This is a genomic window from Novosphingobium sp. CF614, from assembly GCF_900113255.1.
Lineage (GTDB): Bacteria > Pseudomonadota > Alphaproteobacteria > Sphingomonadales > Sphingomonadaceae > Novosphingobium.
Genome location: NZ_FOOR01000023.1, coordinates 1 through 43354 on the forward strand (window position 1 = coordinate 1; position 43354 = coordinate 43354).

Sequence of the window (43354 nt, forward strand, 5' to 3'; positions counted from 1 at the left end):
CCGCTTGACCCACTGCCCGCACTGCGGGACATACCACCCACCCGGGTCACTTCTCGATGGAAATCCCGGGTCAACTCTCAGCGGAAATCAACACCGAGGAGGTCTCGGGACCGAACTTTTGGCGTGCCAAGCTTTACCGGGCGCTGGCAGCAAACGGCGCATTCTGTGACGGCGGCTTCGAGTTGTCGAGGATCCACTATCGCCCCAACTAGTACAGTCGCAGGGATTTCACGCTGGATCAGAGCGTGACGTCGAGCATCATGCGAACAGTCGGCATAAGCTGACGGCGGAGACGCAGGCGTTCCGGCCCAACGATCGCACAGTAGATTAGCACGGAACGACAGGCTGAGGCAGCGCCGTCAGCGCGCGCGGCGCAGCGGAGCCTCCAGCCGCCGGCGGATCGTTCGCCGAGAGCGCTCCAGATTGACAAGGATTTGTCGCACGCGCGTTTGGGAAAGGCCAAACTCCGTTGCCAACGTCTTGACTGACGCTCCCGACATGTATGCCGTTTCGATCTGGAGGTTGCGCGCAGCCTTCGACAAGATTTCCATCTTTCCTCCGTAAACCCGTTGGCAGGCGTTGGATGAAGTTCGACTAAGATACCGCCTAGCCAGTGAGCTGATTTGCGGCCGAAGAAGGTAAGCCGAAGACTGCGGGATATACACGGCCGGCACGCGCAAGCGCAGCCATCAAGGTCAGGTGCGCTCGCCAGCCACGATATTCGGGGTCGTCGTCAATACCGAGCGACCGGTCCCCGACCGGCGCAAACTGCATCAGTTGGTGGCTGATTCCCTGGCGGCCAAAAATCCAGCACCCGATGCGGTGCCGCGAGAGCATAACGCACAGCCGTCCAGCGTCGAGATGGAACGCGGTCGCGTCTGCTCGTCCCGACAGCGGGTGATGGACGAACATGAAGGGTCGCTCGATCCCTTGAAAGCGATTGGCTGTCTCGACGAATACACCTGCGAGGTCAGGACCGAGGCGTTCGCGGACGGCATTGACCTGGCTGACATGCGCACAAACCACACCAATCTTGTCGGGCGTGATCCATTCTGATGCACCGTCGTCGTGCATCCACGCGCTGCGTCCAAGCAGCCGGGTGATTGAGGTCACTAACTCCTGCGCCAGTTCGCCGTCGGCTTCGCCGGTGATTTGCGCCGGGAGCTCGACCATGACGATCGACGATCCCGCGGCCACCGCATCGAGCGCCGCGTCGAACGGCATGATGCCCGCCACCTGGAAATGCAGCGATCGATTTTGGCTCAACGCCCGGAACGGCATGTCGGGATAGAAGGCGGGCTGTACAAGGCTGACAGTGTCGGCGTTCAGTCGCCGCGACACCGGTAGGTCGAGCTGGAGGACCGAAGGGTGGCGCTCGACCAGCGCCGCCGGGCACGACACCTGTGGGCCCGCCGGGTCGCAGCGCCAACGCTCGATTTCGCAATTGACGAACGGATCAATCTGACCTGGATCGCCGATCAGCACATGGCGCGGCGCAAGGTTCGAGATAAGTTGGAAACGATAGTCGGGAAGCTGAAACGCCTCGTCGACGATCTGCACGTCGAAACACGGTTCCTCGGTTTGAATCCATGACCATTTCGCGGCGTTGCCAATGGTGATCGACGGCTGCTGCGGCAGGCTCGCAACGTCATGCACCACCACCAGGTTCGGAAGTTGAGCGACATCGGCCGGAAGATTAATCGCCTTCTTGGCAAACAGATGGATCGGCATGCCGTGCGCGTTCGAAGCAAGGCGGCGCGTCAAATCGAATGCCTGTTCGTTAGTCTGCGTGACGACCATGCAGCGCTGATCGAGCATCGTGGCACTTTGCAAGGCGACCCGCTGGGCGACGCCGGTCTTACCCGCACCGGGCGGCGAACGCAGCACCAGCGCGGGCTCGCCCCGCCACTGGCTGGCAAGCACTGTCTCCAGCGCAGCGTCGGCGATCGCTTGCGCGTTAAACGGCGCGGTCACGTCAGGCTCTCCACTGCTGCAAGTAGGTTGGGGGGCATGGGTTTCGCGACCGAAACCGCTGCCGGCAGCGTTTCGCCGTGCGTCCAGGGCTCGTAGGTGAGCCGCTTCTTCATCTGGCCTAGCTCGTTGCCGATCCCGCGCCAGTCCGGCGCTGGCGGGCCAAAATCGAGCGTAAGCCCGCTCGTCATCTTTTTGATCGTATTCTTACCCGTGCCGACAGTAGCCTCGATCCAAGTGAAAGGCCCGCGCCGCTCGACTGTATCAATTCGCAGCGAGAATTTAGGATCGTCCAGCGTCCATAGGACATCGCCCGAACGAAGATGGAGGCTGTCCTGGTAGCTGGTTAGCTCGAGATGATATTCGAACAGTCGCGGGCGGACCTTCTCTTCGGCGATGACAGCAATCTGCGCGCGCAGCACGCTGCCATTGACCACGCCCTTTTCACGGGCCGCTCGATCGTGCCGGAGCATTCCGGCATCGAAATTGGTAACAGCATGTTCACGGGCCACTATCTTCATCGCGGCGGCCTTGGGCTTGTCGTGATAGGGGAGGAAATGCCCATCGTCGCGGCCGCCCATAAAGCGCTCGAATTCGTCCGATTCCTGCTGCGCGAGCGCATCCAGCGACGGGTTTGCCTGCCACCGCGTCGCAGTCAGCAATGCGATAGCGCGCTGCGTATTCGCGTAGATCGGGCGGATGACGCCTTCAAGCAGCTGTTGGATGCGTGTCTGATGAAAGGCGATGACCGAGGCCGGCTGGCCAGAATTGCGCGCCGCGTGAAAATCCTCGATCGCAGGCTGCAACGCATTGCGGTCGAACCGTGGATCGGTTTTGACCCCCATCGGTTGCGCCTCGGCTGCGGCGACCGCCGCGAAGATATCGCGCCCCGCTGGCGGTTCGATCCAGGTCAGTACTGAGCCAAGATGCTCGTCCTCGGACTCCTGTTGTCCCGTAGCATAATGGGCGCGCAGCGCGGCCGTGGCGCTGATCAACGCTTGCTGGCCTGCAACTGGCGACCGTTCGCCAGCGTAGGTCCATAGCGTACCGAGACGTTGGATGTCTTGCTCGTCGGTGAAGCGAAGTCGATCTGCAAGCGTGTCGAGATGCCCAAGCGCCCCGGTCGAGGCGACCCAAATCTGCGGGAATGTCGCCGCCGCACGGCATTCGGCGTAATAGGCCTCGAACTGCGGCAAGAGCCAGCGCAACAGATCATATTGATCATCGCGGCGACGCGGGTCAGCGACGACATTGATCTGCGGCGGCTCGCCGAAGCGGCCGAGTGCAGCAGCATGGACCGACGTGTCTTCGCCAGCCATCGCAAGAAGCGTCAGAATCCGCGCATGAGGCTGTATCACCACCTGACGCTGCGAAACCACCGGGACCGCTCGGCCATTTTGCAGCGCACGGACCCGCGCAACGACATTGACGAGGTCACCCATTTGCAATCCGATCCAACAATGCTGAGGCAGCGCGCAGATCACTGGCAAGGCTGGCCTCGGCAGGGTTGTCCGGCGGTCGGCCGCTGCCATCGAGAAGATCGATGACGCGTGCGATCGAACCCGCCGCCGCAAGCTGTTCGGAGGCTTGGTCGCCCAGGATGATCGGCAGCCCGGCGCTGAGCGCCTGCGCGCGACAATGCTCCCAGAGGGCGCAATGCTCCTTGCAATTCGACCGGTAATTGTTGGGCAGCTGGTCGATGACGGCGCGATCTGCAAAGCTCGTATTCGCTGGAACGAGCCGCTCGACATGGTCGAGATCCGCCGGTGCTGCCGACAACGCGCGGGTCAGCGATGCCAGCTCAGACTCGGCGCGATTAGCGGGGAAAAGCCGGGGAATGAACGATCCCGGCGCACGGAGGACCATATCGACGCGGTCACCCGCAAAAGCCTGGTCGCCGCCGCGACTGACAATATGCTGCCCTAGCGCGAGCGTCCCAACGGCAGCCTCGCGCAGCGCGGCGCGAATATCCGATTTGTCGGTCTTTCCACCGCGATCGGCATAGGACTTGATGACTCCGACCCGGTAGAAAGGATCGCGGTCGCTCGCGACCAGATAGTCGAGTTCGATCGGATGCGTGACGCCAACCAGCATCAGCGGTAACCGCGGGTTGAGGATCAGATTGGGTGCGAGCGGATCGCCTCGCAGTTTTAGATCGACGAGACGCTGGGTTTCGAGCACGCGCTGATGCTGAGCGAAGCTACTGCCGCCGGGCGCGTGGTTCGCGACCGACGAGACTTTGACTTCAAGCTGTGTGAGCATTTGCTTCTCGCGGTAGGCCGTAAGCAACGACGATCCGCCATTGTCGAGCAACCGGCGTTCATAGGCTTGGCTCAAGGTCATCGCGAAAGGCGACATGATGTCGGGCTGCATGCCGAAAACGTGCTTGATGATCTCGGTAGGCGTGAGCCCTGCGATCACGATGGCGCGCAGCCGCACGCAGCCAGTGTTACGCGCCACGCTCTCGATGCCACGCGCGCCGACCTCCACGGGTGCGATGCCGCCGCGAAGACGGGCAAGGCGCGCGTTTGCGGGCGTCACCGAATAGCCCTCTCGGCGATCTCATTGTCGATCACCACCGGCCGACCCCACAGCTTGAACGCCGTGCTGCTGTTCCCAAGCTTTGCCACGGCTTCCCGGCGCTCGGTGAGATCGGCCTCATCCAGCACCGCAAGCTCGCCTTGCGCCGCCTCGATCACTCGCTTTGGATCGATCGGCTGACCCGTGTCATTGGCCCCGGGGATCGAGCGCGCGAACGGGAACAGAAGGCGCTCGATATTCTTAGCCTCAGCCGCGCCGATCTCACGCAGCTGCGCAAGGCGGTTAGCGAGGCTGATCGCGACACGCAGATTGTCGGTTCGCATGCTGCGCGACCCGATGATCCGGCGCTCCAGGCTCCAGGTCGAGCTGGTAAGCAGTCTCGGGATGGCCGTCAGCTGCGCCGCACTGATGGCGGGTACGATCCAAGCTGGACGCGCCGCAAGATTGCGCCGCGCGGCGTTCTCTTCATCGCGCTTCAAGCTGGCAAAGCGCGACGGAGACGGGCGGTCGCCGGTCAGTGCCGCAGTCAGATCTGCGATCAGTGCGGGAGCGGCAGGGACGCCGAGATCGTCGAGCGCATCGAGGGCAAGTTCGCGCAACGGCTTGTTCGGCTTGCGCGCACGCGGTGTCGCAATGTCGCGTGCTTCGAGTTCGCTGAAGCGCAGCGCATCTGAAAGGCGCTGATACTCGGCGTTCAGCTCGGCAATCTTTGCCTGCGCCCGGTCCCTGCGGGCTTGGTCTCCCAAGGACAATGCCTTGGTGAGCTCGGAATAAGCTTCCTGCTGCCGCTTGGCGTTGCGCGCGAGTTGGTCAGTAAGAGGCAGGGCACGAGACATGCTTCCTATATAGTCTTCCACGCTTTTCCATGCAATACCATGCTTGTCCTAGCCTACGCGCAACTAAGATAATGATTCTAGAGAAGTTTCGTCTTGGTCGTTGAAAATGCGTGCGGGGCTCGCGCCTACCTGGCGAAGCAGAGCACCGACTCGGTCGCGCCCGATGGGCGCTCATAGGACAGTCGGCCACGATGGATGTCGGACATCGAGCGCAGGTGAAAATCCTTGCGCTGCTTGAGGCTCAGACCATGTGCCTGGCCAATCTCCGAGATGATCTTCGGCAGATCGTTATGCAGCTCCTTGTAATAGGAGTCTTGCACGACAAGAATTGCCCGGCCACCCGGCTTAAGCGCACTGGCTAGGCGCTCGATTGAGCGGGTCATCTTGTCATAGTAATCGAGATGAGTCCGGTAATAGTATCCACCGGATGCTTTGGAGGGGTGGGCCTTCAGCTGCTTGAGGAAGGCAGCGCAGGTTTTGCCCCAGGTCGCATCGACATCGATCGTGTTATCGGGAACTTGGGTTGTGCCGATCATTTGTTTGCCGAGCGCTCGCGCACCCGTGCTCAAGAGTGGTCCGAGCACCGCCAGTTCGATGCGGGTTGCTGCAGTGTAGTCGATCCGTGTGCAATAGGGTGGCGACGTGAGCGCCAGGTCGATGCTCTCGTTCTCCAAAGCCATCGTGGCGGTATCGGAGAGCAGGATTTTTGAATCGCCAATGCGCGGTGCGTTGGTAAGGAGCCGATCCGCCTCTCGCTTTAGCGCGAGCGCTGCGGACATGCCGCGGACATTGTCGCCGAAAGAGCGGGCGACGACGATTTGCGCCGCGACCACACGCGCTTCGTCCTTTTTCGGCGCGCGCAACCATGTCGGATTGGACGATTGGAACCGCGCTACGAGCTTGCGACATGCCGCAAAAAGCGCGACGTAGAGCGTCGCTGCGGTGCCAGAAATCTTGTCGAGATGAACACCTTCGGGGGACTTGGTCATGCTCCCAACCAGACTGCGGCGGATATTTTGTTCGATCCCCCGAATGAATGCAGCGGTCTCCGGCTCGAACCAGCCAAGCAAGGCATCGTCGGGCGATAACGTAGGTGGCGCTGAATGCGCGTGTGATAGGATCGTAGCGGCGAGCGGCCGTAGATGGTCCGCTTCGCTGGGCGGAAGCAGGCGAGCGCGCGCCACAATGATCATGACCGGGTTGAGATCGATCCCGACCGCGTTCAAGCCCAGAGCATTTGCGGCATAAGTGGTTGTCCCGCTGCCATTCCATGGATCGAGGATAACGGCGCCACGTGGCAGCTTCGCGCTTTGCAGCAATTCGCGCGCGAACAACTCCGGAAAGCCGGCATAATATGGGAAAAAACCTTCCCAGCCGGTCTGGAGCCGCTTGTTTCGTTTTGGCGAGTTTATGCGTAGCCGGGCTGCCATTTGCCTGATGTTACTCCAACGGTCGGCGGAATTGCGAGCGCATAGTCAGGCAAAACCACGCTTGCGACGAACGGTAATGCCCAGACGGGTGAGTTCGGCCGGCAGCAGGGCTGACTGGACTAGCGCGATCGGTGGCGTGCTCGACAGCGTCGAGAAGCCGCGATCATAGATCGCGACACAGCCGCCTGTGGTCAGTCGGGAATCGAAGAGGATGCCATCAATATCCGGCATCTTCGTGTGGACCGCTTCAGAAAAGGCCTGGCCTTGCAAATGATCGCGGGCGCGACTGGCGTCGGTGTCAATGCCGAGTTCGTATGCGCCCGCACCCGTTAGGTCGAGCAACACCAGCTCGCGGCTCGAACTTATCCCCGAGACACAGAATTGTTCCAGATGCGGACGATACAGGAAGCGACGAGCCCGGCCTTCGAACCGATCGCGGACAACCGCCTCGGCGAACGCAGTTGGAAAGCTATCTGCGGCATAGAGAACGCGAAATGATCGCGACGGGCTCGAGAAGCGGCTCGAGCCGAAGCCAGCACCGGTTGGCGTCGCGCGATGCTGGCTCGGCATAATCCGGGGCCAATCCGCGATCCTGGCATGGATTACCCGTTTACTGAGCTTGGACGCGACAATTTTCACGCGAAGTCGAACGCGCCTTCCGCCGCGCCCGTGACCGCCGGGATCTCGCCATCACGCAAAGCTTCGATTGGCGGCTTGCCGCCAGTCATCCGGTTAGGTGCGACCAGCCACTCCCACAGCTCTTCAGCAGATGGGAAGAACGTCGCAACTACGTCCAAGCCCGGCACGGGCCGGCGTCGATCAAACTGCCGGAGCGGGTAGACAAAGTTCCGCAGCCCCTTACGCAGAGCGACGACCCTGTGCGCCTTGCGCCAATTATCAAGCGTGCCGCGGGAGATGCTGAGACGCTCGACCAGATCGCCGGCGCCCAGAAGCTCGCTATTAGCCCAGTCGACAGAATCGTCCGCAACGGTGATAGCATCGAGAAGTTTGTTCCCTTCGGCGGCCGATACTACCGGGCCTACGCCACTGCCCTGAAGGACTTTCTCCGGTTGAGAGATCGGGCGTGCTGGAACTTGGCGCTTTCGCGTGCGAACGGACTTGGCAGCGGCGGGTATCGGCACTTTCAACGCAGTGGCGAGGTCGAGTAGCCCTGCCATATCCATGCGCTCGACTTTGCTTTCGATAGCCTTAGCCAAAGCGAGCCTGGCTGGGTGCGCTTGCTTCATGGTACTCATAACGTATCCTCCATTAGGCAATATAGGCAAGTTAGGCAAATTATGCAATGCCTAGATGAGTCACCGGTGGATGCCGTGAGGTCTCAAGAAGTCTGAAGTCAGGAGCGTAACACCGCACACATGGTAGGCTCGTCATGGCGGAGGCGGTCGCCATCCCGGGATTGGCGATCCGCTTCTCTCAGCAGGTCACGCAGAAAGTCCCGCATCCATGCCGGGAGTGTGCGGATGCCGTCGCGGAGATCCTCTACGATGGCGGTGCCATGGCCGGGATCGCCGAAGATCGCGCGCAGCCGCGCGCGGATGCGTCCGCCATCCTGCGGGAGCGTGTCCTGGAGCCAATGCAGCGCCTGGACGACGCGCATTGCCGGCCGGCCAGCCCAATAGAGCTTACTGGGCGCGGTCTTCCTGAAATCGATCACCAGCTTGCCAAGCTCAAAGGGTTTGAGGCGGGCGTCGGTATGCACGACGATATGCGCCGGCACGGCATTGGTGAGGCCGAGATCATTGGCGGCGGTGATGCCGTCGAGGAGCATGCGGGTCTGGTCCCGCCGCGACAGCGCGTCAATGACGGCGCGGGGATCGGGACTGGTCAGCTTGCCGGTCAGGCTGTTGACCCGGGGCTTGTCGTAGAGCCCGCGTGCGATGCGGCGGATCTGCTTGCCGCGAGTCAGCCGGTGAAGCGCTTGATCGACAGCCTCGCGTGGCCCCAGATCGAGGAAATCGACGGGCGTCCAGGCGGCGAAGGGAGCCGGTTGCTCCATCCGACCAAGGATGCGCGCTTTAAGATCCAACATGCCGCGGCCACAGCGCGGCACTTCGTAGCAGCGGGATATTCGGTCGATCTGGGGCTTGGTCAAATCAACTCGCGCAACATGCGCTGGCTTGGCCTGACCTGGGAAACCGTATTCGACCCCTGCTCCGCCGCCAAAGTGGGACGTCTTTGAGCGCGCCGCTTACGACCGCGAGACCCAAATGCTCGCCGAAATCGACAGGAACAGCATATGAATGTCATCATCAAAGTCGGGCGCGGAGTTGCAACGTGGCGCGCAAACATTGCCGCCAAATTCAATGCCATGCCCAAAGGGTGGCAACCTGAAGCGATTCCCCTGGCGCAATTCCTGGGCTATGCCGCGAGACGCCCCGGCGAAGCCCTTTCCGCGGGTGGAACCGGGCCGCATCGCTTCGTGATTGTGGGGAGCGAGGCGGGCAAGATCCTTTCCCTCGCCGTCGGCCGGAGCTAGGTCTGGGCTCGTGACCGCGTCGTTCGCGATCTGGTCGTGACGAGTTCATTTCCATCCAAGGGGCCTTCATGCCGTCGGAATCCATGCCGCATTTTGAATACCAGTATCTGAGCTTGCTGCGCGAAGTGTGGGAACATGGTGACGAGCGGCATGATCGTACCGGCGTCGGCACGCGCTCTTTGTTCGGGCCGGTCATGCGATTCAGCCTTGCGGACGATGCCGTGCCGCTGCTCACCACCAAGCGCGTCGCCTGGAAGACGGCGGCGCGCGAAATGCTGTGGTTCCTGACCGGGGACACCAATATCCGCGAGCTTGTTCGCCAGAAGGTGCATATCTGGACCGACTGGCCGCTCGACCGCTACCGGCGGGAGACCGGCGAGAAGATCGACCGCGACGCGTTCGAGGCCCGCGTTCTCGATGACGATGCCTTCGCCGAACGCTGGGGCGACCTGGGGCCGGTCTATGGCAAGCAATGGGTGGGCTGGGACACTTATGAGCCGGCGGGAGAGGGCCTGTTCCGGCGCGGGACGCCGATCAACCAGATCGCGCGGCTGGTGGACGACATTCGCCGCAATCCCACGTCGCGCCGGCTGCTGTTCACCGGCTGGAACGTCGCCGAGCTTGACGGCATGGCGCTTCCCCCATGCCACATGACCTATCAGTATCACGTGGCGGGCGGACGGCTGTCCGGCATCCTGTGGCAGCGATCCTGCGATCTCGGCCTGGGATTCGCGTTCAACGCGTTCTCGGCCGCCATGCTGCTGCGCATGCTGGCCCAGCAATGCGACCTCGAACCGGGCGAACTGGTGTGGAGTGCAGGCGATGCGCACGTCTACCTCAATCACGAGCACCTCGTGCACGAGCAGCTGGCCCGCGCGCCGCGCGGGCAGCCGGTGCTGAGGATCACGCGCAAGCCGGCCTCGATCTTCGACTATCGGATCGAGGATTTCGAGGTGACCGGCTATGATCCCCATCCGCACATAGCCGCGCCGGTGGCGGTTTGATCGCGGCGGGCGCGGGCCTGATTTCGAAGGCTTGACTTGGCGCCGGGTTCCCGGCAGCCCGGCCGCGATCGTCGAAGCAAGAGGCCAGTGGTGTCGTTCGAAGTCTGCACAGTACAGCATGACCATGTCGGCGAGATTCGCTTCACCGCGCCGCCGCACAATTTCGCGTCCTCCGCGATGATGATGGCGATCGCCGATGCCGTCGCGGCGATGGATGCCGACCGGCAGGTCCGCTGCATCCTGCTCACCGCCGAAGGCAAGACTTTCTGCGGCGGCGCCAACCTGGCGGGGGACGATGCCGTGCAGGGCGCCGAAGGCATGAGCGAAATCGCCCTGTTCTACGAGAATGCCGCCAGGATCATGAGCCGCACCAAGCCGATGATCGCTTCGGTCCAGGGTGCCGCGATCGGCGCCGGTCTCGGCCTTGCCCTTGCTGCCGACTTTCGCATCGCCTCGCCGGCGGCCCGGTTCGCCGCGAACTTCGTGAAGCTGGGCTTCCATCCAGGCTTCGCGATCAGTTGCACGCTGCCGCGCGTCATCGGGGCGCAGAGGGCAGCCTGGATGATGCTGTCCGGCAACCGCGTCAACGCCGAGCAGGCGCTCGACTGGGGGCTCGCGGACCGGGTCGTTCCGGCCGGGGATCTGGAGCGCGAGGCTTTGGCGATGGCGAACGAAATCGCCTGCAACGCCCCGCTCGCCGTCGTCGCGGTGCGGGCGACGCTGGTCGGGGAGCTCGCGCGGGAGGTCGTGGAGACCATGCGGCACGAACATGCGCAGCAGGCTATGCTCAAGAACACGGCGGACTATGCCGAAGGGGTCGCGGCGGTGTTCGAACGGCGCGCCGCCAACTTCACCGGCAGCTAAGACGCCGTTTCGCTCTGGTTGCATCGCCGTACTTCGTGGGCTGGGCAAGCGTGCCGAATTTCCTCTTCTTTTGCCCGCGCCTTCCTGCCTCCGCGTGAGCCTGCAAACGCGGTAGCCGACCGGCTCGCGAGTCCGGCGCTTGTTACGAGCCGACTTCGGTCTACCATCGGCGGCGACGGGGACTCGCCCGCCTCCGACATGCGGCGTTGTGGTACGATTGACATTGCGGGAATGTGAAATAATATGACGTGGTAGTGGAATTTTGATGCCACGGGGTCTCTGGGCCGACCGTGGCAGGAGAGCAGTGAAAATGGCCGAAAGCCCGGTTCGATCAGGCAAGCGGCGCGGCAATCTGCCGCCGCTCGAACTCTATGTTCCCGAGCCGCGCTACCGTCCTGGCGATACCGTGGACTATTCGCACCTGGCGATTCCGGAGGCCGGCGCTCTGGGCCGGCCGGACGAGGCATGCGAGGCGAGCGAGACCTGGCGGCTGACCACCGACATGATCCGCGTGCTGGATGATGATGGCCGCGCCGTCGGCCCCTGGAACCCGAACCTCGATCCGGAAACCCTGCGCCGCATCCTGCGCGCCATGGCGCTGACCCGCGCCTTCGACGATCGCATGTATCGCGGGCAGCGGCAGGGAAAGACCAGCTTCTACATGAAGTCCACCGGCGAGGAGGCGATTTCGGTCGCCTGCGCCTTCGCGCTGGCCGATGACGACATGGTGTTTCCCAGTTACCGCCAGCAGGGCGTCCTTATTTCGCGCGGCTATCCCTTGGTGGAGATGGTCAACCAGATCTATTCCAATCGTGCCGATCGGCTGAAGGGCCGCCAGCTGCCGATCATGTATTCGGCCAGGGACTATGGCTTCTTCACCATTTCCGGTAATCTCGCCACGCAGTTCCCGCAGGCGGTCGGCTGGGCCATGGCGAGCGCGATCAAGGGCGATACGCGCATCGCCACCAGCTTCATCGGCGAAGGATCCAGCGCGGAAGGCGATTTCCACGCGGCGCTGACTTTCGCCGCTGTCTACAATGCCCCGGTGGTGCTCAACGTGGTCAACAACCAGTGGGCGATTTCGAGTTTCTCCGGTTTCGCCGGCGCGGAGCGCACGACTTTCGCGGCGCGTGCGGTGGGCTATGGCATCGCCGGCCTCCGGGTGGACGGCAACGATGCCCTGGCGGTCTTCGCGGCGATGGCCTGGGCTGCCGACCGCGCCCGCGCCAACAGGGGCCCCACCCTGATCGAGTACTTCACGTACCGCGTGGAAGGGCATTCCACCTCGGATGATCCGAGCGCGTATCGATCGGCACGCGAGGCGGAAGATTGGCCGCTGGGCGATCCGATCTCGCGGCTCAAGGCGCATCTCGTCGCGCTGGGCGAGTGGTCCGACGGACAGCACGAAGCGATGGACCTTGAACTGGCCGAAACGGTCAAGGCCGCGGCCCGGGAAGCCGAGAAGAACGGCGTGCTTGGCCACGGCCTGCACCATCCGTTCCACACCATGTTCGAGGATGTTTTCGAGGAACTGCCCTGGCATCTTCAGGAGCAGGCCGCGCAGGCGATCCGCGAACGGCAGATCAAGTGGCCGGAGTGGAAGGAGTGAGGGCGATGCTGGAAGAGGAACCCGTCAGCCTGCACGACGCGCCGACCCGCGCACTGGGCATGATCGAGGCGATCAACGACGCGCTCGACATCATGATGGCGCGCGATCCCGATATCGTGATCCTGGGCGAGGATGTCGGCTACTTCGGCGGCGTCTTTCGGGCGACTGCCGGGCTGCAGAAGAAATACGGCAAGAACCGCGTATTCGATTCGCCGATCAACGAGTGCGGCATCGTCGGCGCGGCGGTGGGCATGGCCGCCTACGGCCTCAGGCCGGTGCCCGAGATCCAGTTCGCCGACTATATCTATCCCGGGCTGGACCAGTTGGTGTCGGAGGCGGCGCGCATGCGCTATCGCTCTGCGGGCCAGTTCACCGCCCCGATCACCATCCGTTCGCCGTTCGGCGGCGGCATCTTCGGCGGCCAGACCCACAGCCAGAGCCCGGAGGCGCTGTTCACGCATGTCGCCGGCCTCAAGACGGTGATCCCTTCGACCCCGCACGATGCCAAGGGCCTGCTGATCTCCGCGATCGAGGACAACGATCCGGTTATTTTCTTCGAGCCCAAGCGCATCTACAACGGCCCGTTCGACGGCTATTACGACCGTCCGTCGAAGACATGGAAGGGCCATCCCGGCGGGCAGGTGCCGGACGGCTACTACTCGATCCCGCTGGGCAAGGCGCGGATCGTGCGTGAGGGCGCGGCGCTGACCGTGCTCGCCTACGGCACGATGATCCATGTCGCCGAGGCGGTCTTGGCCGAAAAAGGCGTCGACGCCGAGATCATCGACTTGCGCACGCTGGTCCCGCTTGACATCGACGCTGTGGAAAAGTCGGTGGAGAAGACGGGGAAATGCCTGGTGATACATGAAGCGACGCGCACTTCGGGTTTCGGCGCCGAACTCGTGAGCCTGGTCCAGGAGCGTTGCTTCTATCACCTCGAGGCGCCGATCGAGCGGGTGACCGGCTTCGACACGCCTTATCCGCACAGCCTTGAATGGGCCTATTTCCCTGGTCCCGTCCGCATCGGCGAGGCGGTTGACCGGCTGATGAAGGATTGATCCGATGGGACGCTATACGTTCCGGCTTCCCGATATCGGCGAAGGTATAGCCGAGGCCGAGATCGTCGCCTGGCACGTCAAGGTCGGCGACAGGGTCGAGGAAGACGACCGCCTGGCCGATATGATGACCGACAAGGCGACGGTCGAGATGGAAAGCCCGGTGTCGGGCATGGTGATCGAAGTCGCGGGTGAGACTGGCGACATCATCGCCATCGGCTCCCCGCTGGTGGTGATCGAGGTCGAAGGCGAGGGGAACGTAGGCCCGGACGGAATGGAAACCGTTGAAAGACCCGCTCCCCTTCAGGGGAGAGGGTTGGAAGAGGTGCCTGCGGAACCAGAGGCGGCGCCTGCCGAAATGCCTCTCGCCCCTGAAGAAGAGCCTGTTCTCACCACGCCGGTTCAGGCTGAGCTTGTCGAAGCCCGGGCACCTGCTCCGCAGCGACATGCGCGACCTCACGCCAAGGTGCTGGCCAGCCCGGCCGTGCGCAAGCGTGCCGCCGATCTCGGGATCGATCTTGACGAAGTGCGGCCCGCCGAGGGCGGACGCATCCGCCATTCGGATCTCGACGCCTTCCTGTCCTATAATGCCGGCGGCGGGTTCCAGCCCGCCGGGCGCAAGGGGCAGGACGAACTGGTCCGCGTCATCGGCCTGCGCCGGCGCATCGCCGAGAACATGGCGGCGTCCAAGCGCAACATCCCGCATTTCACCTATGTCGAGGAATACGACGTCACCGCGCTGGAGGAAACCCGCGCGCAGCTCAACGCGGGGCGCGGGGATCGGCCCAGGCTGACCATGCTGCCGTTCCTGATCGCCGCGATCTGCAAACTGATCCCCCAGTACCCGATGCTCAATGCCCACTACGACGACGAAGCGGGCGTGGTGACGCGTTACGGTTCTGTGCACCTGGGCATGGCGGCGCAGACGCCGGCGGGGCTGATGGTGCCGGTGATCCGCGACGCGCAGGACCGCAACTTGTGGCAGCTCGCGGCGGAAATCACCCGGCTCGCTGATACCGCGCGCGACGGCACTGCCAAGTCGGCCGAACTCTCCGGCTCGACCATTACCGTGACCTCGCTCGGCCCGATGGGCGGGGTGGCATCGACGCCGGTAATCAACCGGCCCGAAGTGGCCATCATCGGTCCCAACCGCATTGTCGAGCGCCCGATGTTTGTGCATGATGCCAGCGGCGCCGAGCGCGTCGAAAAGCGCAAGCTGATGAATATTTCGATGAGCTGCGATCATCGTGTGGTAGACGGATGGGACGCGGCGAGCTTCGCGCAGGACCTCAGGAAGCTGATCGAGGCTCCGGCGCTGATCCTCGCGGGGTAGGAGAGGGCGATGGGCAGGGATCCGCGTGTCGACGACTATATCGCCAGGGCCGCGGATTTCGCCCGCCCGATCCTCGAGCATTTGCGCGAACTGGCCCATCGCACGCTTCCCGATGCGGAAGAGGCGATCAAGTGGGGCATGCCGCATTTCCTGGTGAAGGGAAAGAATGTGGCCGGCATGGCCGCGTTCAAGGCACACTGCACATTCGCCATCCACGGCGACGGACGGCAGGGCGAGGCGATGGGCCAGTTCGGCCGCATTGCCGCCGTTTCCGACCTGCCGGACGATGGTGAACTGTCCGCCAGGCTGCTGGCGGCGCGCGGCAGGGTGCTGGCCAGGGGCACCGCGCTCAAGGCCGGGGCGGTCCGCGAGCCCAAGCCGCCGATCCCCATGCCTGACGATTTTGCGGTCGCGCTCGCCGATGCCCCGGCGGCGCAGGCGGCGTTCGACCGGTTCTCGCCCTCGCATCGGCGCGAGTACCTGGAATGGATTACCGAAGCCAGGACGCCGGCCACGCGCGGGAAACGCATGGCCCAGGCAATCGAATGGATCGGGGAGGGCAAGAAGCGGAACTGGAAGTACGAGAAGTGCTGAGGCGTAACCAGGTCGCCACTCTCATCACGCGGGGCTGAGCGAGTTTTGTCCGGCTCCGGCCCTCATCCCTCGACCTGCTCGGCCAGTTCCAGCCAACGTTCCTCGGCCGCCTCCTTTTCGCTTCGGGCCTTTTCGATCGCGGCGGTCAGCGCGGCGAACGTGTCCGGGGCGCGGGTATAGAGGGAAGGGTCGGCCAGGGCCTGCTCGTCGCGTGCGATCGCGGCTTCGAGCTCCTCGATCCGCTTGGGCAGCAGCTCGTAGTCGCGTTGGTCCTTGTAGGAGAGCTTGGCCTTCCTCGGGGAAGGGGGAGGGGGCGCGGCTGCCTCGGCCTTGGCCTTCGCGGGCTTGGCCTGGGCACTGCGCTGCCTGCGCTTGGCTTCCCAGTCGGCATAGCCGCCGGCGATCACGTCGATGTGGCCCGAACCGTCGAGCCCGAGCGTGATGTTGACGGTGCGGTCCAGGAAGTCGCGGTCGTGGCTGACGATCAGCACGGTGCCATCGTAATCGGCGATCACTTCTTGCAGCAGGTCAAGCGTCTCGAGGTCGAGGTCATTGGTCGGCTCGTCCAGTACCAGCAGGTTGGACAGCCGGGCGAACTCGCGGGCGAGCAGCAGCCGTGAACGTTCGCCGCCCGAAAGGGTGCCGACCCGGGCGTCGACGAGGCCGGGATCGAACAGGAAGTCCTTGAGGTAGCCCTGCACATGCTTCCTCACCCCGCGCACGTCGACCCAGTCGCCGCCCTCGGCAAGCACGTCGCGGATGCGCTTGTCGGGGCTCATCAGGCTGCGCTGCTGGTCGATCACCGTGCCGTTCAGCGTGGCCGCCAGCGTGACGGTGCCTTCGTCGGGCGCCATCTCGCCGGTCAGGATCTTGAGCAGCGTGGTTTTGCCCGAGCCGTTGGCGCCGACTACGCCGATACGGTCGCCGCGCTGGATGCGTAGCGAGAAATCCTTGATGACGGTCCGCTGGGCGCCTCCCGTCCCGGGAAAGCGCTTGGTGACGTGTTCGGCGACGATCACCGACTTGGTCTTGCTGTCGTCGGCCACGACCGCGAGCTTGGCCGCGCCTTGCGGGGATAGCATGGCGGCGCGCTGGGCCCGCATTTCCCAGAGCTTTTCCAACCGCCCCTGATTGCGCTTGCGCCGCGCGGTGACGCCGCGTTCGAGCCAGTGCGCCTCGATCTTGAGCTTGGCGTCCAGCTTGTCGGCCGCGCGCGCTTCCTCCGCGTAGACCTGCTCTTCCCACGCCTCGTAGCCGCCGAAGCCGACTTCCTTGCGGCGCAGCGATCCGCGATCGAGCCATAGCGTCGCGCGGGTCAGGCGAGTGAGGAAGGTGCGGTCATGGCTGATGACCACGAAGGCGCCGGCGTAGCGCTGCAACCAGCTTTCCAGCCAGTCGATCGCGGCAAGATCGAGATGGTTGGTCGGCTCGTCGAGCAGCAGCAGGTCGGGCTCGGAAGCGAGCGCGCGGCACAGTGCCGCGCGGCGCCGCTCGCCGCCCGAAGCGCTGGCCGCGCCGCGCGAAAGGTCGACGCCGAGCTGGTCGGCGATCGCCTCAACTTCGTGACGGGGCGGGGCATCCTCGCCGTGGATGGCGAAGTCCAGCAGGGTGTCGTAGCCGGTGAAGAACGGATCCTGCTCCAGCATCACCACGCGCGTGCCCGGCTGGATCGAGCGCTTGCCGCGATCCGCCTCCACCTGGCCGGCTATCAGCCTGAGCAGCGTGGTCTTGCCAGCGCCGTTGCGCCCGATCAGCGCCAGCCGGTCACGCGGGCCGATGTGGATGTCGAGGTCCCGGAAGAGCCAGCCGGAACCCTGGATCAGGCCGAGGCCTTCCCAGCTGAGGATCGGTGCGATTGCCATGGCCCGCGCCCTACAGGTGGTGACGGGGGAATGGCAAGCAACAGTGGGAAATCGGCAACAGGTGAACCTGTCTGCCACCTTCCAGCCACATTCAGGACTTGTTCAATGCCCAAAGGTTAGGCACCGAAGTTGTGATGAACAAGCTTCTTGCCCCCTTGGCCGTACTTTCAGCCTTCGCGCTCGGCGTGAATGCGCTACCTCTCCATGCCGAAGGCGGCGGCGAACAGGACGAGGCACGCAAGGAACGCCGCGCGGGCAATATCCTGTCGATCCGCCAGATCGAGCAGATCGTCTTGCCGCGCATGGCGGGCAAACAGTATCTTGGGCCCGATTACGATCCTGCGGCAATGGCTTATCGTCTGAAATTCATCCAGGACGGCAAGGTCTACTTCGTGGATGTCGATGCCCGGACCGGCCGCGTCATCGGCCAGTCACGTTGAGGGTCACGTTGAGGGCCGCGTCGATCCCGCGCCAAGGGGCCATCGCTTGACGCTGCCCGGCTTTGGGCCCATTTCACCCCGGTTCATGTAGGGAGACCGGAATTGCGCATCCTGATCGTCGAGGATGAACCCACCCTGGGAAACCAGCTCAAGACCACGCTGGAGCAGAACGGCTACGCCGTGGACTTGTCCGCCGATGGCGAAGACGGCCACTTCCTGGGTTCGACCGAGGACTACGACGCGGTGATCCTCGACCTCGGCTTGCCCGAGATCGACGGCCTTACGGTGCTGGGCATGTGGCGCAAGGAAAACCGCAACTTCCCCGTCCTGGTGCTGACCGCGCGCGACAGCTGGTCCGACAAGGTGGCGGGCCTGGACGCCGGTGCCGACGACTACCTCGCCAAGCCGTTCCAGACCGAGGAACTGATCGCCCGCCTGCGCGCGCTGATCCGCCGCGCTTCGGGCAACACCTCCAGCGAGCTGACCGCCGGCGACGTGCGGCTGGATACCCGCTCCGGCCGCGTCACGCTGGCTGGTGAGCCGGTCAAGCTTACCGCGCAGGAATACAAGCTGCTGTCTTACCTGATGCACCACAAGGGCAAGGTGGTCAGCCGCACCGAGCTGATCGAGCATATTTACGATCAGGATTTCGACCGCGATTCCAATACGATCGAGGTCTTCGTCACGCGCATCCGCAAGAAGCTGGGTGCCGATGTCATCACGACGATCCGTGGCCTTGGCTACAGCCTCGACGATCCCGCCGATCAGCCGCGCGGCTGAGCCGCCGGCTTCCGTGGCCGGCGGGATCGCCGCGCTGGCGGACCCACCGGCGGTGAGACCGGCGCGGACCCACCATACCGGTTCGCTGGCCCGGCGCATGATGCTGATCGCGGCGGGCTGGATCTTCATCCTGCTGCTGGTCGGCGGGCTGGCGCTGGACCGCACGCTGACCGGCCTCGTCACCCGCAATTTCGACGAGCAGCTCGGCTACATGCTCACCGGCATGATCGGTTCGGCCGAAATCGGCCCGGACGGCGAGGTATTCTTCATCCGGCCGCTGGGCGATCAGCGCTTCCTGGAACCCAATTCCGGCCTCTACTGGCAGATCCGCGCCAAAGGGCACGAAGACTTTCCTTCGCGCTCGCTATGGGATCGCAGCCTCGACGTGCCGGAAGACCATTTCGACGCGCAGCCCCACGTCTATGACAGCGACCAGTTCCAGGGCGAGCCGCTGCGGGTGATGGAGCGCTCGATCATCCTGCCCGGCAGCAACACCCGGTGGATGTTCACGGTCGCCGCGAGCCGCAAGGACCTCAACGTCCAGATCAAGATCATCCGTTCGATCCTGGTCTACAGCTTCGTCGCGCTTGGCTTCGGGCTGCTGCTCATGGCCGGGTTGCAGACCTGGTACGGCCTGTTCCCGCTACGCCACGTGCGGCGCGCGATCCAGAAACTGCGGACCACTGGCGGCGCCCGCGTTACCCAGCCGCTGCCCAAGGAAGTCGAGCCGCTGGTGGAGGAGCTCAACGCGCTGCTCAGCCATACCGAGCGGCAGGCCGAGGAGGCGCGCACCCATGCGGGAAACCTCGCCCATGCGCTCAAGACGCCGTTGACGGTGGTGATGAACGCGGCGACCGCCAAGGCGCCTGACCTGGCGGATACCGTCATCCGCGAGGCGGCGGTGATGCGCCGCCAGGTCGACCATCATCTCGCCCGCGCCCGCGCGGTCGGGCGCCGTGCGGCCGGCATGTCGCGCGCGGAAGTCTGGCCGAGCCTGGAGGCGGTGCTGCGCGCGGTGGAGCGGCTCTACGAGAACACGCGCTTCGACCTCGACGGCAATCGCCAGGTATGCGTCGCGCTGGAGAAGCAGGATCTCGAGGAAATGCTGGGCAACCTGATCGAGAACGCCGCCAAGTACGGCGGCGGCAGCGTCTTCGTCACGGTCGACGCCGAAGGCCATGGCGGCAAGAATGCGCGCCTCTGCGAGATCTGGATCGAGGACGACGGTATGGGCATTCCCGAAGCCGAGCGCGTGCGCATCTTCGATCGCGGCGCGCGGCTCGATACTGGCAAGCCGGGGACCGGACTGGGCCTTGCCATCGTGCGCGACGTGGCCGAAATCTACGGCGGCACCGTCGAACTGGACGAGAGCGAGGACCTGGGCGGACTGCTGGTGAAACTCAAGCTGCCGCGCGCGGTGGGTTGAGCCGGCCCGGGAAGATGTCGTGGAAGATGTGGTGGACAAGCGTGGCGGGACCGTTGCCTCGCCACGGCTTGATCCTCATGGGCGGCGCCTGTGAATTGGAAGGCGCGGATCAGAAGCGCAAGAAATTGAAGGAGCACTCATGACGAAGGCCATCACTCTCTCGCTCACCCAGGACGAGATCGAAATGCTGGTCGATGCCCTGGAGGTAGACCTTGAAGGCTATGTCGAATCCGCCAAGGAAGCGCGCGGCAACGGCAACCGCGAGGATGTGAAGACCTTCACCGAAGCCGCCACCCGCATCCAGGCGCTTATGGCCAGGCTGCAGGATTTGATCGAGGAATAGGCGGTTCGGATCACTTCGCGACGGAGTGGAAAGGGCATATTCCGAAGATGCGGGGCGGCACCTCGGCGGCAAGGGATCTATCCGGAACAGGGCGGCATTCTTCTCTCCGGACGGCGTAAACCGGATATCATCTCATACCGGGTGTCGTGGTCCCCGGCGATGCCGTCATCCCAGCTTCGCCTGCTCATGGTGCCGGATCACTTCGTCGATGATGAAGCGGATGAACTTCTCGCCGAAGTCGGGATCGAGCTGGGCATCCTCGGCCAGCTTGCGCAGGCGCGCGATCTGGCGTTCCTCGCGGGCCGGATCGGATGCGGGCAGGTTCGTTTGGGCCTTGTGGGCTCCCACCGCCTGGGTGATCCGGAACCGTTCGGCCAGCATGTGAATTAGCGCGGCGTCGATATTGTCGATGCTGGCGCGGTAGCCGGCCAGAACCGGATCGTTGGCGGGAATATCCTGAGTCATGATGCGGCTCCGCTAGCACGGGTTCCCGGGCTCTGCCAGTCGGAGCGTTCGCCCGGCCGGTGGCGTTTGCACTTGCCTTCGCCACGCTCTGCGCGCAATGCGCGGGGCAATGAGTGCAGACGTCATCACCCTGCGCCCGCGCAGGCAGCAGCCTTCCCTCGCTCCCATGCTGGCGCTGACCGCTGCCGGCATGAACAGCGTCAACGCCGTCATCCTCGACCGGATGCAAAGCGAGATTCCGCTGATTCCGGCGCTTGCGGGGCACCTGATTTCGGGCGGCGGCAAGCGCATGCGTCCGATGCTGACGGTCGCGGCGGCGGAGCTTTGCGGCTACCAGGGGACGCGCCATCACAAGCTTGCGGCCGCTGTCGAGTTCATCCATACCGCAACGCTGCTGCACGACGACGTCGTTGACGGCTCCGACTTGCGGCGCGGCAAGGCAACCGCGAATATCGTCTATGGCAACCCGGCGACGGTGCTGGTGGGCGATTTCCTGTTCACCCGCTCGTTCGAGCTGATGGTGGAGGACGGCAGCCTCAGGGTCCTCAAGATCCTCTCGCGCGCGGCTAGCGTCATCGCCGAGGGCGAGGTGGACCAGTTGAGTGCGCAGCGCAGGATCGAGACCAGCGAGGAACATTACCTCCAGATCATCGGCTCGAAGACTGCGGCGCTGTTCGCCGCCGCCACGCGCATCGCCGCCGTCGTCGCCGAGAAGAACGAGGCGGAGGAACTCGCGCTCGATGCTTACGGGCGATACCTGGGAATCGCGTTCCAGCTGGTCGATGATGCGATCGACTACGATTCGGAAGCGGCCGAATCGGGCAAGGACAAGGGTGACGATTTCCGCGAGGGCAAGATGACCCTGCCGGTGATCCTCGCCTACGCCCGCGGCGACGAGCAGGAGCGCAAGTTCTGGCAGGAAGCCATCGCCGGTTTCCGTACCGAGGACGAGGATCTTGCCCACGCGGTCGAGCTGATAAACCGCCACGGCTGCGTCGAGGCCACGCGCGAGCGTGCCCGGCATTACGCCCAGCGCGCGATCGATGCGATCGCCGGCTTCCCTGCCGGAGAGGCCCGCTTGGCCATGGCCGAGGCGGTCGAGTTCGCGGTAGCGCGCCGCTACTGAGGCGCTACCCCGGTTAGCCGGGCACTGTCTGGTGTTTCGCCAGGGCCGAGAAATAGGCGTCGACCATACCGGCATTGGCGCGGTCCCAGGTGAACGCCTGGCTATGGGTATGGGCGTTGAAGGCGTGTGCCTTTCGCAGGGCCGGGTCGTTCAGGTAGCGGGAAATCGCCAGGGCATAGCCCTCCACATCGCCCGGCGGGATCAGCGCGCCAGTCAGTCCGTCGATGACGATGTTGCTGTTGCCCGTCGCATCGGCCGCGACCACCGGTATGCCGCAGGCCATGGCTTCGAGCGAGACATTGCCGAAGGCTTCGGTGGCGGAAGGGTTCAGCAGCAGGTCGGCGCTGGCAACCGCGCGTGCCAGTTCCGCGCCATGCTGGAAGCCGATGAATATGGCGTCGCCCAGCCTCTCGGAGAACTCGGCGCGGGCCGGTCCGTCGCCGATGACGAGGATGTGGAATTGCGCACCGCCTTCGCGCAGGCGGGCAATGGTATCGGCGAAGTCGCCGAGGCCCTTTTCGAGGACGAGCCTGCCAAGGAAGGCAATGACGGGCTCGTCGCCAAGCCCTTGCGCGCGGCGCCATTCGGGATCGCGCCGGTCGGGAGTGAAGATCTGTGGGTCGACCCCGCGACTCCAGATGCGGATGTTCTCGCCCATTCCCTGGTTCTGCATCGTCCGTGCGGCCGATTCGCACGGCGCCACCACGCCGTCGCACGCGCGGTAGAAGCGGCGCAGCTTTGCAAGCAGGGGCTGCTCGAACAGGCCTAGCCCATAGTAGCGAGGATAGGTTTCGAACCGGGTGTGCATGGCCGCGACAACGGGAACGCCGGTTCGGCGGGCCAGCTTGAGCGCGCTATGTCCGTGGAACAGCGGAAGCGAGATGTGAAACAGGTTCGGTGCGAATGTCGCGATGTCCTCTCGGACCGACCTGGGTAGCCCCCACGCGATGCGATACTCCTTGCGGCCGAAGAGCAGCGGTGAGGATGGGATGCTGACGAGATCGCCCGCCGGCTCGAACGCGGGATTGTCGCAAGTCGGCGAATAGACCCGCACGGCCGCTCCGCGATCGAGGAGATAGCGCACGAGCATGTTCTGCGCCCGGTTGGCACCGTCGCGCAGGCAGTTGTAGTTGCCGCTGACGAGGGCGATCCTCAGCGACGAGAGATCGTCGGCCGCCAGGCAAGAGGCCGGAACGTCGCGCGACGGGGCATCGACTCGGCCTTCGGCGTCGAGGCGGGCAGACCTGTTCATGGCGTGCCCACGGTTTCCGGGATGGTCGCCGGATTTGCCGGTGCTTCGACGGGAGACTTGGGCTCGGGATGCGTCGATGGCGCAGCTTCCTTGTCGATCAGCGGACCATCGACGGTCTTGCGCCGGCCTTTGAGCACGTCGATCTCCGCACGTCTGCGGGCGAGGTATTCCTCGCGCTGGGCGGCGTAGGGATCCGCGCTCTGGCGGGTGCCCTCGATCTTGTCGTCGTTCTGCGCGCGCTCATCCAGTGCGCTTAGAACACCCTTGCCCAGCGCGAAGCCGGAATCGGCGAAAGGCTTGGGCACCGCAGTGGGCAGGATCGTGAAGTCGAAAGGCCGGGCAAGGAGGTCTCGCAGTGTCGTTGCGCCGATGACCGGAAGGAACAGGTATGGTCCCGGGCCGACGCCGTAATAGCCGAGCGTGTCGGCAAGGCCATTGGAGCGGCGCGGCAGGTTGAACGGCTTCTTCTTCGCGACGTCGAAGAGACCGCCAATGCCCAGGGTGGTGTTGACGGTGAAGCGTCCGAGCGTTTCCAGCGCCTTTCCGGGCTTCAACTGAAGCAGGAAGTTCACGAAGACGATTGGCTCGTCTAGGTTGTTGAGGACGTTATGCAAGCCGTCCCGCACGGGACCTGGAATGGTGTGCTTATAGGTATGGGCAATCGGGCCGACGATGGCCCGGTCGAGCGCCTGGACCGCCTGATACGAAACGACGTTGATCGCTTCCGCGGGATCGGCGGGAGAAGGCGCCCGGCGCGTGACGACAATGGTATTCTCCGGTGGCGGCTCGTCGTGCGGTGCCGGTTCCGCTTGGGCCGGCGGAGGAGGCGCTGCATTCCCTGGCGGCACGGGAGCGGATTCCGAGGGGGCTTGTTCTGGCATTGTCACGACCGGCGCAGGCGCCGTTGCCGGCAGGGCGCCTGCTTCCGCAGGTGCGCCTGCCAGCAGCAGAGGCAGTGCAAGTATCGAAACGCTCAAGAAATTTCCCCGGTCATCCGCGCATGCTCAACCGCCGCGACTCCTTCGAATCGGAACGTCTCATAGGACGTAGCCGTCATGAGACAACCACAGTCGCAAGCGCCGCCAATAATTGCACCTCGTGCTTCGGAGGAAAACCATGGTCGGGCACGGCCGATTTTCTGGCGTTGCCGCCTCGACGCCCGGCGTCTAGGCCAGACGCCGATGCGTTCCGATTCTGATCGGGCTGTAACGGGCTACCAACCCGGATCGCCCCGCCAGCGCTTGATTTCCTCGACCCTGTCAGCGGGGTTGTTGCTGCTCGTCCTGCTGATCGCGATCTATCAGACTCAGCTGGCATCCTTGCCTGAGAAGCGCAGCAAGCCCGTGACTTTCGACATTGCCGGCGACGACACCAAAGCCGGCGCCAAGGCGGAGCAGAAGCACAAGGCGGCAAAGAAGCGCGATACCAAGCAGCCGAGACAGGATCGCGCGCCGGTTGAAACGCCGGTGCCGCCGACCGAGAAGCCCGCGCCGGCCGAAAAACCGGCCTTCACTTTCCACAAGCTCTCGCGCGCCGACATGGCCGCCGCCGATATCGGCGGGATGACGCGTTCGGGCGGCGGCGATGCCGCATCCGGCAAGGCCGCCTATGGTCCTGGCGAGGGGCCGGGCGGGGCGGTCCTCTACAATGCCGATTGGTTCAAGGAACCGACCGACGCGCAGCTCGGCGGGTACTTGCCGGCGAACATTCCCCGGCAAGGCTGGGGCATGATTGCCTGTCAGACATTGGAGCACTATCGGGTCGACAATTGCCAGATACTGGGCGAATCCCCACGCGGTTCCGGTTTCGGCCGTGCGGTGCTCGACGCGGCCTGGCAGTTCCAGGTGGTCCCGCCCCGTATCAACGGCAAGCCGCAGCTTGGCGTCTGGGTGCGCATCCGCATCGACTATGGAACCAAAAAAGCCGAGGGGTGAAGCAGTTTCGCGAAGCTTTCCCGTCGAGGGGACAGGCTATATGGGGGCAGGCGTGAGCGACCTTCCGATCCGCGCCGTGCTTCCCGATTTGCTCGGAGCCTTGCGCCGGCGCGCCGGCGCGGTGCTCATCGCTCCGCCGGGCGCGGGCAAGACGACGGCGGTGGCCCCCGCGCTGCTGGGCGAGGACTGGTGTGCCGGAACCGTGATCCTGCTGTCCCCGCGCCGCGTCGCCGCGCGTGCCGCCGCCGAGCGCATGGCGGAACAACTGGGCGAAAAGACCGGGGAAACCATCGGCTACGTAACCCGCCTTGATACCAGGCGTTCGGCCCGCACGCGGGTGCTGGTGATGACGGAGGCGATCTTCGTCGCGACCCTTCTCTCCGATCCCGAATTGACCGGGGTTTCCGCCGTCCTGTTCGACGAGGCGCACGAGCGGCACCTGGACAGCGACCTCGGCCTCGCCCTGGCGATCGAATGCCGCGAGGTGCTGCGTGAGGATTTGCGGCTGGTGGTGATGTCCGCGACCATCGACGGATCCCGCTTTGCCCACTTGCTGGGAGAGGGCACGCCGGTGATCGAGAGCGCCGGCAAGGCCTGGTCGCTCGATGTGCGCTGGCTGGGCGGCGCGCCGGACCAGCGGATCGAAGATGCCATGACCGCCGCGATCCTGATTGCCTGGCGGGAGCGGGACGGCGATGTGCTAGCCTTCCTGCCGGGCCTGCGCGAGATCGAGCGGGCGGCGGAACGGCTTGCGGAAAAGCTGCCCCGGGCGCTCGTCCTGCCGCTCCACGGCCAGTGCGAGCCCGCCGCCCAGCGCGCCGCGATCCGGCGCGATCCCGAGGGTCGCCGTCGGGTGGTCCTGGCCACCGCGATCGCCGAAACCTCGCTGACGCTCGATGGGGTTTCGGTCGTGGTCGATTCCGGCCTTTCGCGCCGGGCCGAGTTCGACAAGGCGGCTGGCGTTACCCGGCTGGTCACCCACCGTGCGAGCCAGGCCTCCGCCGCCCAGCGCGCGGGCCGCGCCGCGCGCCAGGGGCCGGGTGCCGCCTACCGCCTGTGGGAAGAAGCCGCGCATGCGGGAAGGCCCGCCTTCGATCCGCCCGAAATCGTGACCAGCGACCTGGCCCCCCTGACCCTGGCGCTCGCGCAATGGGGCAGCGGCGATCCCGCGGCGATGGCCTGGCTCGATCCGCCGCCGGCGTCGGCGCTGGACGCGGCGCGCAAGGGGTTGGATGCGCTCGGCGCGCTGGATTCCGAAGGGCGGATCACCGAATTCGGCCGCAAGGTCGCCAGCCTGCCGATGGACCCGGCGCAGGCGGCGATGATCCTGCGCGCGAGCGAACGCGGCGCGGGGGATGTCGCCGCCAAGTTGGCGCTGATGCTCCAGGAACGCGGGCTAGGCGGACGCGGCGACGATCTTGCACAGCGCCTGTCACGTTGGAACGGTGATCGTTCCGCGCGGGCCGAAGCCTCGCGCAAGCTCGCTGCCGGCTGGGCGAAGCGGGCCCGCTCACTGGTTTCGGAGCGTGGGCGCGGAGAAGAGGTGCCCTTGGGCGTTCTCCTCGCACTGGGCCGTCCCGACATGATCGCGCGGCGCCGCGATCCTTCCGGCGAGAGCTGGCTTTCAGCGGGGGGCAGGGGCTATGTACTCAATCCCGCCTCGCCGCTCGCTTCACGCGAATGGCTGGTGATCGGCGATGCGCAGGGGCAGGCGAAAGGCGCGCGTATTCTTTCGGGCATCTCGCTCGAAGCGTCCGAGGTGGAGCAATGGCTCGGCGATGCCATCCAGCGGCGCTCGGTCCTGCGCTGGAACGAGGAGGAAGGACGCGTGGAGGCGCGGCTGGAGCGCCGGCTGGGCGCGATCACGCTGGCGAGCGGCCCCGATCCCTCGCCCGATCCGGCGGCGATCTCCGCTCTCCTGCATGACCGGGTGAGGGAGAAGGGATTGGCGCTGGTGCCCTTCGGCAAGTCCAGCCTCTCGCTTTTGCGCCGTGCACGGTATGCCGGGATCGAAGCGCTCTCCGAGGAAGCGCTGCTGGCCGATCTCGGCGATTGGCTTGGCCCGCTGCTGGGCCGCCGTCTCGATGCGCTCGACAAGGGCGCGCTGCAGGATGCCTTGCGGGGGCGGTTGACCTGGGATGATCGGCAGGTGCTGGAAAAGCTGGCCCCGCCCGAATTCCACAGCCCCGCCGGCACCGCCCACGCCATCGACTACGAGGACGACGGCGGGCCCAGTGTAGAAGTGCGCGTCCAGGCGCTGTTCGGGCTCGATCGTCATCCCACTTTCGGCCAGCCCCCGCAGCCCTTGCTGCTCAAGCTGACCTCGCCCGCGGGCCGGCCGATCCAGACCACCCGCGACCTGCCCGGCTTCTGGCGCGGTTCGTGGCGCGATGTGCAGCGCGACATGAAGGGCCGCTATCCGAAACACCGCTGGCCGGACGAGCCCTGGACCGAGGATCCGAGCCTGAAGACGCGCAATGCTTTCGAAGCTTCGAAGCGGAACTGATTGCGGCTTGATTTCCCCCTCGATTCGGAGGCAAAGCGCTGGTTCATGAGTGCACGCATCTATCAGCGCCCGAAGAACGCCATGCAGTCCGGCAAGGCGCTTCTCGACCAGTGGATCCTCGAATTCGCGCCGGCCGAGGCGAAGCGGCCCGATCCGCTGATGGGCTGGGCCGGTTCGGGCGATATGCAGCAGCAGGTAACGCTCAAGTTTCCGACCAGCGATGACGCCAAGGCCTACGCCGCGCGTTACGGCATCGAGGCGGAAGTCCACGCCACGCCCCCGCGCCGCCTCAAGATCCAGGCCTACGCCGACAACTTCCGCTGAGCGGATCGATCTTGGCTTTGTACTGATTTTTGCACGCATTGGTGGAAGGAGCGCTACCGATGGATGTCTTGTCGTTTTCCGATGCCGCGCCAATTTCAAGACGGTGATGGACCACGCGGTGGACGATCGTTCGCCGGTAATCGTCACCCGCCAGAAGGCGGTGGTCGCGCAGGATCAGCCAGGCGGATCGGCTGGTATATCGTGTTGCCGACTCAGGTGCCGGCCAGCGCCTTGAGATCGCGCAGTGCTGGTTTCACTATAGCTGATTGTTCCCGGCCTTTGGGCACCTTGCATTTCGAACCAACCCCAGCCATATGGCCGCCCGGGAGTCGGGTGGACGTTTGCGTTCGCCAATCTGGTCAGGTCCGGAAGGAAGCAGCCACAACGGATTGCGGCGGGTCGCCCGGCTCCTTCAGCCTCACATCGTCGAGTGAACCGTTCGCTGCGGGGCTGTGGAGCAATTTGGATTTCCCCTGACATTCCCGGTGCCAACCCCTAGTTTGGGAGCCGATGGACGATTCACGCGACATTTTCGGCGATTCCCCTCCCTGGAACGGGGAGAAGGAAGAAGCCGTGCCCAGCATCGCCGAGTTGGAAGCGGCGGGGCAGTCGTCCATGTTCGGTGAGCCGGCGCCGCCCACGCCTGCATCCGCGCCCACGAAACCACCGTCCGCCCCGCCGGCGCAGCCTTATCGGGTGCTCGCGCGCAAATATCGCCCGCAGACCTTCGGCGAACTGATCGGACAGGAGGCAATGGTTCAGACGCTGGCCAACGCGATCAAGCGTGACCGGCTTGCCCATGCCTTCCTGATGACCGGCGTCCGCGGGGTGGGCAAGACATCCACGGCACGCCTCATCGCCAAGGCGCTCAATTGTATCGGGCCGGACGGGCAGGGCGGGCCGACCATCGATCCTTGTGGCCGGTGCGAACCTTGCGTCGCCATTGCCGAAGGGCGCCACATCGACGTGATCGAAATGGACGCCGCCAGCCACACTGGTGTCGACGACGTTCGCGAAATCATCGAGGCGGTGCGCTACGCCGCCGTTTCGGCGCGCTACAAGATCTATATCATCGACGAAGTCCACATGCTGTCGCGCAATGCTTTCAATGCCTTGCTCAAGACACTTGAGGAGCCGCCGGCGCATGTGAAGTTCCTCTTCGCGACCACCGAGGTGGACAAGTTGCCGGTCACCGTGCTGTCGCGCTGCCAGCGTTTCGACTTGCGCCGCATTCCCGCGCCGATGCTGGCCGGACACTTCGCGATGGTCTGCGCGAAGGAAGGGGTCGAGGCGGAAACCGAGGCGCTTTCCATGATCGCCGCCGCCGCCGAGGGTTCGGTTCGCGACGGTCTATCGATCCTGGACCAGGCGATCGCCCACGCCGATCTCGACGGGGAAGGCAAAGTGCGGGCCGAGAAAGTGCGCGACATGCTCGGCTTGTCCGACAAGAGCGTGCAGCGCAAGCTGGTTGCCGCGATCCTTGAGGGCAAGGCGGCCGAACTGCTCGATCTGGTTGCCCACCAGTTCGCGCTCGGCGTCGAGCCGATCGCGATGATGCGCGGGCTGATGGAACTGACTCACCGCATCGCCGTCGCGCAAGTGAGCGGCATCGCCGATGCGCCCTCCACCGAGGAGCGCGAGGCGATCGAGAGCTGGGCCAAATCGCTGCGTGCCGGACAGCTGCACCGCTTGTGGCAGTTGCTGCTCAAGGGCCACGATGAGGTCAAGTCCGCGCCTGATCCGTTGGTGGCGGCGCAAATGGCGCTGCTACGGATCATGCACGCGGCCGACATGCCCGATCCCGGCATGCTGGCGAGGAAGCTCGAGGAGCTTGCCGCCCGCCCGCCCGCGCCGTCACCGGCGGGAGAGGGCGGCTCCGCGACCAACGGGCCGCCGTCCGCGACAGTCGCCCCGGCCGTCACGCCGCGCTGGGAATCCCTGGTCGAGGACGTGGAACACGCGCACCAGCACGTGGCGGCGAATGTCATGCGCATGCAGGTCCGGGTGGTCGAACTCGCGCCTGGCCTGCTGCGCTACACCCAGCCGCCCGGTTTCAACGAGGATATCGCCGCGCTGGTCAGGAACAGCCTCAACGAGGCCACCGGCGAGCGCTGGCGCGTGGAACGGGTCGATGCGCAGGGCGCGCCATCGCTGTTAGAGCAGGCCGAAGCGAGGAAGGCCGCCGACAACGAGGCGATCAGCCGGCATCCGCTGATGGTGGCCACCAAGGCGGCCTTTCCCGACGCCAAGGAAATCGAGGATGACCGCCCGGCCGCAGTCGGCGGCGGATCACGCAATTGGAGACGTTGAAATGAAGTCCATGGAAGAGATGCTCAAGGCGGCGCAGCAGGCGGCCGAGACCATCCAGAAGCAGATGACGGAAACGCAGTCCAAACTCGACCAACTCGAGGTCGAGGGGCTTTCCGGCGGCGGCCTCGTCAAGATCCGCTGTTCGGCCAAGGGCCGCGTGATCGGTGTTTCGATAGACGACAGCCTGATGCAGCCGTCCGAAAAGGCCATTCTGGAGGATCTCGTCGCGGCGGCCTACAACGACGCGCGCGTCAAGGCGGACTCGGTGGCGAGCGAGGAACTGGCCAAGGCGCAGCAGGGCATGGGCCTTCCGCCCGGTTTCAAGTTGCCGTTCTGAAGCGTCGTCGTTCCGGGCTGGAAGCTTGGGACGGCCGTGACCGCGGGGTGTTCGCCGCTTGCATGATGCCTGTTTCGAGGTGGCCTTCCTTGGCCACTTCGGCGCGGCCCCTTGTCTTTCGGAACAACGCTCCTTTGGCAAGCAAAGCCAGCGTCCACCGCACCATATTTAACGGATACTTGCTCGCTTTATGGGATAAGGTGCCCAAGTGCTTGAAAAAGCGGGTGACATACGGGCACCCGGTCGCCGAGGCAAGATATTGAATTCACTTTGGTATTTAACCGAATTGGGTTTGGCATACCATCACAAATGCCATCTGTCTACTGGGATCGTATGGGGCGAAATGACATCGCACAACCGACGGGCGGACCTCTCTCGGCAACCGGGGCAACTTGTAATATCAGTGTCCTTGGGTTCGCGGGAGCACCTTTGTTGCAATTCGCTGGAAATTGCAATTTGACGTCCTACGGGGTCGTTCTGCACTATAACACATTAATATAAATAGGAAAAATTGTAGTGTCCGGGAGCTTCTGCAAGAGCGATTGAGGAAGAGAGCGGCCATGGCAGGCTGGTGATGTTCGAATTCACCTAGCCCGATGAGGAGAGCTGCCATGACCAAGACCGAAGATAGACCCACGATTGCCGCTGTCCAAGAGCTTCTGAAGCAGAGCCCTGATGGGCTGCGCGAGATTGTCCGCAACGTGATGCAGCAGATGCTGGAGGCCGAGATGTCGGATGCGCTCGGGGCGGGCAAGTGCGAGCGCGTCGAAGGGCGGCTGGGCTATCGCTCGGGCTATTACAGCCGAACGCTGGTGACCCGCGTGGGCAAGCTCGAGCTGCGGGTGCCGCAAGACCGCGACGGCCATTTGTCGAGCCCTTCCCCTATCTGATTCTCGATGCACGCTACGAGAAGGTCCGCGGAGGCGGCATCGTCGCCAGCCAGGCGGTGCTGATCGCGGTCGGCATCGACTGGGACGGCCGGCGCCAGATCCTCGCCGTCGAGATGGCCAACCGCGAGAGCCGCTCGTCGTGGAAGGACTAAGCGCTATAAGCGTACGCCAAACAGACGGGGCTACCGAAATGGGTCGCGTAGCCCAAAGCGGCGCGCGCGGGACATGCCGGTATCCCGGGTCTCGCACCAGCGAAGAAGCACATGCACCAGCGCCATGAAGATGGCGATACGGACCAGCTTCGTAACGGTGACGTCCCCGCCCGAGATTCCTCAGCCGAGTGCCGCTTCGCCGCCCCAATTGCCGGACGCCTGCCCGCGCCGGTAGGCGGCCATGTCCTGCGGCGCATAGCCGATCCACCCTTCGCGACCGGCACGTTCGTCCAGGCGGCTTTGCTCGTCGCTCATCGTCGGTCCCCCTCTAGCCGTTTACCTGAAACCTAGCGCCAGGAGCAGGCACCGGGGGTGTCCTCGATTTGACCGATACGTCGATAGCCCTGGCCGTCGTTGCGATCGTGCTCATGGCAGAAACCCGGGCCGCCCTGCTCGTAATCGAGCCAACCCGCGCGGCTGTGCGTCTTGAGGAAGAAGGGTTTATCCTGCCCCTCGCCAATTACCCTCCAGCCTCCGGACACCGGGGTCAGGATTGTGAACTTGCCGCCGCTGTTGTCGCCCTCGCATATTTCATTCACGATCACTTCCGGGTTGCCGTCGCCGTTCATGTCCATGATCGGCGATCCGTTGCCGATCTCGTCTTCGCCAGGGATTCGCACACCGCTGGCACCGTCGCAGTCGCCCCAGCCCCTGGTTCCGCGCTTGTAGCCTGCCGCCGTGAAGATCTGCGCGATCTGGCCGGGCGTCAGGTTGCCGACGCTCCAGGGCTTGGCCCATCCGGCGGTGGGAAGCTGTCCGGGCGCGGTCTTGTCGGGCACGCGGGCGAGCGCGACGTTCTCGCGGTATTGGATTTCGGACAGCGGCAGGTAGCGGCTGTCGTTGGCGACGAAGACGAAGGCGGTGATCTTGTCGCCATCGGTCACGTCGATCTGCGGCCAGGCCGTTCCGGTTTGCGGACCGATCTTGGGCTGGCCGTCCACGTCCAGCATGCTTTGGTAAAGCTTCGTCTTCGGATCGAAAGAGACGATGGCGGCATGCAGCTTGCCATTGCCGTCCGCGCAGTCGTTCTGGCTGAGGACGAAAAATTCCTCCTTACCGTCATGATTGATGTCGCGCCGGCCGATCCCGACCTTTGCGACCATCTCCTTGTCACCGCAGTAGCGCGTGGCATTGCGCAGGTCGGCGCTGAGATCGAAACCGGAAACCTGGAGGATTTGCTTGCGATCCGCGACCGACATGCTTGCGGGAGAGCCGGTGTTTCCCGCCGCCTTTGACGGCGTCTGCGCCAAGCAGGCCGTGGCGATGCTCGCGCCCAGCATCGACAGGAAGAGGGCTGAGCCATAACGCATGGCAGTGATCTCCTTCAGGCCGTGGCGAGCGGGTTGTGAATCTTGCCGAGACCCGAGAGGCCCAGCGCGATGCTGACCAGCAGGATAATCCAGGCTCCGAAACCGAGCGTCAGCATCGACATGACGTCGCCGATCGTTGCCAGCGATGTCAGGTTCCACAGCAGGCCGAAGGCGATCACGCCGGATATACCGCCGGCAAGCGATGCGGCGCGCAGCGAGCGGCCGGTCCAGCTCAGGCCGATCAGCGCCAGGGCCAGCAGCGGTACGGCATAGGCCAACCACATGAAGCTCAGCAGGAAGGAGCCCATGTGGCTTTCCTCCGACGCGGCGGCGTTGGCGCGCTCGTCCTGTAGTTCCTTGAGCGCATCACCCGCCGATCCGCCGCTGCCGAACCAGCCGATCGGCGTGCCGGGGCCGGTCGTGGCGATCACAGTCTGCAACCGCTTCTCGCGTTCGTCGAAGTCCTTGCTGCGGCTTTCGGCTATCTCGCGTTCGGCCTTGGCTTGGTGGGACAGTTCGGTGACGACCGGGTTCAGCCCCAGCAGCGACAGGCTCCGCCCGCCGCGCGCGAGGCTGTTGATGGCGGGCATGATGCTGGCGATCAGCAGCAGGATCGCGAGCGGAAAGGCCAGTGTGCCGATGGCGAGCGAGCGTGCCTTCGCCACCGCCGGGGAGGACGACAGCGCCGCCACGTCGATGCCAGCGCCCGCGACCGGATAGACGCCGACCGCCTCGTCGCCGCGCAGCTCGAAATCGACCGCGAGCCCGGCCACCGCCGGTTTGTCGCTGCGCCATTCGGTTCCTGCGAAGCCGTAGCGCCTGCCGTCCTCGCCAGTGATCGTGCCGGTGCCCGAGGAGGCCGTGAAGCCCAGAACCTTCCCCTTCATGATAGGTCTCCCGCTGTTGGAGACTACAAGTGCTGCGCTCGTAGTTTGCTTGCGGAGGATTGTTCCTGCCGGTACAAATGTCCTCACGGACTTCTCAAGAAATTCTCAAGGAGCGCATGGCCACCGATTCGTCCCTGCAATCTTCCTCCCGGCGGAGCGATGGACAGCGGCTTTGGACGTTTGGCAATTGCACTATCGATGAGACGAACCGGCTTCTGACCATCGGCGGCGTCATGGCCGATCTCGAAGCCAAGCCCTTCGATATTCTGCTGGAATTGCTTCATCACGCGGGCGAAGTCGTCACCAAGGACGAATTGCTTGATGCGGTCTGGCCGAATGTCACGGTCGCGGAAGGCTCGCTGACCACTGCGCTGTCCAAGCTGCGCCGGACCATCGGCGATACCGAAGGCGTGATGATCGTCACCGTGCCGCGCCTCGGTTATCGGTTTGCGGCTCCGGTCAGTGTTACGCCATCCGCCCCGCAAGCGCCGGTGCTTGCGATCGAGGCGGGAGCGGCTGTGCCCGGCCGCACCAACTGGCATTATGCCGAGCGCCTCGGCCACTCGCCGCATGCCGAGGTCTGGCGTATTGCCCATGACAAGACGCGCGATACGCGCGTCCTCAAGCTCGCCGCCGATGCAAGCCGCCTGTGCTCGCTGAAGCGTGAAGTTGCCGTCGCCCGCCTGCTGCGCGAGTCGCTGGGGGAGCGGGCCGATTTCGTTACCGTCCTCGACTGGAATTTTTCCGAGGCGCCATTCTTCATCGAGAGCGCCGATGGCGGGGCCAACTTTGCCGATTGGGCAGCGGCGCAAGGCGGGCTGGCCTCTGTGCCAATGGCGCTGCGCATCGAACTGGTCGCCCAAGTCGCGAGCACGGTCGCGGCGGCGCATGGCCTGGGCGTACTGCACAAGGACTTGAAGCCCGACAACGTCCTCGTGTCGGTGGATCGCAACGGGCGCTGGCAGTCCAGGGTGATCGATTTCGGCAGTGCGGTGCTGACGCAGCCGGAGCGGTTCGATGTTCTCGGCATCACCAACACCGCCACGGGCGATGCGATGGATGGCGCTGTGGGCGGCACCACGCCGTGGATCGCGCCGGAACTCTTCGCTGGGGAAGCTCCCGGCATGGTCGCCGACATCTATGCGCTGGGCGTGATACTCTATCAGGTCGTCATCGGCGATCTGCGCCGCCCGCTAGCGACGGGCTGGGAGGCCCATGTCGGCGATCCGCTGCTGCGTGCCGATATCGCGGATGCGACCATCGGGGACCCGGCAAAGAGGCTGGAAAGCGCTGCCGAACTCGCGCGTCGATTGCACGATCTCGACGGACGCCGCCGTGAGGCGGATGCCGCCAAGGCCGCCGCCATGCGGGCGCAACTGGCGGAAGCCAAAATGGCGCGAGTCCGAGCTCGACGGCCGTGGATGATCGCCGCGACGCTTGCGTTGCTCCTAGGCACCAGCCTTTCCGTCACACTGGCAATGCGCGCCGCGCGGGAACGCGACAATGCCCTTCATCAGACCCGCATCGCCGACAGCATCAACGGCTTCCTGGCCAACGACCTGCTCGCACGCAGCAACCCGTTCCGTTCGGCGAGTGCTGGGGAGAGCTTCGTCGATGTGGTCAAACAGGCATCGCCCCTGATAGATCGGCGCTTTGCCGCCGAGCCCGCCATTGCCGCGCGCCTGCATCAGACCATCGCCAATGCGTTCGACAAGCGCAGCGATTGGGTCGAAGCCCGAATCGAATATGACCGGGCGGCGGCACTCTGGGCAAAGGCTGGCAGCACCAATGCCACGGACGCGATCATCAACCGGCTCCAGCGCGCGATGATGGAAGCCCGTTCGTATCAGGATGGCAGCCCGGCGCGCGCTCAATCTGAAATTGACCGGGCGCTGCCCGAGATCGGCGCTTTAGCCCATGCTCGGCCGGACGTTGCCGTGTGGCTCGCCTCGGCACGCGGCATGGCCGCGTTGGTCAACAACGACATCAAGAAGGCGCAGGAGCAGTTCGACCTGGCCGTCCAAGACGCGGGAAAATTGCCTCAGCTCGATCCGATCGCGCGGTTGACCTTCCGCCAGCGCCTTGCCTTTACTAAGATACGCCTGGGCGACGGACCGGGTGCGGAACATGATTTCCGGGCGCTCGCGCGGGACTATGCCGCGATCGAAGGGCCGGACGGCCCCAATGTGCTGATGACCCGGATGAACCTCACGCAGGCGCTGACGGTCGGCCACGATCATGAAGGGGCGATTGCCGAAGCGAGCGCGCTTTATCCCCGCCTGGCCGCGCGGCTGGGCGAAGACCATGAGATGACGCTGCAACTGCTGACCACCAAGGCGCAGTCCGAAGGCATGATCGAGAGGTGGGCGGATGCTATCCGCGATGATCTGCGGGTTCATGAACTCGCGGCGAAGAAGCTGGGATCGCATGCTTTCTTCACCATCGCAAGCCTGACCGATGCAGCCACAGCGCAATGCCGAAGCGGGCAAGCGGCACAAGGCCTGGCGAATGCGGAGCAGGCGTATCGCGATGCCGTTGCCGGGTTCGGCAAAGTCGCGCTCGCCGACGCCATCGCCTATACCGTCGCTGAATGCGATATCGATCTCGGCCGTACCGCCGAGGCTGCGGCGCGGCTGGAAGGCATCGACGCCGCAGCGGTCGCGCAATTGGCGGGCGATGCCGATTGGGGGGCCAACGTCCGGCTCGCATGGGCACGAATCGCGGAGGCCAGCGGTCACAAGGACGCCGCGCGCCAGGAATTGGAGGCGGTCCGCGCCGTCTACACGGCCAAAAGCGCTGAACCTTACCAAGCGCGCACGTGGCGGGACCTGATGCGAAAGGTATCGTGACGCAACATCGACATAATGTATCGCAAAGAGCAGCATTACTGAGCAGTGATTGATGCTACATATTGCGGTAATGTGCAGCCCAGCGTCGGCGCGAAATCCTGGTCAATCGCCGCGCGCAGTTCGTCCTTGTGGCGCTGACCCTGCGCGATAGAGCCGAGGTAGCCGATTGTTCCCCCAGCCAGCGCACCTGCAAGAAGCTCGGGCAGAATGCTGGACTTGTTGGACTTCCCCGCATTGCCCGCGATGCCGACCACGCCGCCCGCCCGTGCACCAATCGCGATGCCGGTCAGGATCTGGTTTGTCTGAAAATTCTTGATGCAGCTGAACCGCTTACGAGCCTCCAGGCAGCTGTCGGTGAATTTCGCCGGCTTGGCCTGTATGCAAACCGGTGTGGCGAGAATGCAGGCACCGGCGCATATCATGGCCAGGAGGCGACGGGGAAGTTCAGGCGCTGACGGCAGATTTCAATTCCTTGATCCAGTGTTCGTCGCGCGCGGTATTGCGTACCTCGCTGCGGTTGGTTTCAATGTGGCGCCGGATCGTCGGGATGTAGCGCGTCAGGCGCTGCAATCCGGCCTTGTCGAGCTCCTTGCCGACCGCTTCGAAAGCCGCTGCGATTTGCGGCGCGTCGGCGGCGGAAAGCGCTTCGATGCCACTGAAATAGAGCGCATAGCTGGCGTCCCGCTCGCGCCGGTGCGCGGCAGTTGCGCAAGCAAAGCGTCGTATTCGCGTTTTTCGTCGGGCAACAGCTGCGTGGGATCGGCGCCGAGCCCGGCGGCCAGCGTCTCGACCTGATCGATCCGCGCGCCTCGTTCTGCGCACCCTGCGCCTTCGGGCGTGGGGTGCTGCTATGAGTGCGGCGATTCAGCGTGGCAGCTTATGGTTTGCTTATGCGTGGCGCACTTACGGAAACGGGCAGCTTTCGCTGCCCACTAAACGCTTGTAAAAGCAGGTAAAATTGGTCGGGACGAGAGGATTCGAACCTCCGACCCCCACACCCCCAGTGTGATGCGCTACCAGGCTGCGCTACGTCCCGACCGGAGCCGCGCCCTATAGGCACCTCTCCGGGGATGTGCAAGCGCTCCGGCAAAGAGTTTTATCCCCCGCTTGAACGCGCCGCGCGTGGGCTTATCTGTGGGCGCGATCGGCGGAGGGACGCGCGCGCCTCGCGTTGCCAGTGCCGCGCTTTATTGCTAACCGCCCGCATCCGACCCGCACCATCGGGGTCCGTGATGGAATTTCCCCGGCGAGGCGTGCGGCGATTGAGGCCGGCGCGATTCGCCGGCGGACCAATACGAGAAGGCCCTTTCAGTCCAATGCAGACCTCGATCCTTGACCAGCTCGCCGCCTCCGCCTCCGCCGGGGCGCCGCCGGCCTGGGTAACCTACCTGCCCTTCGTCGCGATGGGGCTGATCTTCTGGTTCCTGATCCTGCGCCCGCAGATGAAGCAGCAGAAGGAACACAAGGCCAAGCTGGGCGCGCTCAAGAAGGGCGACGAGGTGCTGACCGGTGGTGGCTTCGTCGGCAAAGTGCTCAAGGTTGACGAGAGCTATGCCGAAGTGGAGATCGCTCAAGGGGTGAAGGTAAAGGCGCTCAAGTCCACGATCGTGGATGTGATCCCGCCCGCCGGCTCGAAGCCCGCGAACGACTGAGCCGGGGCGACCCGGCAGTTTTCCAGGGCGCCCCGGCATGGCGGCGCCCATTCGGAGAGAAGCCACAGGCAATGCTCGAATTTCCCACCTGGAAGAAGCTGTGGTATTGGGGGCTGACGCTGGCCATCGCCGCTGCCGCGCTGCCTTCCCTGTTCGCCGTCTCCGGGCTTCCCTGGCCCAAGCTGTTGCCCGATCCGCAAGTCAGCCTGGGTTTGGACCTTGCCGGCGGCAGCCATATCCTGCTTGAGGCCGATCAGAAGCAGGTCGGCCAGCAGCGGCTGGAGAGCATGGAGGAATCGGTCCGGGGCCGGCTCAAGCTGGCCGACCCGCGCATCGACATCGGCGATATCTCCAGCGCCGGCGGCCGCCTGACCTTCATGCTCAAGGATCCCTCGCAAGTGGATGCCGCGCGTGAGGAGATCCTGCCGCTGACCAGCGGCGCGGGCCTGACCGGGCAGCGGGACTGGGACATCAAGGTGGAGGACGGCAGCCGTTTCGTGCTCACCCCTACCCCCGAGGGGCTGGACCAGGCGGTGTCGAACGCGATGGATTCGGCGATCGAAGTGGTGCGCAAGCGCATCGACGCGCTCGGCACCCGCGAGCCGACGATCATCCGCCAGGGCGAAAATCGCATCGTCGTGCAAGTTCCCGGCCTCGACGATCCGCAGGCGCTGAAGAATCTGCTGGGCCAGACCGCCAAGCTCGAATTCAAGCTGGTCGACGATGCCGCCGCGCCGAGCGACGTGGCGCAGGGCATCGCGCCCCCGGGCGACGAGATCGTCCCTTACGCCGATCAGCAGGAAGCGAAGATCGCGGGTGCTCCCGCGCTCGCGGTCAAGCGCCTGGGCGGCATCAAGGGCGATCAGCTCACCGATGCCAAGCAGTCTTTCGACAGCCGCAACAACACCCCGGTGGTCTCGATCACCTTCGACCAGACCGGCGGCGCCAAGTTCGCCAAGCTGACCAGCGAGAACGTGGACAAGCGTTTTGCCATCATCCTGGACGGCAAAGTGCTTTCCGCGCCCAAGATCAACGAGCCGATCATGGGCGGCAGCGCGCAGATTTCCGGCAGCTTCACCGTGCAGTCGGCCACCCAGCTCGCCATCGCGCTGCGCTCCGGCGCGCTTCCGGTGGACCTCACGGTGGTGGAGGAACGCACCGTCGGCCCGGACCTGGGCGCGGATTCGATCCGCAAGGGCCTGATCGCGATGGGCGTCGGCTCGGGGCTTGTGGTCCTGCTGATGGTGGCGGTCTACGGCCGTTTCGGCATCTACGCGACCATCGCGCTGGTCTTCAACGTGATGATGATCCTGGGCGTGATGGCGGTCATGGGCACTACCCTGACGCTGCCCGGCATCGCCGGCTTCGTGCTCACCATCGGCGCCGCCGTCGATGCCAACGTGCTGATCTACGAACGCATGCGCGAGGAGCGCAAGAAGGGCCGGCGCGTGATCGCCGCGGTGGAGAACGGCTACAAGGAAGCCAGCCGCGCGATCTACGACGCCAACGTCACCAACTTCATCGCCGGCGTGCTGCTCTTCGCTTTCGGCTCGGGCCCGGTTCGCGGCTTCGCGGTGGTGCTCATCATCGGCCTGTTCACGTCGGTCTTCACCGGCGTGACGCTGACCCGCATGTGGGTCGCCGACTGGCTGCGCAGGGCGCGGCCGACCGAACTGAACGTATAAGGGACAGCTTCGATGCGCCTGCTCAAACTCGTTCCCGACAACACCAACATCCACTTCCTGCGCTGGCGGGTGCCGTTCTACGTGGTCAGCATGATCCTGATCGCGGCGAGCTGGGGCATGGTCATGACCAAGGGGTTGAACTACGGCATCGACTTCGCCGGCGGCCAGGAAATCGACGCGACTTTCACCCGGTCGGCCGAGGCGCCGGTGGCCGAGCTGCGCGACGAGATCGAAAAGCTGGGCTACGGCGATCCGGTGATCCAGCGCTTCGGCGGGGCCAACGTGGTATCGATCCGCACCAAACTGCCCGCCGAGGCGGAAGCCAATGCCGGCGCCGCCGAGGCGATCAGCAAGAAGATCGTCGCGACGATCCGCGCCGGCCACCCCGACGTGCGCATCGATTCGATCAGCACCGTCTCGGGCAAGGTCTCCGGCGAGTTCCGCAACATGGCGATCTACGCGCTCGGCGCGGCGATGCTGGCGGTCGCGATCTATATCTGGGTGCGCTTCGAATGGCAGTTCGGCGCGGGCGCGCTGTTCGCGCTGTTCCACGACGTTTCGCTGACACTGGGCATGTTCGCGCTGTTCCAGATGGAATTCAGCCTGCAGATCATCGCGGCCTTGCTGGCGCTCATCGGCTATTCGCTCAACGACACGATCGTCGTCTACGACCGTATCCGCGAAGACCTCAAGAAATTCCGCCGCATGCCGCTGCCCGAACTGCTCGACATGTCGGTGAACGAGACCCTGGCCCGCACGGTCATGACATCGGCCTCGCTGCTGCTGGCGCTGGTCCCGCTGCTGTTCTTCGGACCGGAAAGCCTGTTCGGCATGACGGCGGCGATCACGCTGGGCATCTTCGTGGGCACTTATAGCTCGATCTACATGGCGGCCCCGATCCTGATCTGGCTGGGCGTGAGCGGAGACAGCTTCGTGCCCACCGAAACCGCGGTCGAGCGTCAGGAGCGCATGGCGCGGGAGCGCAGCGCCAAGCCCTGACGAAGGATGGGTACGCCCCGCTGCGATGGTCTTGGGCGTCCGCCGGGGCGACGGGGGATTACCGGTTCATCCCGAGCGGAATCGTAGCCGGAGGCGTGGATAGTTTTGCAGGGCCCTGGATTGCTTCGGCGGCCTCGCTGTTAGCGGTGCATACGCTGAACGGCCTCGGCACCGGCTTTGGACATGGCCGATATCGCCACTGGCCGGCCGAAAAGGAGCTTTGTCGGGTGGCCCTCATGACGGTCATTTTCTGCAACCATGATCGGCCGCTCCGGCCTCGATAACAGCGCCCGCTTTCGGATACGCAGCAGCAAGGCTAGCTGTCTGGTTGCGACACATCACTGGCATAGTAAAGGATGCGGTCTACTTCAGCGACGAGAGCCCGCTAACTGCCCCTTCTGTTATCGTCGCCCGTGGACAGTCCATCCACCATCGCGCGTACACCCCGCGCCTCGATGTCTACCGCGTATCGTTCCGAGAACCGTTGGATGTAGTTATCGCGCTCAGACGCAGCTGCGGTACGTATCAACAGATCGAGCAACTCGAACAGCCGGCCTTCGAGGAAAGAGTCGTAGCGATAGGATGCGCGGCACGCCGCGTAATCGAGTTCCATTGTATTGCAGAGAGCTTCAAACTGCGCATTGCGTTCGGGCCCCGAGAATGGATCGGTCGGGATGCCCCGATTCCAGATAGCAATTGCCAGTGTCACGTGGGGATCGCGCAACTGGCCGTTCTCGATCGCCCAAACCAGGATGTTAGCATTCCCCGATCGAGCGAGTTCTAGGGCATAACCCAGTTGACCCGTGCTACAGTCGGTGGGCAGGCAACTCGCAGCGGCTTGCCGGTAATGCGACAAATGCTCCCAAACTCGTTGCGCCGCCCGATTGGCTTCCACGGTCCTTCCACAATAGGCTAGGACACGCATGGCGAAGCCGGCACTGCCAAACGCCTCGGCAGCCTCGCGGTCGAAGGCGGCGCCGGGCACTGGCGCTGGAATGCCATCGGTAAGGCGAGCCCAGTCGATCGGCGCTCCTTGCCGACATAGTTTCACCGCACATAGTGCAGCGATTCGAAACGACGCAGGAGCAGTCAGATCAGAGTCGTCGAGATGGCTCCGACAAAAACTCTCAGGAGCGACTTCGCCGTCCGGTGCCGCAGCCGCCGCATATTTCACCGTCTGGTCAATCCCATCGGGCGTCAACAATATCGCCCCCGCCCCTTGCATCATCGCCAGGTCGAGCGATACCCCGCGACTTGCCTTGAGCGCCGGGAAAAGGAGGCTTTCGCTATGAAAAAAATCGAGTTCCTTGCGAGCGGAAATCAGTTCTCCGAAATCGAAGCCTGAGACGGTGACTTCAGGTCCATTACGAGGAATCGTGACTGGGATCGGAGCAAGCTGTCGCGCAATCCGATCCCAGCGCAAGGCAGCCTCGGCCAAACCCGTCGCTGTAACTCTTGACCGACGCATGATGATCGGGACGCGGGTATCTCCAGAAGATGTCGGTATAACGATTAGCCGAGCGGCACCGCGCTCCGTCGCCGCTGCAAAATAAAGATCGCGCGCCTTGAGCAGATTCTGAACGACACCATGCCCTTCCTCGAACCTGATCCCAAGATCGAGCTGGGCGTGCTTATCGCCGCTTCGCGCACGCATTGCGAGTTGCTGCAATTCGGGATCGACCGCGCCCGCTGTGAGCGGAATGCCCATGTAGCTGTTGTTGGCACAAGCGGAGAGGAGGAGCGCCAAGGCAGGCAGCGCATGGTGCCACCGCACGCGGCTCCGGCGCACTACCATCGCGAATCGTCCGTGCGGCATTCGGCCCCCGAATTCACCCCAATTCCAACACCTGCCACGAAGAACAGACTTGTCAATTGCGCCCAAGAGATTCGCAAGAACTCGATGTCCCACAAATGGAGTTTCGCGATGAACATCTTTTAAATCCCAAAGGTAATCCCCCGGCTATGCCGGGGAGACCATCATAGTTTGACGTATCCGGGAACCCATCGCGACATTTGCTTTCGTGAGCCGCC

41 protein-coding genes, 1 tRNA gene, 1 other RNA gene and 1 pseudogene are annotated in these 43354 nt (G+C 64.4%); 24 read left to right on the plus strand and 20 right to left on the minus strand.

Annotation, left to right across the window (positions count from 1 at the left end; translation table 11 throughout):
* Positions 1-359 precede the first annotated feature (359 nt).
* The 9 genes from BM052_RS20005 to BM052_RS16695 all read right to left on the minus strand — a co-directional run bounded on the left by BM052_RS20005 (position 360) and on the right by BM052_RS16695 (position 8828).
* On the minus strand, positions 360-551 hold the full coding sequence (locus BM052_RS20005; RefSeq protein WP_091148716.1) for a hypothetical protein: 192 nt from the start codon (positions 549-551) through the stop codon (positions 360-362).
* A gap of 55 nt (positions 552-606) precedes the next feature.
* On the minus strand, positions 607-1974 hold the full coding sequence (locus BM052_RS16660) for an AAA domain-containing protein (protein ID WP_091148718.1): 1368 nt from the start codon (positions 1972-1974) through the stop codon (positions 607-609).
* Positions 1971-3413 (minus strand): hypothetical protein, encoded by a 1443-nt coding sequence (locus tag BM052_RS16665; protein WP_091148720.1) that lies wholly within the window; start codon positions 3411-3413, stop codon positions 1971-1973. The genes BM052_RS16660 and BM052_RS16665 overlap by 4 nt, the downstream gene beginning before the upstream one ends.
* Positions 3406-4512, minus strand: a complete 1107-nt coding sequence (locus BM052_RS16670; RefSeq protein WP_091148721.1) for a hypothetical protein — start codon at positions 4510-4512, stop codon at positions 3406-3408. The genes BM052_RS16665 and BM052_RS16670 overlap by 8 nt, the downstream gene beginning before the upstream one ends.
* Positions 4509-5369 carry a hypothetical protein gene (locus tag BM052_RS16675; protein ID WP_218151568.1) on the minus strand — a complete coding sequence of 287 codons (861 nt, stop codon included), beginning with the start codon at positions 5367-5369 and terminating at the stop codon, positions 4509-4511. Before BM052_RS16675 ends, BM052_RS16670 begins: the two co-directional genes overlap by 4 nt.
* Before the next feature lie 104 nt (positions 5370-5473).
* Positions 5474-6778 carry a DNA methyltransferase gene (locus BM052_RS16680; RefSeq protein ID WP_091148725.1) on the minus strand — a complete coding sequence of 435 codons (1305 nt, stop codon included), beginning with the start codon at positions 6776-6778 and terminating at the stop codon, positions 5474-5476.
* A 45-nt stretch (positions 6779-6823) separates the two neighbouring features.
* A complete protein-coding gene (locus BM052_RS16685) occupies positions 6824-7417 on the minus strand; it encodes an RES family NAD+ phosphorylase (RefSeq protein ID WP_143084879.1) in 594 nt (197 codons plus the stop codon).
* Positions 7414-8034, minus strand: a complete 621-nt coding sequence (locus BM052_RS16690) for an antitoxin Xre/MbcA/ParS-like domain-containing protein (protein WP_091148728.1) — start codon at positions 8032-8034, stop codon at positions 7414-7416. The genes BM052_RS16685 and BM052_RS16690 overlap by 4 nt, the downstream gene beginning before the upstream one ends.
* 98 nt (positions 8035-8132) lie before the next feature.
* The gene (locus BM052_RS16695) at positions 8133-8828 is read right to left on the minus strand and encodes a DUF6088 family protein (RefSeq protein WP_091148768.1); all 696 of its coding nucleotides are present in this window, start codon (positions 8826-8828) and stop codon (positions 8133-8135) included.
* A gap of 207 nt (positions 8829-9035) precedes the next feature.
* Here BM052_RS16695 and BM052_RS16700 point away from each other — a divergent pair, with 207 nt between their 5' ends.
* From BM052_RS16700 to BM052_RS16730, 7 genes are all read left to right on the plus strand, one after another.
* Positions 9036-9275, plus strand: a complete 240-nt coding sequence (locus BM052_RS16700) for a hypothetical protein (RefSeq protein ID WP_091148730.1) — start codon at positions 9036-9038, stop codon at positions 9273-9275.
* Positions 9276-9343: 68 nt separating this feature from the next.
* Entirely contained in the window at positions 9344-10279 is a 936-nt protein-coding gene (gene thyA / locus BM052_RS16705) for a thymidylate synthase (RefSeq protein WP_091148731.1), read from the plus strand.
* 90 nt (positions 10280-10369) lie between these two features.
* Positions 10370-11143, plus strand: a complete 774-nt coding sequence (locus BM052_RS16710; RefSeq protein ID WP_091148733.1) for an enoyl-CoA hydratase/isomerase family protein — start codon at positions 10370-10372, stop codon at positions 11141-11143.
* Between the two features lie 310 nt (positions 11144-11453).
* Positions 11454-12752, plus strand: a complete 1299-nt coding sequence (locus BM052_RS16715) for a 3-methyl-2-oxobutanoate dehydrogenase (2-methylpropanoyl-transferring) subunit alpha (RefSeq protein WP_091148770.1) — start codon at positions 11454-11456, stop codon at positions 12750-12752.
* 5 nt (positions 12753-12757) lie between these two features.
* A complete protein-coding gene (locus BM052_RS16720) occupies positions 12758-13810 on the plus strand; it encodes an alpha-ketoacid dehydrogenase subunit beta (RefSeq protein ID WP_091148735.1) in 1053 nt (350 codons plus the stop codon).
* Between the two features lie 4 nt (positions 13811-13814).
* Positions 13815-15140 carry a dihydrolipoamide acetyltransferase family protein gene (locus BM052_RS16725; protein ID WP_091148736.1) on the plus strand — a complete coding sequence of 442 codons (1326 nt, stop codon included), beginning with the start codon at positions 13815-13817 and terminating at the stop codon, positions 15138-15140.
* 9 nt (positions 15141-15149) lie between these two features.
* Positions 15150-15734: a YdeI/OmpD-associated family protein gene (locus BM052_RS16730; RefSeq protein WP_091148738.1), complete on the plus strand. Its 585-nt coding sequence runs from the start codon at positions 15150-15152 to the stop codon at positions 15732-15734.
* A gap of 62 nt (positions 15735-15796) precedes the next feature.
* Here BM052_RS16730 and BM052_RS16735 read toward each other — a convergent pair whose 3' ends face one another.
* Positions 15797-17596, minus strand: a complete 1800-nt coding sequence (locus BM052_RS16735; protein WP_091148739.1) for an ABC-F family ATP-binding cassette domain-containing protein — start codon at positions 17594-17596, stop codon at positions 15797-15799.
* 134 nt (positions 17597-17730) lie between these two features.
* Here BM052_RS16735 and BM052_RS16740 point away from each other — a divergent pair, with 134 nt between their 5' ends.
* The 4 genes from BM052_RS16740 (at position 17731) to BM052_RS16755 (ending at position 20585) form a co-directional block, all read left to right on the plus strand.
* A complete protein-coding gene (locus BM052_RS16740; RefSeq protein ID WP_091148741.1) occupies positions 17731-18036 on the plus strand; it encodes a PepSY domain-containing protein in 306 nt (101 codons plus the stop codon).
* 102 nt (positions 18037-18138) lie between these two features.
* Positions 18139-18816: a response regulator transcription factor gene (locus BM052_RS16745; protein ID WP_091148743.1), complete on the plus strand. Its 678-nt coding sequence runs from the start codon at positions 18139-18141 to the stop codon at positions 18814-18816.
* Positions 18817-18913: 97 nt separating this feature from the next.
* A complete protein-coding gene (locus BM052_RS16750) occupies positions 18914-20242 on the plus strand; it encodes a sensor histidine kinase (RefSeq protein ID WP_177198527.1) in 1329 nt (442 codons plus the stop codon).
* Between the two features lie 139 nt (positions 20243-20381).
* Entirely contained in the window at positions 20382-20585 is a 204-nt protein-coding gene (locus BM052_RS16755; protein ID WP_091148744.1) for a hypothetical protein, read from the plus strand.
* Positions 20586-20750: 165 nt separating this feature from the next.
* Here the strand turns inward: BM052_RS16755 and BM052_RS16760 are convergent, their stop codons facing one another.
* Positions 20751-21050 carry a chorismate mutase gene (locus BM052_RS16760; protein ID WP_091148746.1) on the minus strand — a complete coding sequence of 100 codons (300 nt, stop codon included), beginning with the start codon at positions 21048-21050 and terminating at the stop codon, positions 20751-20753.
* Positions 21051-21159: 109 nt separating this feature from the next.
* On the opposite strand from BM052_RS16760, the gene BM052_RS16765 reads away from it, so the two are divergent.
* Positions 21160-22176: a polyprenyl synthetase family protein gene (locus BM052_RS16765; RefSeq protein ID WP_091148747.1), complete on the plus strand. Its 1017-nt coding sequence runs from the start codon at positions 21160-21162 to the stop codon at positions 22174-22176.
* 13 nt (positions 22177-22189) lie between these two features.
* Here the strand turns inward: BM052_RS16765 and BM052_RS16770 are convergent, their stop codons facing one another.
* Both BM052_RS16770 and BM052_RS16775 read right to left on the minus strand, forming a co-directional pair.
* Positions 22190-23428 carry a glycosyltransferase family 4 protein gene (locus BM052_RS16770; RefSeq protein WP_091148749.1) on the minus strand — a complete coding sequence of 413 codons (1239 nt, stop codon included), beginning with the start codon at positions 23426-23428 and terminating at the stop codon, positions 22190-22192.
* Entirely contained in the window at positions 23425-24276 is an 852-nt protein-coding gene (locus BM052_RS16775; protein WP_255406219.1) for an MlaA family lipoprotein, read from the minus strand. The genes BM052_RS16770 and BM052_RS16775 overlap by 4 nt, the downstream gene beginning before the upstream one ends.
* A gap of 393 nt (positions 24277-24669) precedes the next feature.
* Between BM052_RS16775 and BM052_RS16780 the strand changes: the two genes are divergently transcribed.
* The 8 genes and pseudogenes from BM052_RS16780 to BM052_RS16815 all read left to right on the plus strand — a co-directional run.
* Positions 24670-25362, plus strand: a complete 693-nt coding sequence (locus BM052_RS16780; RefSeq protein ID WP_369821552.1) for an energy transducer TonB family protein — start codon at positions 24670-24672, stop codon at positions 25360-25362.
* Between the two features lie 52 nt (positions 25363-25414).
* Positions 25415-27868: an ATP-dependent helicase HrpB gene (hrpB, locus tag BM052_RS16785; protein ID WP_091148750.1), complete on the plus strand. Its 2454-nt coding sequence runs from the start codon at positions 25415-25417 to the stop codon at positions 27866-27868.
* Between the two features lie 45 nt (positions 27869-27913).
* Positions 27914-28192 (plus strand): ETC complex I subunit, encoded by a 279-nt coding sequence (locus BM052_RS16790; protein WP_091148777.1) that lies wholly within the window; start codon positions 27914-27916, stop codon positions 28190-28192.
* A 191-nt stretch (positions 28193-28383) separates the two neighbouring features.
* Positions 28384-28458 carry a hypothetical protein gene (locus BM052_RS16795; RefSeq protein ID WP_255406221.1) on the plus strand — a complete coding sequence of 25 codons (75 nt, stop codon included), beginning with the start codon at positions 28384-28386 and terminating at the stop codon, positions 28456-28458.
* Positions 28459-28514: 56 nt separating this feature from the next.
* An RNA gene (ffs, locus tag BM052_RS16800) (signal recognition particle sRNA small type) lies at positions 28515-28609 on the plus strand.
* A 93-nt stretch (positions 28610-28702) separates the two neighbouring features.
* Positions 28703-30502, plus strand: coding sequence for a DNA polymerase III subunit gamma/tau (locus BM052_RS16805; RefSeq protein ID WP_091148752.1), 1800 nt, complete (start codon positions 28703-28705; stop codon positions 30500-30502).
* Position 30503: 1 nt separating this feature from the next.
* Positions 30504-30839 carry a YbaB/EbfC family nucleoid-associated protein gene (locus BM052_RS16810; protein ID WP_091148753.1) on the plus strand — a complete coding sequence of 112 codons (336 nt, stop codon included), beginning with the start codon at positions 30504-30506 and terminating at the stop codon, positions 30837-30839.
* 611 nt (positions 30840-31450) lie between these two features.
* Positions 31451-31878, plus strand: a pseudogene (locus tag BM052_RS16815) (transposase); the annotation flags it as partial.
* A gap of 183 nt (positions 31879-32061) precedes the next feature.
* On the opposite strand, the gene BM052_RS20315 reads toward BM052_RS16815, so the two are convergent.
* The 3 genes from BM052_RS20315 to BM052_RS16825 are packed head-to-tail and all read right to left on the minus strand — an operon-like array spanning position 32062 to position 34138.
* The gene (locus BM052_RS20315) at positions 32062-32196 is read right to left on the minus strand and encodes a hypothetical protein (protein WP_255406220.1); all 135 of its coding nucleotides are present in this window, start codon (positions 32194-32196) and stop codon (positions 32062-32064) included.
* A 32-nt stretch (positions 32197-32228) separates the two neighbouring features.
* Positions 32229-33251: a hypothetical protein gene (locus BM052_RS16820; RefSeq protein ID WP_143084880.1), complete on the minus strand. Its 1023-nt coding sequence runs from the start codon at positions 33249-33251 to the stop codon at positions 32229-32231.
* Between the two features lie 14 nt (positions 33252-33265).
* The gene (locus tag BM052_RS16825; protein WP_091148756.1) at positions 33266-34138 is read right to left on the minus strand and encodes a hypothetical protein; all 873 of its coding nucleotides are present in this window, start codon (positions 34136-34138) and stop codon (positions 33266-33268) included.
* A 116-nt stretch (positions 34139-34254) separates the two neighbouring features.
* On the opposite strand from BM052_RS16825, the gene BM052_RS16830 reads away from it, so the two are divergent.
* The gene (locus tag BM052_RS16830; RefSeq protein WP_177198525.1) at positions 34255-36987 is read left to right on the plus strand and encodes a protein kinase domain-containing protein; all 2733 of its coding nucleotides are present in this window, start codon (positions 34255-34257) and stop codon (positions 36985-36987) included.
* A 35-nt stretch (positions 36988-37022) separates the two neighbouring features.
* Here the strand turns inward: BM052_RS16830 and BM052_RS16835 are convergent, their stop codons facing one another.
* From BM052_RS16835 to BM052_RS16840, 3 genes are all read right to left on the minus strand, one after another.
* Positions 37023-37409, minus strand: coding sequence for a hypothetical protein (locus BM052_RS16835; RefSeq protein WP_091148760.1), 387 nt, complete (start codon positions 37407-37409; stop codon positions 37023-37025).
* Between the two features lie 22 nt (positions 37410-37431).
* Positions 37432-37809 (minus strand): hypothetical protein, encoded by a 378-nt coding sequence (locus BM052_RS19655; protein WP_143084881.1) that lies wholly within the window; start codon positions 37807-37809, stop codon positions 37432-37434.
* Between the two features lie 137 nt (positions 37810-37946).
* Positions 37947-38023 (minus strand) — tRNA-Pro (locus tag BM052_RS16840).
* A gap of 280 nt (positions 38024-38303) precedes the next feature.
* Here BM052_RS16840 and yajC point away from each other — a divergent pair.
* The 3 genes from yajC (at position 38304) to secF (ending at position 41323) form a co-directional block, all read left to right on the plus strand.
* Positions 38304-38639, plus strand: coding sequence for a preprotein translocase subunit YajC (gene yajC / locus BM052_RS20010; RefSeq protein WP_177198526.1), 336 nt, complete (start codon positions 38304-38306; stop codon positions 38637-38639).
* 71 nt (positions 38640-38710) lie between these two features.
* Complete coding sequence (gene secD, locus BM052_RS16850; protein ID WP_091148763.1) at positions 38711-40324, plus strand: protein translocase subunit SecD; 1614 nt, start codon at positions 38711-38713, stop codon at positions 40322-40324.
* Between the two features lie 12 nt (positions 40325-40336).
* A complete protein-coding gene (gene secF, locus BM052_RS16855) occupies positions 40337-41323 on the plus strand; it encodes a protein translocase subunit SecF (RefSeq protein ID WP_091148765.1) in 987 nt (328 codons plus the stop codon).
* Positions 41324-41708: 385 nt separating this feature from the next.
* Here secF and BM052_RS16860 read toward each other — a convergent pair whose 3' ends face one another.
* Positions 41709-43031 (minus strand): hypothetical protein, encoded by a 1323-nt coding sequence (locus BM052_RS16860; protein ID WP_143084882.1) that lies wholly within the window; start codon positions 43029-43031, stop codon positions 41709-41711.
* Positions 43032-43354 lie beyond the last annotated feature (323 nt).

What these genes read in the sequence shown, in the direction of transcription:
- BM052_RS16825 (WP_091148756.1), bottom strand. Translation starts at nt 34,138, where the DNA reads ATGAAGGGGAAGGTTCTGGGCTTCACGGCCTCCTCGGGCACCGGCACG.
- BM052_RS16750 (WP_177198527.1), top strand. Translation starts at nt 18,914, where the DNA reads ATGATGCTGATCGCGGCGGGCTGGATCTTCATCCTGCTGCTGGTCGGC.
- BM052_RS16805 (WP_091148752.1), top strand. Translation starts at nt 28,703, where the DNA reads ATGGACGATTCACGCGACATTTTCGGCGATTCCCCTCCCTGGAACGGG.
- BM052_RS20005 (WP_091148716.1), bottom strand. Translation starts at nt 551, where the DNA reads ATGGAAATCTTGTCGAAGGCTGCGCGCAACCTCCAGATCGAAACGGCA.
- yajC (WP_177198526.1), top strand. Translation starts at nt 38,304, where the DNA reads ATGCAGACCTCGATCCTTGACCAGCTCGCCGCCTCCGCCTCCGCCGGG.
- BM052_RS16860 (WP_143084882.1), bottom strand. Translation starts at nt 43,031, where the DNA reads ATGGGCATTCCGCTCACAGCGGGCGCGGTCGATCCCGAATTGCAGCAA.
- BM052_RS16700 (WP_091148730.1), top strand. Translation starts at nt 9,036, where the DNA reads ATGAATGTCATCATCAAAGTCGGGCGCGGAGTTGCAACGTGGCGCGCA.
- BM052_RS16755 (WP_091148744.1), top strand. Translation starts at nt 20,382, where the DNA reads ATGACGAAGGCCATCACTCTCTCGCTCACCCAGGACGAGATCGAAATG.
- BM052_RS16715 (WP_091148770.1), top strand. Translation starts at nt 11,454, where the DNA reads ATGGCCGAAAGCCCGGTTCGATCAGGCAAGCGGCGCGGCAATCTGCCG.
- BM052_RS16810 (WP_091148753.1), top strand. Translation starts at nt 30,504, where the DNA reads ATGAAGTCCATGGAAGAGATGCTCAAGGCGGCGCAGCAGGCGGCCGAG.
- secF (WP_091148765.1), top strand. Translation starts at nt 40,337, where the DNA reads ATGCGCCTGCTCAAACTCGTTCCCGACAACACCAACATCCACTTCCTG.
- secD (WP_091148763.1), top strand. Translation starts at nt 38,711, where the DNA reads ATGCTCGAATTTCCCACCTGGAAGAAGCTGTGGTATTGGGGGCTGACG.
- BM052_RS16735 (WP_091148739.1), bottom strand. Translation starts at nt 17,596, where the DNA reads ATGGCAATCGCACCGATCCTCAGCTGGGAAGGCCTCGGCCTGATCCAG.
- BM052_RS16765 (WP_091148747.1), top strand. Translation starts at nt 21,160, where the DNA reads ATGAGTGCAGACGTCATCACCCTGCGCCCGCGCAGGCAGCAGCCTTCC.
- BM052_RS16680 (WP_091148725.1), bottom strand. Translation starts at nt 6,778, where the DNA reads ATGGCAGCCCGGCTACGCATAAACTCGCCAAAACGAAACAAGCGGCTC.
- BM052_RS16790 (WP_091148777.1), top strand. Translation starts at nt 27,914, where the DNA reads ATGAGTGCACGCATCTATCAGCGCCCGAAGAACGCCATGCAGTCCGGC.
- BM052_RS16690 (WP_091148728.1), bottom strand. Translation starts at nt 8,034, where the DNA reads ATGAGTACCATGAAGCAAGCGCACCCAGCCAGGCTCGCTTTGGCTAAG.
- BM052_RS16835 (WP_091148760.1), bottom strand. Translation starts at nt 37,409, where the DNA reads ATGATATGCGCCGGTGCCTGCATTCTCGCCACACCGGTTTGCATACAG.
- BM052_RS16730 (WP_091148738.1), top strand. Translation starts at nt 15,150, where the DNA reads ATGGGCAGGGATCCGCGTGTCGACGACTATATCGCCAGGGCCGCGGAT.
- BM052_RS16665 (WP_091148720.1), bottom strand. Translation starts at nt 3,413, where the DNA reads ATGGGTGACCTCGTCAATGTCGTTGCGCGGGTCCGTGCGCTGCAAAAT.
- BM052_RS16770 (WP_091148749.1), bottom strand. Translation starts at nt 23,428, where the DNA reads ATGAACAGGTCTGCCCGCCTCGACGCCGAAGGCCGAGTCGATGCCCCG.
- BM052_RS16820 (WP_143084880.1), bottom strand. Translation starts at nt 33,251, where the DNA reads ATGCGTTATGGCTCAGCCCTCTTCCTGTCGATGCTGGGCGCGAGCATC.
- BM052_RS16760 (WP_091148746.1), bottom strand. Translation starts at nt 21,050, where the DNA reads ATGACTCAGGATATTCCCGCCAACGATCCGGTTCTGGCCGGCTACCGC.
- BM052_RS16695 (WP_091148768.1), bottom strand. Translation starts at nt 8,828, where the DNA reads ATGTTGGATCTTAAAGCGCGCATCCTTGGTCGGATGGAGCAACCGGCT.
- thyA (WP_091148731.1), top strand. Translation starts at nt 9,344, where the DNA reads ATGCCGTCGGAATCCATGCCGCATTTTGAATACCAGTATCTGAGCTTG.
- BM052_RS20315 (WP_255406220.1), bottom strand. Translation starts at nt 32,196, where the DNA reads ATGAGCGACGAGCAAAGCCGCCTGGACGAACGTGCCGGTCGCGAAGGG.
- BM052_RS16720 (WP_091148735.1), top strand. Translation starts at nt 12,758, where the DNA reads ATGCTGGAAGAGGAACCCGTCAGCCTGCACGACGCGCCGACCCGCGCA.
- BM052_RS16830 (WP_177198525.1), top strand. Translation starts at nt 34,255, where the DNA reads ATGGCCACCGATTCGTCCCTGCAATCTTCCTCCCGGCGGAGCGATGGA.
- BM052_RS16740 (WP_091148741.1), top strand. Translation starts at nt 17,731, where the DNA reads ATGAACAAGCTTCTTGCCCCCTTGGCCGTACTTTCAGCCTTCGCGCTC.
- BM052_RS16725 (WP_091148736.1), top strand. Translation starts at nt 13,815, where the DNA reads ATGGGACGCTATACGTTCCGGCTTCCCGATATCGGCGAAGGTATAGCC.